Origin of the sequence: Pseudomonas sp. PDM18 (assembly GCF_014852585.1) — a bacterium.
Lineage (GTDB): Bacteria > Pseudomonadota > Gammaproteobacteria > Pseudomonadales > Pseudomonadaceae > Pseudomonas.
On sequence record NZ_JACVBX010000001.1, the window covers coordinates 947,917 to 1,000,755 of the forward strand.

Genomic DNA, 52,839 nt, shown 5'->3' on the forward strand with positions numbered 1-52,839 from the left:
CTGCAACCAGCGAGCATCAGGAGAAAGGCGCACAGGGCCACTCGGAGCATGGAAAGTCCCTCTTATGGTTATCCCCGGAGCATAACCAGCGCTTCGCGCCTTGCCACCCGTCGAAAGTCCGGGTCTACGGCATCACAGTTACCGGCGCCCTCGCCCCCGCCTACCCCTTCCTGTTTGACACTGTTCCCAGGCAAGCGAAGTATTATCCGGTATTACCTTTTAGTAAGAGGTGTGAACATGGCCACTTCGGTCAAACTCGACGAGGAAATGCTCGCCCGAATCCGCGAACTGGCCGAGCTGCGCCAGCGCTCGCCGCACTGGATCATTCGCGAAGCCATCGGCCAGTACGTGGTGCGCGAAGAGCAGCGCGAAAAGCTGAAGAAGGAAACCGAGCAGGCGTGGGAGGAGTTCCAGGCAACCGGTCAGCACGTCACCGCGGAGGCCGTGGAGAACTGGCTGAACAGCTGGGGCGCTGAGGACGAACAAGACACTCCGAAATGCGAGTGATCTACGCACCTGCAGCACTGCGCGACCTCGAACGTCTGCGGCGTTTCCTGCGGGAAACCAACCCTGCCGCCGCAAGCCGCCCCGGCCGGGTCATCATCGAAGCCACCCAGGCCCTCGCCGCGTATCCGCAGATAGGCCGGCTGATCGATGATCTGCCGGTGACCTTTCGCGAATGGCCGATCGATTTCGGCGACAGCGGTTACCTCGCCCGCTACCGCATCGACGGTGAAACCCTGGTGATCCTCGCCATCCGCCACCAGCGCGAAGCCGGCTACTGAACCCGTATCAACTCAGATCCTTGAGCCAGAACATCAGCGACTTGGCAGTCTCCTGTTGCTCGCCGATATCGCGCCAGTGGTATTCGGTCTGCAGGGAGGGTTGCGGAGTGAAACCCTGCTGCAGCCAGAAGGCGTCCGGCGAGCGGTAGCTGGCAGGGCGCGCGGAATGCTCCGGCGGCCGCCGAAGGGCGCAGAACGCACACCAGTCGAAGCGATCCAGGCCACGCGCAAAGCGCTCGCGCTCCTCGAAGAAGCGCCGGTCGAGATCAGCGCTGCGGTACTGGGGCAGAACCACCGACTCGCCAAGATAGAAGATTCGCTCCGGATTCCAGCCTTGCGCCAGGAACGGCTGCTGGAAAGCCTCGGCCTCGTCCAGCAACGGCAGCCCGGTCGAGGCCCCGACCACCCGGCCTTCATCGATCACCAGCACGCACAGGCTCCAGGCCGAGCGCACATGGCTGGCGAGGTACCCGGCTTCGTACTCCGGGCTGCCGTCGAAGAGGTACGGATACTCGCGGAACACGCTGATGCGCAGTCGCGCCAGATCATCGATGAACGGGCGAAGAGCGTCGCCGCTGAGCAGACGGATATCCAGGGGCATGGTGGGAGTCCGCAGGTGCCGCCACCGGCAAGGTGGCAGCGATGTCGAAACCTAGCATGCGCCGCGAAGCCTGCCGAGGTTCCGGCTGCGACAGAAGGGTCTCCCTGCGCGCCAGGTTTCAAGGCAGTTCGCGGGGAGGGCCGACGAAGACGACTCAGGACTCCGTCACCACCCGTCGTCGTGTGGCCGGCGGTGTTGTGGGCGGAACCGGCAGCAGGTGACGCACCAGCCATTTGCGCACAGGCACCACGCAGCGCTCCTGTACCAGCACGCAACTGGTGACCATGAACAGCAGGAACAGCGGGTACAGCCACAGCGACAGTTGCTGGTGCGTTGCCGACTCCACGCAGAAGGCCCAGTCCGCCAGGCAGTCTCCCGGTGCGCGAATCAGCTTCTCGGTGCGCGAGAACAGGGTGAACAGCGGCACATGCAAGGCGAACAGCGACAGCGACGCCGCCCCCAGACGTGGCGACCAGTGGCGGACCAGGCTGCTCTGCGGCTCGCGCGGCAAGGCGCTCATGTACACAAGCACCAGCTGCGCCGGGAGCAGCAGGCCGTTATGCAGCAGGAAGTACCAGTACTTGGCGCCGTGGGTGTAGAGGTAATCGGCGACGAGGAAATTGGCCAGCACGAAAGCGCCCATCGCCACCAGCATCCCGCGTCCCGGCAGGCGGCCGGCACCCTTGTACTCGCGGAACAGCCCGTAGGCGAGGATGCCGCTGAGGAACTCCGGCAAACGCAGCAGCGGGTTGCGGTGCAGCAGGCCGGTCCAGGGCATGCCGTACTGCTCGCTGGCGACCACCAGGATCGGCGGAATCAGGTAGAGCCCCCACAGCGCCAGCAGCCAACGCCACTTGTTCGTCAGGCGTGCCAGGCGTGGGGCGACGAAGGGGAAGCAGAGGTAGAAGAAGAACAGCGTCGACAGCGACCAGAGCGGCGCGTTGAAGGTCAGGTAATACGGGTTCCAGGCCTGCAGCATGGTGAGTTGGAGGATGCTGTTGAACAGCAGTTCGCGGTCGCTCATCCAGTGGTGGAACAGCTCCGGCTGCAGCCGCCCGATGGCTTCGTTGGTGTCATAGATGACGAAGCGCGGCGTCGCCTGGTCGAGGTCCGGGCCGATGCCCAACCCGCTCACCACCAGCAGCACGGCGATGGTCAGCAGGATCGAGAAGATATGCAGCGGGTAGAGGTTGGACAGGCGCTTGGTGAAGAAGCTGCGCGGGCTCTCGCGCAGCTGCCCGTCGGTGACGTAGACGTGGCAGAGCAGGAAGCCGGAGAGCACGAAGAAGGTGCTGGTGGCGAAGAAGCCCAACGCGGTGAGGTCATCGAGGCCGGCGAACTTCTGCTCCGCCGGGTAGCTGTGCAGCGTGTGATAGATCACCACGTAGAGGCCCATCAGGAAGCGCAGCCACTCCAGCCCGATGAAACGCTCCTTTTTTTGTATGTTCTCCACGCTTCTCTCCTTCCAGGTAGGCGAACGACAGCTGGACGAACCACAACGACATCAGCGGCGGCGGTCGAGGAAGTTCACCACCAATCGGTCCAGCGAGCCCCACAGGCGCTCGCGCAGGCGCTTCCACCAGGGGCGCGCGCGCCAGAAGCCCAGGTCGATCTCGCGGCTCTGTGCGAAATCGGCGGCCAGGCAGTCGGCCACCGCCGCGGTGAATGGCGGATCGAACGCTTCTACATTGGCCTCCAGATTGAACCGAAGGTTCCAATGATCGAAGTTGCACGAGCCGACGCTGACCCAGTCATCGACCAGTACCATCTTCAGATGAAGGAAACGCGGCTGGTACTCGAAGATCTTCACCCCGGCGCGCAGCAGGCTCGGGTAATAGCGCTGGCCCGCGTAGCGCACGGGCGCATGATCGGTGAGGCGCCCGGTAAGCAGCAGGCGCACATCGACGCCACGCTGGGCGGCCTTGCGCAAGGCGCGGCGGACTTTCCAGGTCGGCAGGAAATACGGCGTCGCCAGCCACACGCGCTGGTGCGCGCCACGTAGCGAGCGCACCAGCGCCTGGAGAATGTCGCGGTGCTGACCGGCGTCGGCATAGGCGACCCGCGCCAGACCTTCGCCGTAGTTGGGGATCGGCGGCAGGCGGGTCAGCAGGACTTCCTCGCGGGGCTTCCAGGCGCGCACGCCAAGGCAGGCATTCCACTGCCGCTCGAATAGCCGTTGCCAGTCGGCAACGATGTGGCCGGTCATCTCGACCATCACTTCATGCCAGTCGCTGCGGTTCTCCCGCGCGGACCAGAACTCATCGGTGGCGCCGGTGCCGCCGACATAGGCGATGCGTTCGTCCACCAGCAGCAGCTTGCGGTGGTCGCGGTATAGGTTGCGGATGCCGGCCTTCCAGTTCAGCGGGTTGTAGTGGCGCAGCTCGCCGCCCGCCTCCCGCAGTTGGCGCGTCCAGGAACTGGAGAGTTTCAGGCTGCCGAAGGCGTCGAACAGGCAACGCACCTTCACGCCGCGCGAGCGCGCAGCCAGCAAGCGATCCAGCAGCGCCTCGGCGCAGCTGCCGCTTTCCACCAGATAAAGCTCCAGCTCAATCTGCCGCTGCGCACTGTCGATGGCTTCGAACATGCGCGGGAAGAAGCGCTCGCCATCGCAGAGCAGGGCGAAACGGTTGCCCGTCCGCCAGGGGAAGATCGGTCCGCTCACCGGGAGGCGAAGATCAGCACGGCGCCCACCGGCACCGACAGGCCGATGCTCTTGAGCCCGGCCAGTTTGCGCAGCTGCGCCACGCCCGGCGCAAGGCCGAAGTCAGCGGCGTTGATCACCAGCGGCGAGAGGGTCACCACCTGGAAGCGATGCTCGTCCAGGCGGGTGATCAGCACATCGGTGCGGTAGTCCTTCACCTGGCCATTCAATTCCAGGCGCAGCGGCAGGCGCGTCTCCAGCTGCACGCCGTTGGCGAGATCGGTAACGGGGCGCAGGTCGATGGTCGAGGTGATACGCGCCTCGGGGAATTTCTCCGTATCGAACAGCTTGTCGCGCACACGTTCATCGCGCAGCGGGATGCCGGTGCTCAGGGAATCCATCTCGATGCGCAGTTCCACCTGGCCCTGCTCCTCCACCTTGCCGTGCATCACCAGGAAGCGGTTCACCTCGGCGATATCGGCGTTCTTGGTGGTGACGAAGGTCAGCCGCGAGGACTCGTAGTCGAGGTACCAGGCAGCCTGGGCGGAAGCGGCGAAGCAGGCCGCGAAGAGGAAGGCGAACAGCGAGCGCATGAAATCCCTTACATGGAAAACGGATGGATCAACGGCCAACGATAGCGGCCCGCCGTCGGCTTGCAAACCAGCCGACCGGCGAGCCCATTGGGCAAACATGGGCGCCAATGGTTCAGTCGGCGAGCAGCGCGGGAATTCCGGCCACCAGCGCATCGATAGCGCAGCGGATCTTCGAAGGCATGTAGCGGGTCTTGGGCCACACCGCGTGGATATCCAGCGGCGGCAGGTTGCAGCGCCCCTTCACCACCACCAGTTCGCCCAGCTTCACGTGCCGGGCCAGCAACCAGGACGGCAGACGCGCCAGGCCGAAGCCGGCCACGGCGGCGGCGGTAATGGCCTGAAGGTCGTCCATGCTCAGTTGCGGATCGATGTCGATGCGTTTCACCCGGCCGTCGTCGTCGCGCAGGTCCCAAGGGGAGGTTACGCCCGCGACGGAATAGCTGATGGCCGAGTGGCCGACCAGATCGTCCAGCTCCTCGGGCATGCCGTATTGCGCGATGTAGGAAGGCGCCGCGCCGATGCTGGTGTACTGCACGCCCAGCTTGCGTGCCGCGAGCGTGGCACTGTCGCCCAGCGGCCCGATGCGCACGGCCAGGTCGAAGCCCTCCTCCACCAGGTCGACGCGGCGGTCGGTGAACGACAGGTCGATCTTCAGCGACGGATACTGCCGCGCCAGCGCCAGCATCAGCGGCGCCACGCAGAGGTGACCAAAGGAGATCGGCACGCTGACCCGCAGGCGCCCACGCGGCTCCATGCGCCCGCCTTCCAGCGCGGTGTGCGCGGCGTCCAGCTCGGCCAGCGCACGCACGCAACTGTCGTAGAACACCTGGCCGTCGTCAGTGAGGTTCTGGCTGCGCGTGGTGCGTTGTAGCAGGCGCACCCCCAGGCGTGCCTCCAGCCGGGCGATGGCCTTGCCCACCGCCGAACGCGTGAGGTTCAGGCGCTCCGCCGCAAGGGCGAAGCTGCCGGCATCCACCACCTGGACGAAGGTGGCGATGCCATCGAATCGGTCATCCATCGGCCTGCTCAGTTGATTCCTGAAGAGACCCAATGATGGGACCAAATGGAGTCAATGGGGAACCCTGTTCTTTTCGACAATGGTGGCTCGCCAAACGGAGCCCACTCCCATGACTGCCCAGCACAACCCCAGAAACCTCATCGCCCTGGCGGCGGTGTGCCTGTCCTCGATGATGTTCGGCCTGGAAATCTCCAGCGTACCGGCCAGCCTGCCGGCGCTGGAGCGCGTGCTGCACGGCGACTTCCAAGACCTGCAATGGGTGATGAACGCCTACACCATCGCCGTCACCAGCGTACTGATGGCCGCCGGCACCCTGGCCGACCGCTTCGGCCGCAAGCGTCTGTTCGTCATCAGCCTGGCGCTGTTCGGCCTGACCTCGCTGCTCTGCGGACTGGCGGGCGACATGCCGACCATGATCGCCGGGCGCTTCCTGCAGGGCGCCGCCGGCGGGGTGATGCTGATCTGCCAGGTGGCCGTGCTCACCAGCCAGTTCAGCGACCCGGCAGAACGCGTGCGCGCCTTCGCTGCCTGGGGCGTGGTGTTCGGCATCGGCCTGGGCTTTGGGCCGATCGTCGGCAGCGCCATCGTCGCCCTCGCCAGCTGGCAGTGGGTGTTCCTGGTCCACGGCCCGCTCGCCCTGCTCACCTTGGCGCTGGCGCAGTACGGCGCGGTGGAATCGCGCGATCCGGACGCCGAGCAGTTGGATGTCGGCGGCATGCTCACGCTGTCGCTGGCGGTGCTCGGCACGGTGTTCTACATCACCCAGGGCGCCGAGATGGGCTTCGCCAGCCCGGCCGCGCTGGCAATCCTGCTGTTCAGTTTCGCCAGCCTGATCGCCTTCGTTCTGATCGAGCGCCGCGTCGCCCACCCGATGTTCGACTTCTCGGTGCTGCGCATCCGCGCTTTCTCCGGCGCGATCTTCGCCTCGGCGGGAATGAACGTCAGCTTCTGGCCGCTGATGATCTACCTGCCGGTCTACTACCACGGCGTGCTCGGCTACGACGACGTGAAGGCCGGCTGGTCGCTGCTCGCCTACACCCTGCCGACGCTGGTGGTGCCGCCGATCGCCGAGCGCCTGGCGCACCGTTTCCAGCCCGGCTGGGTGATCCCCGGCGGGATGTTCGTGATCGGCGCCGGCTTCTTCCTGATGCTCTGGGGCTGCAGCGTGGACCACGCCAGCTGGCTGACCCTGCTGCCCGGCTGCGTGCTGGCCGGCATCGGCCTGGGCCTGACCAACACCACGGTGACCAACACCTCCACCGCCGCCGTCCCGGCCGCTCGCGCCGGCATGGCCTCGGGCATCGACATGAGCGTGCGGATGATCTCCCTGGCGATCAACATTGCGGTGATGGGGCTGATCCTGCTCTCCGGCGTCGCGGCAGCTCTGAACGGCGCAGAGGGTGGCGAGAAGCTGCCCCTGGCGGCGAGCATCGCCAGCGGCCGGTTGGGCACGGACGATCCGGACGCTGCCCGCGCCGCACTGGTTCAAGGGTTTGGCTGGGTACTCGGCTACGGCGGCATCAGCGCCTGGCTGTTCGCGGTGGGCAGCTTCCTGACCTTCGGTGTGCATCGGACGGAGCGGCCTAGACTGGAGGCTGTCCAATCCTGAATGAAAGGAAAGTCGCCATGAAAACTATCCTGCTGCTCACCTTCGTGGTTATCGGCGCTTCCAGTTGCAGCGTGGTGGTCCGGGTTTCGCTTCCAGCCCGACGTGCCGGCGATTGAGGCGCGGGCTTGAGGCCAGCTGTTTTTTGCGGTTGACGCTGTGCCGTGCGGCTCGCGAGCAAGCTCGCTCCTACGAAGAGCCATATATGTCGGCATGGCTCTGGCTCTGGCTCTGGCAGACTTCCAGATAAACCTCAGCGGCACTCCGAACGCCCCGTTCAGGAGGCCTCGTTGAAGCGGAGTTTCAGGGGTTGAGCGACATGGATGTCGCGAGAGCCGCGATGGGCCAGGGATGGCCCTTCGTGGGGGGACGCCTAGTTCGTGCCCCTTAAACTTCGCTTCAACGAGGGTATTTTTCGCCCCAAGCGAAAAACCGGATGTCCGGGGCAAGACCTTTTGGTTCCTTTTGGGGCGTTTGCCAAAAGGGACTCGCCCGAGGGGGCGAAACACGAGGTCCACGCACACGCCGTAGCGGCGCCGAAGTGCCCAAACCAAAGCAGCAACATTGGAGCAAAACAAGGCGCCGGCCATACCGACGGATCGCGGATAAGATCCGCTCCTGGAAGGTCACGGCGTGCGTATCAAGGCGCCTGCTTGATCACCTGACTGAACCCCAACACCGCAAACACCGGCACCTCCGGAGTAATGGACGGCACATTGGCGACCTCCTTGAGCGGCTCCAGCTTCTCCTCCAGGTCGAAGTCGATCAGCTTGAGCACCAGCGGCTCCATGGTCGTCACTTCGATGCGGCTCTCACTGGGGCGGCTGACCAGCACCTCGGACTTCAGTCGGCGCTGCTGGCCGTGCAGGTCGAGGTTGAAGTCGATGGTTTCCTGGCGCGACTGGCCGACCTGCAGGTCCTCGTAACGGCTGAGGTCCAGCTGGCTGCTGATGATCGCCTCGGGGAAGCGCTCGATCTCGAAGAAGGCATTTCGCATGCGCTCGTCGCGCAGCGCCAGGCCGCTGTCGATGGACTCCAGCGGCACCACCACGCGCACCGCGCCCTTGTCGTCGATCTGCCCAGAAAGGCGGTCGAAACGCTGCACTTCTGCCATCTTGCCGCGCTTGACCGAGACGAAGCTGATCCGCGAGGTGTCGCCGTCCAGTTGCCATTCGGCCAGGGCCAGGGGGCTGGCCAGCACCAGCAACGCGCATACAGCTCCTGTTACAAAAGAATGCATTGATCCTCCGAAGCGGGTCGCCCCGCTCCGTGGAGCGCGCCCGTCAGTGGCTGCCCGATTCGGGCAAATCGTCCGCCTGGGGCATCAGTTGGCATCCCTCGCGCGCACTGAGCCAGGCGGCTGTCTGCGTACTGCCCAGGCCGCGGGCGGTCACCCGCTTGCGCGCTTCGTCGTCGAGGAAGGCGCTGGTCGGCACGTACTGTTTGGTATAGGCCCGGCAATAGTCCGCCGAGTTCCCCATAACGTAGCGGCAGGAGCAGTACTCCTTGGCGGTATAGGCGCCGATGATGCCGGGGAAGGCGGCGAGATGGATGCGGTTCTGCCAGGCCGTGGTCACCAACGCGAGCAACAGAAGGACCAGGGCGGTGAGGATCGGATGGCGGCGGATCATGGCTGCACCTCCCCGTGGGCGAAGGCCGCCTGGGCAAGCTTGAGGAAGGTGTCGTGCTGGTAGCTGCCGTCGCGGTCGTCGGCGTAGCGAACGATCACCAGCTTCTGCTCGGGGATCACGTACAGCGCCTGGCCCCAGTGGCCGAGGGCGGCGAAGGTGTCCTCGGGCGCATCCGGCCAGGGCGCGGGCGCACCGGCCACCGGGCGGTTGAGCCACCACTGGCCGCCGGGCACTGCCTCATTGGGCTTCTTCGGATCGGGCTGGTACTCGGGGAATGGCGCGAGGACGAATTTCAGCCAGTCCTGCGGCAGCAACTGGCGATCCTTCCAGCGCCCGTCGCGCTCCATCAGCAGGCCGATGCGCGCGAGGTCGCGGGCGGTCATGTAGGCGTAGGACGAGCCGACGAAGGTGCCGCTGGCGTCACGCTCCCAGACGGCGGACTGGATGCCCAGCGGCTCGAACAGCGCGGTCCAGGGGTAGTTGGCGTAGTCCTTGCCGACCATCTGCTTGAGCGTGGCGGAGAGCACGTTGCTGTCGCCGCTGGAGTAGCGGAAGCGCTTGCCCGGTTCGGCATCGGCGGGGAAACCGGCGGTGAACCTGGCCATGTCATCGCGGCCGCGGGTGTAGAGCATCGCCACCACCGAGGAGCGCACCGGCGCGTACTCATATTCTTCCTGCCAGGCCAGGCCTGAGGCCCAGTGCAGCAGGTCGCGCATCTTGATGTCGGGGTGGTCGGCGAAGGCCGGATAATGCTTGGCCACTGGATCGTCGAGCTGGAACTTGCCCTCGCCGAAGGCTACGCCGAGGACGCTGGCCATCACGCTCTTGCTCATCGACCAGGCCAAGTGCGGAGTCTCGGCGCGTGTCGGGCCGGCGTAGCGCTCGTAGATCAGCTGGCCGTCGCGAATGACGACCACGGCGTCAGTGCGCACGCCCTTGCGGGTGCCGTCATCACGGGTAGGAAAGGCGTAGTTTTCGAACGCCTGCACGGCGGCGCCGCTGGGCATGGCGCCGTGGGGCCAGTCGGCCTCGGGCCAGGTTTCGGCTCCGTGGGCGTGGCTGCTCAGCAGGCAGGTGGCCAGCGCCAGCGCGCGCAGCGCTGGGCGGAAGGGGGCAAAGGGCATCGGCGGGCCTCTTGTTATCAGGTCGGCCCGCACCCTAGCACGGTGAAGATGACGGATTAAGCGCCGATCGTGCCGTAATCAAGGACGATTGGCGCAATCGGTCAGCGCCGTGCTTGTTAACAGGAGCGTGTCAGCACGAGCGCGCTAGCGCGGAACCTGGTAGTCGTCCGGCCCCATGAGATCCATGCCGCATTGCAGGTCGGCGATCCAGTCGAGGAATGCCGTGATCATCGGCTTGCCCACGAAGGGCCGGCCGTGCTGCGGGACGATCATCTCGATGTCCAGGCCACGGACCATGTTGGCCCACAGTCGGCCGACCTTGTTCGAGGCCATGTAGCGGCGGTGGAAGCCCTCCATGTGAGGCACGTGGGCGGCGAAGTCCTGCACCGGGCTGGCGTCGTCCACCAGGGAGGCGCCCATATCGCCGGAGAAGAGGATCTTGCTGATCGGGTCGTAGATCTGGAAGTTGCCCACCGAGTGGAGGAAGTGCGCGGGGATCATCTTCAGTTGGCAGCGGCCCAGTTGCACCGACTCGCCACGGTCCGGCAGCGGGATCACGCGGTCATAGGTGGAAATGCCGTGGCTGACCGCCAGGTAGCTGGCCGTGAGGTGCGGCAGGAAGCGCGCCCAGAGCTTGGAGCAGATGACCTTGGCGCGGGTGTGCAGCAGCCACTTGTCCAGCGCGGCGATGATGTCCGGGTCCTGGTGCGAGGCGAAGATATAGTCCAGGTCCTGGAGCGGGAACAGCTTGGAGAGTTCCAGCGACAACGGGGTGTAGGTCAGGTCGCCGCCCGGATCGAGCAGCAGGCGCTTATCGTGGTCGACGATGAGGAACTGGTTGGATTGCACACCGTCGCCGCTGACCAGATCGTCGAAACACAGGCATTGATGTTTACCGTCGTCGAACAGCACGATGGGTTCGCGTCGCATGAGGGGATTTCCTAAAGCAGTGGGAGGGAAAACAGTGGGTAGCCCTGCGGAAATTTCTAGGTATCTCAGAAACTTCTGTAAGGCTAACGTCCCCTCCCCGAGCCCTCACTGACGTGGGTCAAGGCCTATTGCCACCCTCGCTTTCTCCAGGCGTTTGGCCCGCGCGGAGCCGGCAATGGCAAGCACGCCCTTGTCCCGCTTCCATACCGCGGCCAGCTCCGCAGCACCGGAGGCGAACGCGGTATCCAGCGCCGCGGCGAGGCTTTCGAACTGGCTGAACACACCGGCCAGCAGCAGATGGGTTTCCGGCGGCGAGGCGGGCTGCCGGCTGACTTCGGCGCAACCGGCAAGTACGCCGGTGAGGCGCAGACTCAGCTCCGCCGGCCATCGGTGTTCCACGGCCAGGCCATAGAGCCAGGCGCAGACTGCAGCCAGCACATGGGTGTCTTCCAGGGTGCGGAAAGGTTTGCTGTAAGCCTCCCAGCCATCGCCGGGCAGGCGCTCGCAATGGGCCCCATCGAGCAGCAGGCGGGCATGGGGGATATCGGGCATCAGCGGCAGGGCCGGCAGCGCTTCGAGCTTCGCGCCGGGGGCGCCGGCCAGCACCACGGTCATGGCGATGCGCGGCGGCTCGCCCTCTTCCTCATCGCGCGCAGCGACCAGCCACCAGGCGGCGCTGTCGGCGGCGGTGGCGAAGTCCTTGCGCCCGTGCAGCACCAGGCCTTCGAGGCGCGTCTGCAAGTCGGCGGGGCGCACGCTCTTCTTCTCGGTCACACACAACGCTCCGAGACTCCGCGGGGCAGCCGGCCAGAGAGCGCGCAGCGCCGCCTGGTAGCCGGCAAGAAAAGCCAACCCCGGCGAAGTCGCCAGACGGCCACCGAGCACTGCCAGTTCGAAGCTGCCGGCGCACTCTGCGCGGGTGAGCAATTCGGCGTACCAGTCGTCCAGGGCCAGGCCGGACGGTAACCGGTCCTGCGGGCCGAGCAGGCATTTCCAGGGCATCGCGGCGCTCCTTCCTTCGAGGTCGTCGTTCTTGTCATACAAGCATCACCGCACCGTCATGGGCGTGACACCGGTCATTCCTAGCCTGAGCTTGCACAACAAAGCCGACCGGCCGCAACCCGCATGGCCGGTTCACGGAGGCACTCGCATGAGTCAGATCGCCCTCTCCTGTGACACCCCGGCAGAACGCCGTCTCAAGGCCGTGCGTCTGCGCGGCGCCCGCGCCCTGCGCGAAGCCCAGGCCCTGCGTTACCGCGTGTTCAGCAGCGAGTTCGATGCCCAGCTCAAGGGCGCGGACCAGGGGCTGGACATGGACGACTACGACCGCCACTGCGCCCACATCGGCGTGCGCGACCTGAATACCGGCGCGCTGGTGGCCACCACCCGCCTGCTCGACCACCGCGCCGCGCAGCGCCTGGGCCGCTTCTACAGCGAAGAGGAATTCGCCCTCGACGGCCTGGGCGACCTGCAAGGGCCGGTGCTGGAAATCGGCCGCACCTGCGTCGACCCGGACTACCGCAACGGCGGCACCATCGCCGTGCTCTGGAGCGAGCTGGCCGAAGTGCTCAACGAAGGCGGCTACCGCTACCTGATGGGCTGCGCCAGCATTCCCATGCGCGACGGCGGCATCCAGGCCCGCGCCGTGATGCAGCGCCTGCGCGACCGCTACCTGTGCCAGCAAAACCTGCGCGCCGAGCCGAAGACCCCGCTGCCGCCGATGGACGTGCCGGACAACCTCACCGCCGAGCTGCCGCCGTTGCTCAAGGCCTACATGCGCCTGGGCGCGAAGATCTGCGGCGAACCCTGCTGGGACCCGGACTTCGGCGTTGCCGACGTGTTCATCCTGCTCAAGCGCGACGAGCTCTGCCCGCGCTACGCCCGCCACTTCAAGGCCGCGGTCTGATGCGCAGCCTGCGCGCCTGGCTGCGCGTCGCCCGCCTGCTGTCATTGCTGCTGGTGGGCCTCGCGCTGGCCAGCTTCGTCAGCCTGCTGGAGCGCCTGCCTGGCGACCGTATGCCCCTGCGTCAGCGCCTGACGCGCTGGTTCCTAGCACGCCTGTCTGGTGCCCTGCCCTTCGAACTACAGGTGCACGGCGAGCTGCCCACGCAGCCGATGCTGTGGGTCTCCAACCATGTGTCGTGGGTCGATATTCCGCTGCTGGGCGGGCTGCTGCCGCTGACTTTCCTGTCCAAGGCCGAAGTGCGCCAGTGGCCGGTGGCCGGCTGGCTGGCGGAGAAGGCCGGCACGCTGTTCATTCGCCGTGGCTCGGGTGATGCGCGGATGATCAACGCACAGCTGGCCACGCACCTGTCGCGCGGTCGTTCGCTGCTAGTCTTCCCCGAAGGCACCACCACCGACGGTCAGGGCCTGCGCACTTTCCATGGCCGCCTGATGGCCAGCGCCATCGAAGCCGGCGTGCCGGTGCAGCCGGTAGCGCTGCGCTACCGCCGCAACGACCGGGCGTGCGAACTGGCGCCGTTCATTGGTGATGACGATCTGGTCAGCCACCTGAAACGCCTGTTCGACCATGACCGGGGCGTCGTGGAAATTCACCTGCTGCCGGCGCTGTCCAGCGCGCACCAGGACCGCAACCTGCTGGCCAAGCAGGCGCACGCCGCGATCCACGCAGTGGTGTGTGAGGCTCAGGAAGAATCGGCCATCGCGGCCTGAAGCCTGCCTGGAAAGCGGCAGGGAGTAAGGAGATGGTTTGGAGCCCGCCGTAACCTACGGCCGACGGGTTCCCACTCTGACGAAACGGCTTTCAAACTGCGCCGGGCGGCACCCTCGAGCCGCCCGATGCAACCTGAAAACAGTCTCCAGGCGCCGGTGGCTCAAGCCTCCGGCGGCACGACCAGGATGTCACAATCCAGTTCGCGCAGAGCGTAGTCGGCAACACTGCCGATCAGGGCACGCTTGATCCCACCCATACCCCGAGTACCCATGACCAGCAGATCGGGCCGATGCTTGTCGACCATCCGCTGCAACACGTTGCCCGGCAGCCCGACGGCCACCAGTTGTTCGTCGATGCGTTCTTCCAGATGGCGCTCGTGGAGGAACTTCTTCAGCTCGTCCACCGCCTGGCGGGATTCGCTGCCGACGAATTCGTCGATGCGTTCCTCGCTCACTCCGGAGTACTGCATCATGCCCTTGGCCAGCGGGCTGAAGGCGTAGACGCCCCGGCGCACGGCACCTTCGAGCAGGCCCAGCTCATCGGCCACTTCCACCGCATGGGCCGAGGCCGGCGAGGTATCGAGGGCGATCAACAGATCGCGGTACTGGCCGCCGGCCGGCTGGTTGACCACCAGCACCGGCAGTTGCCCGGCGCGCAGCACTCGCTCGACCGTGGTGCCGACGAAGATGTCGCGCAGCACGCTCTTGCGGTGCGCGCCCATCACCAGCATCTCGCAGTCCTGCTGCTTCGCCGCGGCGAGGATCCGCTGATTCGGATCGCCGCGCTCCACCAGCAGTTTCGGACAGGTGCCGCCCAATTCGGTGAGTTCCACCAGCCGCGCCTCGAGCATCAGGCGCACCTGGGTAAGCTCCTGCTCGACCAGCGCCGAGGGCTGGTCTTCATCAACCACGTAGAGCACGGTCCAGGGACAGGCGTAGCGCTTGGCCAGCGCTGCCGCACGGTGCAAAGCCTTTTCGGAACGGCCGGACAGATCCGTTGCGACCATTAACGACTTCATCATGCTGCTCCTCTCGTCGTCCTTCAGATGTGTCTATTGCACACGCGATGGGCCGTCGGGCGGTTGACACATATCAAGTCAGGTCGGACCGCCCATCACATTTGGCAGATTTCTGACGAAAGCCTGCAATTCGGGATAGAAATCGCGGAAATCGCTGCTCAACGGTTCGTACAGACGATCCAGTTCATCCCAGGCGCCGTCCAGCAGGGACGGCCGGGACAGGCGGCGGGACATCCCGGCGACCACGTCCTGCAGTACCTCGAACTCGCGATAACTGCCAAGCCAGTCCTGCGCTGCCATGCACGGTGCAATGCGCGCCAGACGCTCCGGCAGGCCGGGCGTGCGGCCCAGTACACCGTAGACCCGTTGGGTGAAGTGCTCCAGCGGCTCGCCGGAGAAACGCCCCCAGTCGCGGGCCAGGCAATGGTCGAAGAACACGTCCAGAAGCACGCCGGCCATGCGCCGTCGCTCACTGGGGAAGCGCGTCTTGGCACTGTGTATCAAGGCGTGACTGTCGGTGAAGGCGTCGATGCGCCGGTGCAGGCGGATGCCCGCCTCGATCTCGGCGGGCCACTGGCCGGCCAGCGGTCCCTTGACGAAGTCGCCATAGAGGCTGCCAAGCAGTTGGGCGGGCCGGTCGCCGCCCAGGTGGAGGTGTGCGAGGTAGTTCATGCCGATCAGCTTAGCGCGGAACCGGTGCGGACCTGTAGGACCGAGGGGGACGCCCAGTCCTTGCTCGCGAACAGGTTACGCTTCGGCGCCGGGAGGTTCGCGAGCAAGCTCGTTCCTACAAAAGCAGGCTGCAACGCGCTGGACGTCTCTCGCGGATAGGCCGCAGGGCGCATGACGCGCAGCGTTATCCGCCGCGGGACCATTGGCGCATAACCCGTTCCGGGTTATGCGCCCTACAAGGATTTCGCGGCAGGAATCCACGCCTTCAGGGACGGGGCCACCCGGGTAATATCATCGGGAGTGATCATTACTATCGCCCCAAACGAATTCATATCGTTTTTGACCGATATATAGTTCGTCTCAACGCGATATACCGATGTGCCCCATGACTGAACAAACCCATCTCGATCCTGACATCGACCTCGAAGAAATCTTCAAGGCCCTGGCCCACCCGGTGCGGCGCGACATGCTGCACTGGCTCAAGGACCCAGAGCAGTTCTTCGTCGAGCAGGAACACCAATCCTTCGAGATCGGCGTCTGCGCCGGCAAGTTCGACCAGCGCACCGGCCTGTCGCAATCCACCGTCTCCGCGCATCTGGCCACCCTCCAGCGCGCGGGCCTGGTGACCAGTCGAAAAGTCGGCCAGTGGAACTTCTTCAAACGCAATGAAGAGACCATCCAGGCCTTTGTTCGCCACCTGAGCGAAGCGCTGTAACCGGCTACTGCCAGCCAAGACAATTCCACTCTCCAGGAGCAGGCACATGCCCACTTCGCTTCTCGTCCTCGCTTTGTCCGCGTTTGCCATCGGCACCACGGAATTCGTGATCATGGGCCTGTTGCCCGAGGTTGCGGGCGACCTCTCCGTGACCATTCCCGCCGCCGGCTGGCTGGTCAGCGGCTATGCCTTCAGCGTCGCCATCGGCGCGCCGATCATGGCCCTGCTCACCGCCCGCCTGCCGCGCAAGACCGCGCTGCTGATGCTCATGGGCATCTTCATCCTCGGCAACCTGCTCTGCGCGGTGGCCGCCAACTACGGCCTGCTGATGCTGGCGCGGATCATCACCGCCCTGTGCCACGGCGCCTTCTTCGGCATCGGTTCGGTGGTCGCCGCCAGCCTGGTGCCAGCCAACCGCAAGGCTTCCGCCGTGGCCCTGATGTTCACCGGCCTGACCCTGGCCAACGTGCTCGGCGTACCGGCCGGCACCGCCCTGGGGCAGATCGCCGGCTGGCGCTCGCCGTTCTGGGCGGTGACCCTGATCGGGGTGTTCGCGCTGATCGGCCTGTGGAGCGTGCTGCCCAGGAAACACGATGAAGAAGCCGTGGACATGCGCAAGGAAGTCGCCGCGCTGCGCAACGGCCAGCTGTGGCTGGCGCTGGGCACCACCGTGCTGTTCGCCGCGGCCGTTTTCGCCCTGTTCACCTACGTCGCGCCGCTGCTGGGCGAAGTCACTCAGGTCTCGCCGCGCGGCATTACCTGGAGCCTGGTACTGATCGGCCTCGGCCTGACCCTGGGCAACATCCTCGGCGGCCGCCTCGCCGACTGGCGCCTGGGCACCACCCTGGCCGGCGTGTTCGCCACCATGGCAGTGGTCTCCACCGTCCTGAGCTGGACCAGCGCCGCGCTGATCCCGGCCGAAATCACCTTGTTCATCTGGGCCGCAGCCGCCTTCGCCGCGGTGCCCGCCCTGCAGGTCAACGTGGTGCGCGTCGGCGGCGCCGCGCCGAACCTCGTCGCCACCCTGAACATCGGCGCCTTCAACGTCGGCAACGCCATCGGCGCCTGGGTCGGCGGCAGCGTCATCGACCACGGCCTGGGCCTAACCCGCGTGCCCCTGGCCGGCGCCGTGCTCTCCGTACTCGCGCTGATCGCGGTGATGATCGCCTTCAGCGGCAAGCCCAACCAAACCCAACCCGTCCTCGACTGATCCTCCCCCTCACGCCCCGGAGTAACGCAATGACCACGCTTTTCGACCCCATCGTCATCGGTGACCTGGAACTGCCCAACCGCATCGTCATGGCCCCGCTGACCCGCTGCCGCGCCGACGAAGGCCGTGTGCCCAACGCGCTGATGGCCGAGTACTACACCCAGCGCGCCGACGCCGGCCTGATCCTCAGCGAGGCCACCTCGGTGACCCCGATGGGCGTGGGCTACCCGGACACCCCCGGCATCTGGTCCGACGACCAGGTGCGTGGCTGGACCAACATCACCAAGGCCGTACACGCCAACGGCGGCCGCATCATGCTGCAGCTGTGGCACGTGGGCCGCATCTCCGACCCGCTGTACCTGAACGGTGAACTGCCGGTAGCGCCGAGCGCCATCAAGCCCGCCGGCCACGTCAGCCTGGTGCGTCCGATCAAGGAATTCGTCACCCCGCGCGCCCTGGACACCGAAGAGATCGCCGACATCGTCGAGGCTTACCGCATCGGTGCCGAGAACGCCAAGGCCGCCGGTTTCGACGGCGTGGAAATCCACGGCGCCAACGGCTACCTGCTCGACCAGTTCCTGCAGAGCAGCACCAACCAGCGCACCGACCAGTACGGCGGCTCCATCGAGAACCGTGCACGGCTGCTGCTGGAAGTCACCGACGCCGCCATCGGCGTCTGGGGCGCCGGCCGCGTCGGCGTGCACCTGGCCCCGCGCATGGACTCGCACGACATGGGCGACGCCGATCCGCTGGCCACCTTCGGCTACGTAGCCCGCGAGCTGGGCAAGCGCGGCGTGGCGTTCATCTGCACCCGCGAGAAGGCAGGCGACGACAGCATCGGCCCGAAACTGAAGGAAATCTTCGGTGGTGTGTACATCGCCAACGAACGCTTCACCAAGGACAGCGCCAACGAGTGGCTGGAAAGTGGTAAGGCTGACGCAGTGGCCTTCGGCATTCCGTTTATCGCCAACCCGGACCTGGTGACCCGCCTGAAAAAAGGCGCCGCCTGGAACGAACCGCACCCGGAAACCTTCTACGGCAAGGGCCCGGTCGGCTACCTGGACTACCCGCGCCTGTAACGGCGGGTTCCAGCGCCAATGAAAAGGGCGCCTTCATTCGAAGGCGCCCTTTTTGTTGTCCTGAAAATCCGCAGCCGACCTGTAGGAGCGAGCTTGCTCGCGAACCGCCCGGCATCGCGACTGAGCCTGTTCGCGAGCAAGCTCGCTCCTGCGAAAAGCCGCCGTTGTGGCGGATAACCCGTGCCGGGTTATGCGCCCTACGCATTGCTCCAGCGCAGCGGGACGGCCACGGTTCGCCCCGCCAACCGATACCCAGTGGTCGAACACCGCGTCGCCTCCGCGCAATCCTTGCAGCTCCCGCACGCAGCTGGCTCGGGCTCGACCTTTTCCACCACGCCCATCGCCAGGAGGCGCTCCAGCAGTGCTTCGAGCAGAGCCTTCGAGGCGCCGAGGCGCTGGGCCAGGGTCGGTACATCCGCCTCGCCCATCTCGCCGAGCAGGTTGCGCACCGCAATTGCCGTGGCCATCAGTGGCAGCTCCCTGCGGATGTTGGGCGCAGCTCCCGCTCGCCGTCCAACTCCAGGCCGCGCCGACCGACCCAGCGCAGTATCAGGAACAGCACCAGGTTGAACGCCAGCACCAGGCCGATGGCCACGGTGCTGTATTGCGGATGTTCGGCGAAGCTGAAGACCTGGTAGCACAGGGTCGCCAGGGAGTAGGCGACATTGAGGCCCCAGAACACCGCGAAGGTCATCCAGCCACGGCCGCTCTCGCGAGTCAGCGCACCGAGGGTCGCCACGCAGGGCACGTAGAGCAGCACGAACACCAGGTAGGCGTACGCGGCCAGCGGGCTGCCGAACTTGGCGGCGAAGGTGCCCATGGAGCCCTCCTCCATCTCGCCATCGGCCATGCTCGCGGCGACCGGGTTGGCCAGCACGCTGAGGCTGAACGAGTCACGCAGGCCATCCAGGGTATCCGCGCCGGCCTGCTTGAGCTGGCCCCAGAGGTCGTAGCCGTCGGCATCGAAGGCTTCGCCCTGGATGTGCTCGGCGGTGTACAGGGTGTTCAAGGTGCCGACCACCACTTCCTTGGCCAGCGCGCCGGTGACTAGGCCGACCGTGGCCTGCCAGTTGTCCTCGTGTACGCCCATGGGTTTGAGCAGCGGCGTGACCTTGTGGCTGAGGCTGGCCAGCGCCGAGTCGGCGATGTCGCCCTGCACCGGGCGGCCGTCAAGGGTGACGCTGTTGAGGCCGCCGATCACCAGGCTGACCAGGATGATCACGGTCCCCGCGCGGACCACGAAGGCGCGCAGGCGCATCCAGGTCTGCAGCAGCAGGCTGCGCAGGTGCGGCACGTGGTACAGCGGCAGCTCCATGACGAAGGGCGAGGCCTCGCCACGCATCAGCGTGTGCTTGAGCAGCAGGCCGGTGAGCACTGCCACGACGATGCCCAGCAGGTACAGCGAGAAGATAGCCAGCGCGCCGTTCTGGCCGAAGAAGGCTGCGGCGAACACGGCGAAGATCGCCAGCCGCGCACCGCAGGACATGAACGGCGCCATTATCGAGGTCATCAGGCGCTCGCGCGGGTTGTCCAGGGTGCGGGTGCCCATGATCGACGGTACGTTGCAGCCGAAGCCGACGATCAGCGGCACGAAGGACTTGCCCGGCAGGCCGAGGGCCTGCATCAGGCGGTCCATGACGAAGGCCGCGCGGGCCATGTAGCCGGAGTCTTCGAGCAGGGCGAGGAACAGGTACATCAGGCCGATCTGCGGGATCAGCGGCAGCACCGCGTTGATGCCACCGCCCAGCCCCTGGGCGAGCAGCGCGGTCAGCCAGTCCGGCGCGCCGCCTCGGGCACCCAGCCATTGGATGCCATCGATGAAGAGTGCCGAGGAGCCCTGATCGAAGATCGGCTGCAGCGCGCCGCCCAGGGTGATGGCGAAGAAGAACATCAGGTACATCACGAAGAGGAACACCGGGATGCCCAGCCAGCGGTTCAGCGCGATGCTGTCCAGCAGCTGGGTCAGGCGATGCGGCGCGGCCTGGCGGTGATTGCTGGCGCGCTCGCAGAGTTCGCCGATCAGCCGGTAGCGCGCGTCCACCAGCAGCAGTTCCGGGTCCTCACCGCAGGCGCAGCGGATTGCATCGCGCGCCGCCAGCAGGCTCGCCGGGTCGAGCTCGAGTTGACGGGCGCTGTGCAGGTCGCCTTCGAGCGCCAGCAGGGCCATCCAGGCCTGGGTCGGCGGTGCATCGGCGGGCAGCAACTGCGTGACGACATTGTGTAGCGCGGCGGGATACGGCACGTTCAGCGGCGGCTGATCAGTGACGCTATCGAGGGCGTCCTTCAGCGCGTCTATGCCTTCGCCACGGGTCGAGACCAGCGGCACCACCGGGCAACCCAGCTCACGCGACAGCGCCTCGCGGTCGATGTTCAGGCCCTGGGTGCGGGCGATGTCGAGCATGTTCAGCGCCACCACGCAGGGCAACCCCATCTCGCGCAGTTGCACGGTGAGGTAGAGGTTGCGTTCCAGGTTGGTGGCGTCCACCACGTTGACCAGCATGTCCACCTCGCCATCGACGATACAGCGCCGTGCGATCTGCTCGTCCAGCGAGGCCTGGGTCGACAACGTGGTCAGCGAGTAGGTGCCGGGGAGGTCCACCAGGCGCACATTGTGGCGCGCGGTGCGGAAGCTGCCTTCCTTGCGCTCCACGGTGACGCCGGCCCAGTTGCCGACGCGCTGGCGCGAGCCGGTGAGCTGGTTGAACAGGGTGGTCTTGCCCGCGTTGGGGTTGCCGATCAGGCCGATGCGCAGTTCGTCCATGCTGGATCAGTCCTGCGCTTCGAGCTGGAGGAAGGCCAGGTCGCGGCGGCGCAGCACCAGGCTGCACTGGCGGGTATCCACCTGCACCGGATCGCCCAGCGGCGCGACTCGGCGCACCTTCAACTCGGCGCCCGGCAATAGCCCCATGGAGAACAGTCGCTGACGGAAGGCGGCGCCGATCCCGGGGCGGTATCCGGCAATGCGGTACCGGCGTTGCGCTTGAAGATCGTGCATGGGGTGCCTCCGGGCGGATGATCGAACAAGGGAGAATCAGAATGACTCTCATTTGTTTGCAATTATTCGCCCGATACCCTGCGCTGAAACTGATTCAGGACAAGTTTTGCCGTCGCTACCCAGAAAGAGGCATGGCCAACAAAAAGCCCCCGGACCTTTCAGTGCGGGGGCTTCTTCGTTTGCAGCGCCATCAGCGAGTGCTGATCTGCTGCTGAAGGTTCTGCATCTGCTGCTGCAGGGTATTGATGTTGCGCATCACCTGGATGCGGAACACGTCGAACTCCTTGGTATCGTTGCTGGCCTGGCCCTGGCGGCCGTCAACCTCGGCGCGCAGCAGCATCAGGTCGTCCTGGAGGCTCTTGATCGCCTGGCTCTGGTTGCCCTGCTTCTTCAGGTTGGCGATCTCGGTGTTCAGCGCCTGAATCTGCTGGTTGGCGGCAGTCAGATCAGCCTGCACGTTCTTGAACTTGGCCTGCTCGTCGGTGATGGACTTGAGCCTGACGTCCAGTTGCTGCATGAGCAGCGCGGCGCTTTCCTGCTGCTCCTTGAGCTCGGCGCTGACCTGCGCCAGGCGCTTGCCCTGGGCGCCGTCGAATTCCGACAGCGAGGCCTGCTGGGCCTTGGCCTGCTCGGCGAGACGGCCCTGCAGTTGCTTGACCTGCAACTTCAGCGCTTCGCGGTCGGTCATGACGTTGGACTCGTTGGCGACGAACTTGCCACGAATGTCATCCAGACGACCGGCGGCTTCCTCGCTGATCTTGGCGAAGCTTTCCTGGGTGGCAATGAGTTGCTGCTCCATGAGCATCAGTTGCTGGTGACTCCACCAGCCCACGCCGCCCAGGGCGATGGCCATGGCCGCAACCAATGCCCAAAGCGCTCCGGTACCGCCGCCACGCTTCACCGGCTGGGGCTGCGGGCGGCCGTTGGGCTCGACCACGCGGCGCGGGTGATGACCGAACTCGTCGCGATCGGCGGCGTCGGTGGACAGGTGGGGCACATCATCGAATTCGTCGAACGTGTCGTTACGCATGGAATGAACCTGTGGGGATAAAGCGGCGTGTTGCCTGCGCAGGGCGCAGTATATCCGTTCGCATGAGACTGAGAGCAGCGTGCCATCACAGGGCGTCACGCACCTCGTCGGCGCACAGAAGACCCGTGACGGAGGTCGCAGTTCCCCAGGCGACCCGCCAATAGTGGCTTTGCGACATCGTGGCACGCCCCTTGCTCTCGCTCCTGGTACTTGGCGCCGCTTTGGCGCCCTTCGCGGGGAGGAAGTCGGGTGATCGAACTCAACAAGGCCATCCTGGATTGCATGCGCGAACTGCGCCGCCGTCTGCGTGAAGAGCAGGCACTGGAGATCCAGTACCAGCAGAGCGACGCCATCGAGCGGATGCTGCGCGCCTGCGCCGACTCAGCGCGGGAAGAAACGCGCCAGCTGGGCGAACGCCTGAGCGAGCTGAGCGGCGTGCAGTTGCCCCGCGTGGTGCAGGAGCCGAGTTTCCTGCCGGTGCAGGGCGGCGGCGACCAGCAGTATTCCGGCCCGCTGCGCGGCGGTGCCCGTCCCTCTCGCTAAAGCCTGCATCTTTTGTAGGAGCGACGTCGCCCGCTAGGCCCCGCGCAACCGCCACCAGTCGCAGAACTCGTCCAGCGCATCCCACAGGCTGTTCTGCGGGTCGTAGTCGAGGTACTGGCGGGCGCGGGAGATATCCAGGGAGAAGTCCTTGGCCATCACTGCCATGCCCAGGCGATGCAGGGTCGGTTCCGGGCGCCCGGGCAGGACCTTGCACACACACTCGTTGAACAGCGCCAGGCTGTAGGCCAGCCTGTAGGGCATGTGTCGCTCCACCGGCGGCATGTCCAGGCGACGCAACACGTAATTCACCACATCCCACAGCGGCAGCGGCTGGCCGTTGCTGATGTTGTAGGCCTGGCCGAGCGCCTCGTCCCCGGCCATGAGGCTGGCGAACAGGGCGTCGTTGAGGTTCTGGATACTGGTGAAATCCACCTTGTTCAGGCCCTGGCCGATGATGCGCAGGCGCCCCTTGCGGTGCGCGGCGATCATCCGCGGGAAGATGCTGGTGTCGCCGGCGCCAGTGACGAAGCGCGGGCGCAGCGCCAGCACTTCCAGGCCGAACTCCTGGGCACCGAGGGCGACCAGCTCGGACTGGTACTTGGTCGAGCCGTAGTGGTTGGCGAAGCGCTTGGGCACCTGCTGTTCGGTGATACCGACGTGGGACTGGCCATCGAAGTAGATCGACGGCGACGACAGGTGTACCAGCCGGCGCACCTTCTGCTTGAGACAGGCCTCGACCACCGACTCGGTCATGGTCACGTTGGCCTGGTGGAAATAGTCCTGGCTGCCCCACACACCCACCGCGCCAGCGCAATGCACCACCGCATCGACGCCGCTGCACAGCGCGCGGACCAGCGCCGGGTCCGACAGGTCGCCGGCCATGAACTCGGCCCCACGCGCCACCAGCGGCTGCAGCGCCTCTTCGCGGCGCCCGTTCACCCGCACCGCCAGCCCCTGCTCCAGGGCAAAACGGGCGAAACGCCCGCCAATGAACCCGCTGGCTCCGGTGACCAGAATCTTCATGCACGCCACTCCCGTTCTTATAGTCCGGCGACTCTAGCAGGCGCCGCACCGTACTACTCTGGCCTTGCACGCCAGAAACGAATCCTTGCAGACCGCGCCGCTGCACCAGGGTTGCACGACTTGCGATCGGCGACATGCAGCGGGCGGTTGCGGCTACCCTTGAAACACCCTTCGCTTTCTACCGAGGCCGCATGATGAGCAAGCCCCACTGGATGATCTACGGCGCCAACGGCTACACCGGCCGGCTGGTGGCCGAGCAGGCGCAGCGCGAGGGCCTGAAGCCTGTCCTCGCCGGCCGCAACCCGGCCAGCCTGCATGCGCTGGGCAGTTCACTGGGCCTGGAATGCCGGGTGTTCGACCTGAACGACAGCGCCGCCGCCCTGGCCGCGCTGGAAGATGTCGGCGTGGTCGCCAACTGCGCCGGGCCCTTCTCCGCCACCGCCGCGCCGATGATCGAGGCGTGCATCGCGAGCGGCGCGCATTACGTGGATATCACCGGGGAGATTTCCGTCTTCGAATACGCCCACAGCCTCGACGAAGTCGCGCGCACGGCGGGCGTAGTGATCTGCCCCGGCGTCGGCTTCGATGTGATCCCCACCGACTGCGTTGCCGCCTGCCTGAAGGAAGCCATGCCCGATGCCGCGCACCTGGCACTGGGCTTCGACAGCGGCAGCGGTCTCTCGCCAGGCACCGCCAAGACCACCGTGGAAGGACTCAAGCTGGGCGGTAAGGTGCGCGAGGCCGGGCGTCTGCGTGATGTGCCGCTGGGCTACAAGCGCCGCGACATCGACTTCGGCCGTGGCCTCAAGCACGCGGTGACCATTCCTTGGGGCGACGTCGCGACGGCCTATTACTCCACCGGTATCGGCGACATCGAGGTCTACCTGCCCGTACCGCCGGCCGCCGCCATCGGCATGCGGGTGATGGACAGTTTGCGCCCGCTGCTGGGCCGCGACCGCGTGCAGGACTGGCTCAAGCAACAGGTAGACAAGCGCGTTCGCGGCCCTGACGAACTGGCCCGCAGCAAGCTGCGCACCTGGGTCTGGGGCGAAGTGCGCAACGCCCGTGGCGAGCGCCGCACTGCACGGCTGGAAACCGCCAACGGCTACGACGTGACTATCCACGGCGTGATCTTCGCGGTGCGCCACCTGCTGGCCAACCCCAATACGGTCGGCTACTTCACCCCGTCGAAACTCTTCGGCGCGCGCTGCATCGAGCAATTGCCGGGCAGCGGGAGCATCGTCATTCGCGGCTGATCGGCACCATGAGCCCCGGCGCCTTTGCCAGCAGGTGGCGGGTCAGCGCAGTGAGCAACTCACCGCCGTTGCGCCAGTGGTGCCAGTAAAGGGGAACGTCGATCACCTGCCCCGGCAGCATGTCCACCAGCTCACCGCGTTCCAGCTCGCCGCGCACTTGCTGTTCGGGAACAAGGCCCCAGCCGAGGCCGCCGCTGGTCATGCGCACAAAGCCTTCGGAGGACGGGCACAGGTGATAGCTGAAGTGGCCATCGACGCCGAGGTCCCTCAGGTAGCGGTGCTGCAGTTGATCGTCCGGACCATAGACGATGGCCGGAGCACGCACGAGCCCGGCGGGGCTCACGCCCTTGGGAAAGTGCCGGGCGATGAATTCCGGGCTGGCCAGCCCGCGATAGCGCATGGCGCCCAGCGGCTCGGATCGCCCGCCGGCCACCGGGCGCGGACTGGCGCAGACACAGCCGGCCACCTCACCCGCGCGCATGCGCTTGAGGCCGACTTCCTGGTCCTCCACGACCAAGTCCAACAGCACATGGCGCTCGCCGCAGAAATCGCCGACCGCGTCCGCCCACCAGGTGGCCAGGCTGTCGGCGTTCAACGCCAGGCGCAGGCGCTCGGGCGCCGCGCCGTCATCCAGCGCAGGCACCCATTGCTGCAGATCGCCCTCCAGCAGGCGCACCTGCTGCACATGGTTGAGCAGGCGCTGGCCGAGATCGGTCGGCTGCGGCCTTGCCGCGCGCACCAGCACCGGCTGGCCGACCCGCGCTTCGAGCAGCTTTATGCGCTGGGAAATGGCCGACTGCGACAGCCCCAGCACCTGGGCGCCGCGTTCGAAACCGCCCTGTTCCACCACGGCGGCCAGGGCGGCAAGCAGCTTGTAGTCGAACATGATCAGTTTCCCTAATGAGATATCAGCAGTATTGCTTTTTCTTATACAGGCCAAAGCCGGACAATCGCCAGCATTCCCACTCTTTATGGACTGCCCACCATGGCTGGCGAAACCTCCCTGGCCGCGCTGCTGCGCGACATGACCCCGGTGCTCAACGACGGCGAGTACGTCTTCTGCACCCTGCCGGACGGCCAGCTCCCGACCGGCCTGCAGCCGCTGGGCAGCTTCCGCGAGAGCGAGGGTCTGACGCTGATCCTGTCGCGCGCCGAAGCCGAACAAGCCGGGCTGGCCTTCGACTACGTCGCCGCTTGGCTGACCCTGGAAGTGCACTCGGCGTTGCAGGCGGTCGGTCTCACCGCTGCCGTGGCCGGCGCCCTGGCCAAGGCCGGAATCAGTTGCAACGTGATCGCCGCCTGGTACCACGACCACCTGTTCGTCGCCTACGCCGACGGCCCGCGAGCGCTGGACGTGCTGCGCGCCCTCGCCCGCAACCCGGAAGGAGCCTGAATCATGTGGCAGAGCTACCTCAATGGAGTGCTGGTCGCCGCCGGCCTGATCATCGCCATCGGTGCACAGAACGCCTTCGTCCTCGCCCAGAGCCTGCGCCGCGAACATCACCTGTCAGTGGCCGCGCTGTGCGTGCTGTGCGACGCCATCCTGGTCAGCGCCGGGGTGTTCGGCCTGGCCAAGGTCCTCGCCGAGAACCCGACGCTGCTGGCCATCGCGCGCTGGGGCGGCGTCACCTTCCTGGTCTGGTACGGCCTCAAGGCACTGCGTCGTGCAGTCGCACCCGAAGCCATGGCCGATGCCCAGGAAACCGGCCCGCGTTCACGTCGCACCGTGCTGATGGCAGCGCTGGCGGTGACCCTGCTCAACCCCCACGTCTACCTCGACACCGTGCTGCTGATCGGCTCACTCGGCGCCCAGCAGACAGCGCCCGGCGCCTACGCCATGGGTGCGGCCAGCGCCTCTCTGCTGTGGTTCTTCACCCTGGCCTTCGGCGCCGCGTGGCTTGCGCCGTGGCTGGCGCGGCCGGCGACCTGGCGCCTGGTGGACCTGATGGTCGCGGTGATGATGCTGGGCATGGCCGCGCAACTGGTGTTCGCCAACTGATCTGCGGCCCGCCGAGGGAAGCTTTTCGAACGACGTTCCGTCATCCCGGTCTGTGCATAGTGAGCGTCGCGCTCCGACGCAAGCCGCTGTGCAGGGCCTTTGCCCCTACAGTTGCTGCGTGGATATGCCGCAGGTCGGGTGCTATGATCGGACCTTCGCGGCGCCGGCGGGCTCTGAGCCTTCCGGACGCAACTGGCGCGCTGCCTGTCCCTTGATGGGGCGCATTGCAGCTACGCCCGGATGCCGCGACAAACATCGAACCGGCCCCGTGTACCGGTCGCGCGCACGTCGCGCTAGCCCAGACTGAGTGAGATAGGAGAGAGACCATGGCTTTCGAATTGCCGCCGCTGCCTTACGCGAAGAACGCCCTTGAGCCGCACATTTCCGCGGAAACCCTGGAATTCCACCACGACAAGCACCACAACACCTACGTCGTGAACCTGAACAACCTGGTTCCGGGTACCGAGTTCGAAGGCAAGAGCCTGGAAGACATCGTCAAGACCTCTTCCGGCGGCATCTTCAACAACGCCGCCCAGGTGTGGAACCACACCTTCTACTGGAACTGCCTGAGCCCCAACGGCGGTGGCCAGCCCTCCGGCGCCCTGGCGGATGCCATCAACGCTGCCTTCGGTTCCTTCGACAAGTTCAAGGAAGAGTTCAGCAAGACCTCCATCGGCACCTTCGGCTCCGGCTGGGGCTGGCTGGTGAAGAAAGCCGACGGCTCCCTGGCCCTGGCCAGCACCATCGGCGCCGGCTGCCCGCTGACCAGCGGCGACACCCCGCTGCTGACCTGCGACGTCTGGGAACACGCCTACTACATCGACTACCGCAACCTGCGTCCGAAGTACGTCGAGGCGTTCTGGAACCTGGTCAACTGGGACTTCGTGGCTGAGCAGTTCGCTGCCTGAATGCACCCTGCTTGATAGGAAAAACCCGGCCTTGCGCCGGGTTTTTTCGTAATGGACGCGTATCACCTTCGTGTCAGCTAACCTGAAAGGCCGGTACAGTCACGAAACACAACGATGGCCCTTTGACGTCATTGCGCCAATTGCCAATACTCAGCCCCAGTCGTTCGCCCCTGGCGAGAAACAAGGAAAGCCCTTGAAACTGGATCCCCGGCACAGCCTCTCCCTCAAGCTGCTGCGAATGGTATTGCTCGCGGCCCTCGTGGTCGGAGTGGTACTCAGCTGTGCCCAGATCGTCTATGACGCCCACAAGGCCCGCCAGGCCGTGCACAACGATGCCCAGCGCATCCTGGCGATGGTCCGCGACCCGTCCACCCAGGCCGTCTACAGCCTCGACCGCGACATGGCGATGCAGGTCCTCGAAGGCCTGTTCCAGCACGAAGCCGTGCGCTACGCCGCCATCGGCCATCCCGACGAACCCATGCTGGCGGAGAAATCCCGCCCGCTGCTGGACTCCAACACCCGCTGGCTGACCGACCCGATCCTCGGCGCCGAGCAGAACTACTCCATTCGCCTCGCCGGCCGTGGCGGCTCCAACGAGTACTACGGCGACCTGAAGATCACCCTCGACACCGCCCCCTATGGCGACGACTTCGTCGCCACCTCGGTGATCATCTTCATCTCCGGCATCCTACGCGCCATGGCCCTGAGTCTGGTGCTGTTCATGGTCTACCACTGGCTGCTGACCAAGCCGCTGTCGAAGATCATCGAGCACCTTGCCTCGATCAACCCGGACCGCCCCAGCCAGCACAAGCTGCCGATGCCCGACGGCCACGAGAAGGACGAGCTGGGTTTATGGGTGAATACCGCCAACCAGCTGCTGGCCTCTATCGAGCGCAACGGCCATTTGCGCCGGGAGGCCGAAGACAGCCTGCTGCGCATCTCCCAGTACGACTTCCTCACCGGCCTACCCAACCGCAAGCTGCTGCAACAGCGTCTGGACCAGATACTCGAAGGCGCCTCGCGCCTGCAACGCCGCGTCGCCGTGCTCTGCCTGGGCCTGGATGACTTCAAGGGCATCAACGAGCAATACAGCTACCAGTTCGGCGACCAGTTGCTGATCGCCCTCGCCGACCGCCTGCGCACCCGCAGCGCACACCTCGGCGCCCTGGCGCGGCTGGGCGGCGACCAGTTCGCCCTGGTCCAGGCCGACATCGAACAGCCCTACGAAGCGGCGGAGCTGGCCCAGCAGATCCTCGACGATCTCGAAGCTCCCTTCGAGCTCGACCAGCACCTAGTGCACCTGCGCGCCACCATCGGCATCACCCTGTTCCCCGAGGACGGCGAGACCACCGAGAAGCTGCTGCAGAAAGCCGAGCAGACCATGACCCTGGCCAAGAGCCGCTCGCGCAACCGCTACCAGTTCTACATCGCCAGCGTCGACAGCGAGATGCGCCGCCGCCGCGAGCTGGAGAAGGACCTGCGCGAAGCCCTGGCGCGCAACGAACTGCACCTGGTGTATCAGCCGCAGGTGGATTACCGCGATCACCGCGTGGTCGGCGTCGAGGCGCTGCTGCGCTGGCAGCACCCGACCCAGGGCTGGGTCGCGCCGGACCTGTTCATTCCGCTGGCAGAACAGAACGGCAGCATCTTCAGCATCGGCGAATGGGTACTCGACCAGTCCTGCCGCCAACTGCGCGAATGGCACGACCAGGGCTTCGACGACCTGCGCCTGGCGGTCAACCTGTCCACCGTGCAGCTGCGCCACAACGCCCTGCCGCGGGTGGTCAGCAACCTGTTGCAGATGCACCGCCTGCCGCCACGCTCGCTGGAGCTGGAAGTCACCGAGACGGGCCTGATGGAGGACATCTCCACCGCCGCCCAGCACCTGCTCAGCCTGCGCCGCGCAGGCGCCTTGATCGCCATCGACGACTTCGGCACCGGCTACTCCTCGCTGAGCTACCTGAAGAGCCTGCCGCTGGACAAGATCAAGATCGACAAGAGCTTCGTTCAGGACCTGCTGCTGGACGACGATGACGCCACCATCGTTCGCGCCATCATCCAGCTGGGCAAGAGCCTGGGCATGCAGGTGATCGCCGAGGGCGTGGAGACGGTCGAGCAGGAGGCCTACATCATTGCCCAGGGCTGCCACGAAGGTCAGGGCTACCTCTACAGCAAGCCGCTGCCGGCGCGCGAGCTGACCCTGTATCTCAAGCAGGCGCGGCGCCTGGCCGAAGCGGCCGGCGGCAATCCGGGCGGGTCCGTCGAGCGGCATTGATCCCTTCGGGTGGAAAACGCCCCTCCTCACGCCGAATCCTCCCTGTAAGAGCGAGCTTGCTCGCGAACAGCCCGAGCGCCGGTGCCAAGAGGTTCGCGAGCAAGCTCGTCCCTACAAAGAACGACTCTCCCTGCGCGCTGATAGCGACTTGCTGGCCCCGCGACCGAACCGCGCTATCGAACGCCCTTTTCAAAAATGCAAATCTTTCGCATTATGTTGCGGATTTTCTTGCGCAGTCCTTTTTACGTGCGCCTCTTTTCCATGCAAAGGAACCCGTCATGACTCGTATGCCCTGGGCCACTGCCAGCCTGCTCGCCATCGCCATTTCCCTCGCCGGCTGCGGCGATGACAAGAAAGCCGAAGCCCCCGCCGTGCAGGCGCCCAGCACGCAGAGCGCTGCACCGGCGGCTGCCAAGGTCGACGAGGCTGCGGTCAAGGCCGTGGTGAAGAACTACCTGGACATCGCCGAAGCCACCTACGGCGACGCCCTGACAACCGCCAAGGCCCTGCAGACCGCCGTCGATGCGCTGATCGCCAAGCCCAGCGAAGAAACCCTGAAGGCCGCCCGCGAAGCCTGGATCGCTTCCCGCCCGTCCTACTCGCAGAGCGAAGCCTTCCGCTTCGGCAACTCGATCATCGACGACTGGGAAGGCGCGGTTAACGCCTGGCCGCTGGACGAAGGTCTGATCGACTACGTCGCCAAGGACTATCAGCACGCTGAAGGCAACGCTGGCGCCAGTGCCAACATCGTCGCCAACACCGAGATCCAGGTTGGCGAAGACAAGATCGACGTCAAGGAAATCACCGGCGAGAAGCTCAAGGGCCTGAACGAGCTGGGCGGTTCCGAAGCCAACGTCGCCACTGGCTACCACGCCATCGAATTCCTCCTGTGGGGCCAGGACCTGAACGGCACCAAGCCGGGCGCCGGCGATCGCAAGTACACCGACTACGCCCAGGGCAAGGACTGCACCAACGGTCATTGCGACCGTCGTGCCGCCTACCTGAAGGCCGTCACCGACCTGCTGGTTTCCGACCTGGAAGAAATGCACGGCAACTTCAAGGCCGGCGTTGCCGACAACTACCGCGCCAAGGTCGAGGCCGACACCGCCGAGAACAACCTGCGCAAGATGTTCTTCGGCATGGGCTCGCTGTCCCTCGGCGAGCTGGCTGGCGAGCGCATGAAGGTCGCGCTGGAAGCCAACTCCACCGAAGACGAGCACGACTGCTTCAGCGACAACACCCACAACACCCTGTTCTTCAATGCCAAGAGCATTCGCAATATCTACACCGGCGAATACAAGCGCACCGACGGCAGCGTCGTGAAGGGCCCGAGCCTGTCCGACCTGGTCGCCAAGGTCGACGCCGCCGCCGATACCGATCTGAAGAATGACCTGGCCAACACCGAAGCCAAGATGAAAATCATCGTCGACCGTGCCGAGAAGGACGGTGTGCACTTCGACCAGATGATCGCCCCGGAAGACAAGGACGATCAGCAGAAGATCCGTGACGCCATCGCCTCGCTGGTCAAGCAGACCGGCGCCATCGAGAAGGCCGCCACCGCGGTCGGCGTGCAGGACCTGAAGCCGGACAACGCCGATCACCAATTCTGATCAGCCTGACCTGAAGGGTTGCAGGCGCTGCGGCTCCACGCCGCAGCGACCTTGAAACCAAGGCAAAGCCCCGCCTCGCGGGGCTTTGTCATTTCTGGACGGCAAACGATGTCGTTCGCAAATACAAATTTTTCATATTTGCATTTGACACCCCTGCTACCATGGCGTGCTGCCATATACCGCCCTGGAACCCCCGCCAATGCTCCACCGCCGTACCGCCCTGTGCCTCGTGCCGCTGCTGTCTGCCCTCGCCCTTGCCGCATGCAAGCCGGAGACCTCCCAGCACGCCGTGGCCGAGCCTGGCGAAGCACTTTCTGGCGGCGCCACTACGGTGAAGCAGAGCGACCGTAACGCCTTCTCCATGCCCTCGGGCAACCTCACGCCGAGCCGCCGCCTTGACTTCGCCGTGGGCAACAGCTTCTTCCGCAACCCCTGGGTGATTGCGCCGAGCACCACCACAGCCCGCGATGGCCTCGGCCCGCTGTTCAACACCAACGCCTGCCAGAACTGCCACATCAAGGACGGCCGTGGCCATCCGCCGGAGTTGAACGACGTCAACGCCGTATCGATGCTGGTGCGCCTGTCGATTCCCGCCGGCTCCGCCGACATCGAAACCATCAAGCGCCTGGGCGTGGTGCCCGAGCCGGTGTACGGCGGCCAGTTCCAGGACTCGGCCATCCCCGGCGTGGCACCCGAGGGCAAGGTGCGGGTGGACTACGAGCCGGTGAAGGTCAGCTTCAAGGACGGCACCGTGGTCGAGCTGCGCAAGCCCATGTTGCGCATCAGCGACCTGGGCTACGGGCCGATGCACCCGGACACGCTGTTCTCCGCCCGCATCGCCCCGCCGATGATCGGCCTGGGCCTGCTGGAGTCCATCAGCGAGGCGGACATCCTCGCCAACGCGGACCTCCAGGCCAAGGGCAGCGACGGCATCCACGGCCGGCCGAACCGGGTCTGGGACGACGAGAAACAGGCCACAGTCCTCGGCCGCTTCGGCTGGAAGGCCGGGCAACCCAACGTCGCCCAGCAGAACGCCCACGCCTTCTCCGGCGACATGGGCCTGACCAGCGACCTGCTGCCCAGCGATGACTGCACCCAGGCCCAGGTCGATTGCCTGAAAGCCATCGACGGCGGCAAACCGGAAGTCAGCCAGCACATCTTCAACCAGGTCGCCTTCTACGCCCGCAACCTCGCTGTGCCGGCACGGCGCAAAGTCGACGACCCGCAGGTGCTCACCGGCAAGGGCCTGTTCTTCGATTCCGGCTGCGCCAGCTGCCACACGCCCAAGTTCACCACCGGCATCAATGCCGCCGAGCCCGAGCTCGCCAACCAGGTCATCCGCCCCTACAGCGACCTGCTGCTGCATGACATGGGCGAGGGACTAGCGGACAATCGCCCGGAATTTCTTGCCAGCGGCCGCGACTGGCGCACCGCGCCGCTGTGGGGCATCGGCCTGACCGAAACGGTCAACGGCCACACCCAGTTCCTGCATGACGGCCGCGCCCGCAACCTGCTCGAAGCCGTGCTCTGGCATGGCGGCGAAGCCGAAGCGGCCAAGCAACGCGTACTGAATTTCGACGCCGGGCAGCGCGATGCCCTGTTGGCGTTTTTGAACTCACTCTAAGGAGCCGAGCCCACCATGTTCCGCCCCCGACTTCTGATCACCAGCCTCGCCATCGCCCTGGGCGCCTGCTCGCCCACCGACCCGCAGGCCACCACCAGCGCCACCCTGGCCCAGCAGGTGATCCTGCCGACCTACAGCCGCTGGGTCGACGCCGACCGCGCGCTGGCCGCCAGCGCCCTGGCCTACTGCCAGGGCAAGGAAGACCTGACCAAGGCACGCGCCGACTTCATGGCCGCGCAGAAGGCCTGGGCCGAGCTGCAGCCGCTGCTGGTCGGCCCGCTGGCCGAGGGCAACCGCTCCTGGCAGGTACAGTTCTGGCCGGACAAGAAGAACCTCGTGGCGCGCCAGGTCGAGCAACTGCTGAGCAGCGGCAACGCGATATCCCCGGAGACCCTGGATAAATCCAGCGTCGTGGTGCAGGGCCTGACCGCCTACGAATACATCCTCTTCGATGCGAAGATCGACCTGGCCAACGCCGAGACCAAGGCTCGCTACTGCCCGCTGCTGGAAGCTATCGGTGCGCACCAGCAAACCCTGGCCGAAAGCATCCTGGCGCAGTGGAAGCAGGACGGCGGCATGCTCGCCCAGCTCTCCAAGTTCCCCAACGAGCGCTACGCCGATGCCCACGAGGCCATCGCCGAACTGCTACGCGTGCAGGTCACCGCGCTGGACATGCTGAAGAAGAAACTCGGCACCCCGCTGGGCCGCCAAAGCAAGGGCATCCCGCAGCCGTTCCAGGCCGAAGGCTGGCGCAGCGACGCCTCCCTGGCGAGCCTGGACGCCAGCCTGACCGGCGCCCAGGCGCTGTGGGACGGCACCGACAAGAAGGGCCTGCGCGCCCTGCTGCCGGCCGAACAGAAAGAGCTGGCCGGCAAGATCGACGCGGCCTATGCCGATGTCCACGGCAAGCTGAAGGCGATCAACCAGCCGCTCAGCGAACTGCTCAAGGACGACGCCGGCCTCAAGCAGCTGAATGAGTTGTACGACAGTCTCAACGTCGTCCACCGCCTGCACGAGAGCGACCTGGCGAAGGCGCTGGGCGTGCAGCTGGGCTTCAACGCCAACGACGGCGACTGATCGAGAGCGGACGAGGTGAAAACCATGTTGCGACGTCACGTGATCGGCCTGGGCAGCCTGCTGCTCGGCGCCCTGACCTTCTGCGGCTGGACGCTGTCACGCAAGGGCAAGGAGCCCCTGGTGCTGTCCGCCCGTGACGACGCGGATGGCAAGCACTATGCCGTGGGCTATCGCCTGGACGGCAGCTGCGCCTTCGCCACCGAGGTCGGCCTGCGCTGCCACGACGTGGTGCAGCATCCCAGCCTGCCGCTGGCGCTGTTCGTCGCCCGTCGTCCGGGCCGGCAGAGCTACCTGATCGACCTGAACGACGGCCGCCTGCTGCAGACCGTCGATTCGCAGGCGGACCGCCACTTCTACGGCCACGGCGTGTGGCACAAGGACGGCGAGTGGCTGTACGCCACCGAGAACGACACCTCCGATCCGGGCCGCGGCCTGCTCGGCGTATACCGCTTCGACGGTGAGCGCCTGAGCCACGCCGGCGAGGTCTCCACCCACGGCCTCGGCCCGCACCAGGTGTCCTGGATGCCCGATGGCGAAACCCTGGTGGTGGCCAACGGCGGCATCCGTACCGAAGCCGAAAGCCGCGTTGAGATGAACCTCGACGCCATGGAGCCGAGCCTGGTGCTGATGCAGCGCGACGGCGTGCTGATCTCCAAGGAAACCCTGCCGCAGCCGATGAACAGCGTGCGCCACCTGGCCATCGCCGCGGACGGCACCATCGTCGCCGGGCAGCAGTACATGGGCGATGCCCATGATCGCGCCGACCTGCTTGCCATCAAGCGCCCCGGCGAGGCCTTCCAGGCCTTCCCGCTGGCCGACGAGCAGCGCCTGGCGATGACCCAGTACACCGCCAGCGTCGCCGTGCACAACGACCTGCGCCTGGTCGCCCTGACCGCCCCGCGCGGCAACCGCTTCTTCATCTGGGACCTGGACTCCGGCGCCGTGCGCCTGGACGCGCCGCTGCCCGACTGCGCCGGCGTCGGCGCGGTGAAGGACGGCTTCGTCGTCACCTCCGGCCAGGGCCGCTGCCGCTTCTACGACTGCCGCGGCGAACGCATTGCCGGCACGCCGCTGGACCTGCCCCCGGCGTTCTGGGACAACCACCTGCACCTGGCCTGACTCCGGCGAGCGTAGGAGCAACTGTCTTCTCCCGGATAATTCGGCGCCTGCATTTCCCCCTCACCCCAACCCTCTCCCTCAGGGAGAGGGGGCAGACCGTGCCGGCTGACGCTGTGGTTTCATCCTGCACCATTGGGTCCCCTCTCCCTCCGGGAGAGGGCTAGGGTGAGGGCCGGCCCGTGTACAGAAGTTTCCCGTAGGAGCGGACTCCGTCCGCGATGTGCAACCGTCAAGCTCGGAACCGCCGGATAGCGATCGCGGATGAATCCGCTCCTGCGACACCGGCAGCCCATGGCATCAGGCCAGAACGCCCGTACCAGAGCGCCCGAAAACCCCTACCACTCGTCTGCCTGTCCTCAGGAAGACACCCACCCGGCCGATGCAAAAGCTGACCGATCCCACCCTGCGTCTTAGAGGCGTAAACAAGATGTCCCCCAATACTTCCCTGCGTACCCAGATCCTTTCGCTGCTGGGCGGCAGCCTGCTGCTCGTGCTGCTGATCGCCCTCGCCTGCTTCCATTTCCTGTCCGGCAGCGTCAGCGCCTACCAGCGCCTGCTGGACGGCCCGTTGCAATCCTCGCAACTCGTGGACCAGGCCAACCTGGCTTTCAAGGCCCAGGTGCAGGAGTGGAAGAACGTCCTGCTTCGCGGCCAGCAGCCGGCGGACCTGAACAAGTACTGGAGCCAGTTCGAAGACCAGGAACGCGCCGTGCAGGACCTGCTCCAGCGCCTGGAGCAGAACGCCGCGGATGATGCGACGCTCAAGGCCCAGGTCACCCGTCTGCGCGACGAGCATCGCCAGCTCGGCCAGGCCTACCGCAAGGGCCGCGACGCCTATGTCGCCGCCGGCAGTGACCCGCGCGCCGGTGACGTCGCGGTGAAGGGCATCGACCGTGCCGCCAGCGAGCAGATGGCCGCCCTGGTGGACAGCCTGCATCACGACGCCCAGGAGGAAGCCAAGAGCATCTCCGCCAGTGCCGACAGTACCGTTGTCAGCGGCACTCTGGTCCTGCTGCTCTCGGGCATCGCGCTGGGCCTGCTCAGCCTGTGGCTGGTCAACCGCAACCTGATCGGCCCGATCGCCCGCCTGATCGAACACATCGCCCAGCTCAGCGAGGGCAACTTCGGCGAGCGCGTCGACGCCAGCCGCCGCGACGAACTGGGCCGCCTGGCCCGTGCCGCCAACACCCTGCGCGATTTCCTGGCCGAGACCTTCACCCGTCTGAAACACAGCACCACCGAACTGGACACCGCCAGCGGCGAGCTGAACGCCATCGCCACCCTGATGGCCGAAGGCACCCGTGAGCAGTTCTCGCGCACAGACCAGGTGGCCACGGCGATGCACGAGATGTCCGCCACCGCCCAGGAAGTCGCCCGCCACGCCTCCGACGCCGCCCGCGCCGCCGACGATGCCGACCAGCACGCCCAGGAAGGCGGCGAAGTGATGAAGACCACCATCGTCACCATCACCGAGATGAGCAACGAGATCGCCAACACCGCCGACGTCATCCGCCGCCTGGAAAGCGACAGCGGACGCATCGGCAAGGTGCTGGAAGTGATCCGCGGCATCGCCGACCAGACCAACCTGCTGGCCCTCAACGCCGCCATCGAGGCCGCCCGCGCCGGTGAAGCCGGGCGTGGTTTCGCCGTGGTCGCCGACGAGGTCCGCACCCTGGCCCAGCGCACCGCCGAATCCACGGCCGAGATCCACCAGATCATCGACACCGTGCAAACCGGCTCGGTGAACGCCCTGCGCGCCATCGAGAGCGGCAAGACCCGCAGCGAACAGGGCGTGGAGCGCGTCACCCAGGCCGGCGAAGTGTTGCGCAGCATCACCCATGCCGTGGAAGCGATCCGCGACATGAACCGCCAGATCGCCACCGCCGCCGAGGAACAGACCTCGGTCGCCGAGGACATCTCGCGCAACCTCACCGAGATCACCGCCATCGGCGCCACGAACGAGGAAAACGTGGTCCGCACCCAGGGCGCCAGCCGCCACCTGCACGGCCTCTCCGGCGAACTCGCCGACGTCACCCGCAAGCTCAGCGCCTGATCCTTCTCAGCCACATGGACGTGGCTTCCCCTCCAGCGCACTTCTCCGCACCGATCCAGCGCACATCCTCCGCAAACAACCTTACTTTTCGTGGGAAACCTCTTGTAATCCCAGCCCTTTGACTCTCCGCGCATTCAGGCATAAGGTGCGCAATTCCGCCCCGCAATGGGGCGTCCCACGTATCGGCTTCAAAGCCTGATCGATATCTGCGCGAACGGAAGGCCGCCCGGCAACTTGTGGGCGAGCGATCGCGCCCGATTGCTGCCAGGCACGTACCAAGGAACAGGAAGATGTTGCGCCGCATGCTGATCATGCTGGGCGTAGTTGCCGTCATCGTTGCGGTGCTCGCCGGCTCGAAATACCTCTCCATCAAGAAACAGATCGCCATGTTCTCGGCGCCGCGTCCGCCGGTGAGCGTGAACGCCGCCAATGCCGAAGAACGCGACTGGCAGAGCCGCCTGCAGGCCATCGGCACCCTGCGCGCCATCCAGGGCGTAACCCTGACCGCCGAGGTTTCGGGAACGGTCAGCGCGGTGCAGTTCGTCTCCGGCGACAAGGTCAAGGTCGGCCAGCCGGTGGTGCAGCTCGAATCCGACGTCGAGCAGGCCACCCTGCGTACCGCCGAGGCAGACCTCGGGCTGGCCCAGGTCGAGTACGAGCGCGGCAAGAGCCTGGTGGGCCGCCAGGCCATTTCCAAGAGCGAGTACGACCGCCTCGCCGCCCAGTTGAACCGATCCACTGCCACCGTCGCGCAACTGCGCGCGGCGCTGGCGAAGAAGCGCATCCTCGCGCCCTTCTCTGGCACCATCGGCATCCGCCAGGTGGACGTCGGGGACTACGTTTCCCCGGGCACGGAGATCGTCACCCTGCAGGATCTCTCGACCCTGCAGGTGGACTTCTTCCTGCCCGAGCAAGACTTCCCCCTGCTCAAGCGCGGGCAGAAAGTCGTGGTGCGCGTGGCGGCCTATCCGGGGCAGAGCTTCGACGCGCAGATCGACGCCATCAGCCCGCGCGTGGACAACCAGACGCGCAACCTGCTGGTCCGCGCCAGCATGGCCAACCCCGACGGCAAGCTGCTACCGGGCATGTTCGCCAACCTGGAAGTACAGTTGCCGGACAGCGCGCCGCGCGTGGTGGTGCCCGAGACTGCCGTGGCCTTCACGCTCTACGGCAACTCGGTCTATGTGGTGGTGCCGCACAAGCCCAAAGAGGGCGAGAAAGCCGAAGACGCCAAGACTGACGACAAGTCGCCGAAGCTGGACGTCGAGCGCCGCTTCGTGAAGACCGGCGAACGCCGCGAAGGCAGCGTGGTGATCCTCGAGGGCCTGAAGGCCGGCGAGCAGGTGGTGACCTCCGGCCAGCTCAAGCTGGACAACGGCACCGCCGTGGCCATCGCCAAGGACCCGCAGTAATCGCATAGCCGGCGCGTCGCTCGATGTGGCGCGCCAACAGACCCCGCCGTCATCCGGCAGGGTCCGCATTAAAGGATTGAGCTATGTTCACCGATCCCTTTATTCGTCGCCCGGTGCTGGCCACCGTGGTCAGCCTGCTGATCGTCCTGCTCGGCATGCAGGCCTTCAGCAAGCTGGTGATCCGCGAGTATCCGGCGATGGAAAACGCGCTGATCACCGTCACCACCTTCTATGCTGGCGCCAACGCCGAAACCATCCAGGGCTACATCACCCAGCCGCTGCAGCAGAGTCTCGCCAGCGCCGAAGGCATCGACTACATGACCTCGGTGAGCCGGCAGAACTACTCGGTGATCTCGATCTACGCGCACATCGGCGCCAACTCCGATCGCCTGGTCACCGAGCTGCTGTCGAAGATCGGCGAGGTGAAGACCCAGCTGCCGCCCGACGCCGAAGACCCGGTGCTGGACAAGGAAGCGGCCGACGCCTCGGCGCTGATGTACATCAGCTTCTTCAGCGAGCAGATGAACAACCCGCAGATCACCGACTACCTGTCGCGGGTGATCCAGCCCAAGCTCGCCACCCTGCCGGGCATCTCCGAAGCCGAGATCCTCGGCAACCAGGTGTTCGCCATGCGCCTGTGGCTGGACCCGGTGAAGATGGCCGCCTACGGCATCACCGCCGGCGACGTGGCCGATGCGGTGCGCCAGTACAACTTCCTCTCCGCCGCCGGCGAGATGAAGGGCGAGCTGGTGGTCACCTCGGTGAACGCCTCCACCGACCTGAAATCCCCGGAAGCCTTCGCCGCCATCCCGCTGAAGACCGCAGGCGACCGTCGCGTGCTGATGGGCGACGTGGCGCGCATCGAACTGGGTGCGGCGAGCTACGACGCGGTCAGCTCGTTCAACGGCATCCCATCGGTGTACATCGGCATCAAGGGCACGCCCAGCTCCAACCCGCTGGACGTGATCAAGGAAGTCCGCGCCAAGATGCCGGAGCTGGAAGAGCAGCTGCCGCCCGGCCTGCAGGTATCCATCGCCTATGACGCCACGCGCTTCATCCAGGCCTCCATCGACGAGGTGGTGAAGACCCTGGGCGAGGCGATCCTGATCGTCATCGTGGTGGTCTTCCTGTTCCTCGGCGCGTTCCGCTCGGTGATCATCCCGGTGGTGACCATCCCGCTGTCGATGATCGGCGTGCTGTTCTTCATGCAGGTGATGGGCTACTCGATCAACCTGCTGACGCTGCTGGCCATGGTGCTCGCCATCGGCCTGGTGGTGGACGATGCCATCGTGGTGGTGGAGAACATCCACCGCCACATCGAGGAGGGCAAGTCGCCATTTCAAGGCGCCATCGAGGGCGCGCGGGAAATCGCCGTGCCGGTGGTGACCATGACCATCACCCTGGCCGCCGTGTACGCGCCCATCGGATTCCTCAGCGGCCTGACCGGCGCGCTGTTCAAGGAGTTCGCCTTCACCCTGGCCGGTGCGGTGATCATCTCCGGCATCGTCGCCCTGACCCTGTCGCCGATGATGTGCTCGCGTCTGCTGCGCCATGACGAAAACCCCAGCGGCCTGGCCCATCGCCTGGACCTGATCTTCGAAGGCCTCAAGCAGCGCTACCAGCGCGCCCTGCACGGCACGCTGAACAGCCGCCCGGTGGTGATCGTCTTCGCCCTGCTGGTGCTGGCGATCATCCCGCTGCTGATGATGTTCACCCACAAGGAACTGGCGCCGGAGGAAGACCAGGGCATCGTCTTCCTCATGGCCAACGCGCCGCAGACGGCGAACCTCGACTACCTGTCGAAGTACACCGCCGAGTTCGAGGGCATCTTCCGCAAGTTCCCCGAGTACTATTCGGCATTCCAGATCAACGGCTACAACGGCGTGCAGACCGGCATCGGCGGCATGCTGCTCAAGCCCTGGGACGAGCGCGAGCGCAGCCAGATGGAACTGCTGCACGCGGTGCAGGGCGAGCTGGACAAGATCCCCGGCCTGCAGATCTTCGGCTTCAACCTGCCGTCGCTGCCGGGCACCGGCGAGGGCCTGCCGTTCCAGTTCGTGATCAACACCGCCAGCGACTACCAGTCCCTGCTGCAGGTGGCCGAGCGGGTGAAGAAGCGTGCGGAAGAGTCGGGCAAGTTCGCTTTCCTCGACCTCGACCTGGCCTTCGACAAGCCCGAGCTGGTGGTCGACATCGACCGCGCCAAGGCCGCGCAGATGGGCGTGTCCATGCAGGACCTGGGCGTCGCGCTGGGGGCGCTGCTGGGTGAAGGCGAGATCAACCGCTTCACCATCGACGGGCGCAGCTACAAGGTGATCGCCCAGGTCGAGCGCGCCTACCGCGACAACCCGGGCTGGCTGAACAACTACTACGTGAAGAGCCAGGGCGGCCAGCTGATCTCGCTGTCCACACTGGTGACCTTCCACGAGCGCGCGCGCCCGCGCCAGCTCAACCAGTTCCAGCAGCTGAACTCGGCGATCATCTCCGGCGTGCCGATGGTCAGCATGGGCGAAGCCATCGACACCGTGCGCGGCATCGCCGAGCAGGAATCACCGCGCGGCTTCTCCTTCGACTACGCCGGCGCCTCGCGGCAGTTCGTGCAGGAAGGCAGTGCGCTGATGATCACCTTCGCCCTGGCACTGGCGGTGATCTTCCTGGTGCTGGCGGCGCAGTTCGAGAGCTTCCGCGATCCGCTGGTCATCATGGTCACCGTGCCGCTGTCGATCTGCGGTGCGCTGATTCCGTTGTTCCTCGGCCTGTCGAGCCTGAACATCTACACCCAGGTCGGGCTGGTGACGCTGATCGGGCTGATCAGCAAGCACGGCATCCTCATCGTCGAGTTCGCCAACCAGCTGCGCCATGAGCGCGGGCTGTCGGTACGCGAGGCCGTGGAGGAAGCCGCGGCAATCCGCTTGCGTCCGGTGCTGATGACCACCGCCGCCATGGTGCTCGGCGTGATCCCGCTGCTGCTCGCCACCGGTGCCGGCGCGGTGAGCCGCTTCGACATCGGCGTGGTGATCGCCACCGGTATGAGCGTCGGTACGCTGTTCACCCTGTTCGTGCTGCCGTGTGTGTACACGCTGCTGGCCAAGCCGGACAAGAAGCCCGCCGAAAACCCCGCGCTGGCCACGGCGCACTGAAGAAAAAAGCCCCGCATCAGCGGGGCTTTTTTCTGGCACCTGCGATTCATCCGTAGGGCGGATAAAGCGTTCCGCTTTATCCGCCCTACGACAACAGGAAAACTCCGGCGCAATGTCTCCTACAGGCAACCGTCACGGCTTGGGAATGGAAAACGCCACCAGCCGATACCCCTCGGCGGTACGGATGAAGTCGAAGCTGGCATGCCGGGCCGGCTCGAACGAGCCTTGCTGCCAATGTTCCATGACCGACACCTTGGGCGTCTTCCACTGGGCGAACTCGCCGCAACCGTCGAAGTACTGCGGGTCACGCTCGGGGTCGAAGGGCCAGCCCATGTCGTCCGCGCGCACGCCATAGCCTGCGGAGGTACGCAGTGCCACCAGCCGCTTACGCAGCTCCGCGCCGTGCTTTTGCAGCACTTCATCCGGCGTGGCGGCCTGCCAGTCATCCAGCGGCTCACCGCCCTGCCCGCTCCAGATTCGGGAGTAGCTGTGGGCTTTCAGAGAAGCATCATCGAGGTGCGCGAGGAACTCGTCGCGGAACCAGACGGCAAAGTCCTTCTCGATATCGACGAAGCTGATATAGCGACCATCGACAGCCTTGAACGAAACGCGGCGCGCATCGCTGGAAGGTTGCTCGCCCACCTGCCTGGAGTACCAGTCCAGCGCCTCGGCGCGCGAAGCGTCGAAGCCTTGCACCAGCGTCCTGCCGTGGCGATCCAGCAGCAGTTCAGTGCCGCCGCTCCAGCCCTTGTGCTCGCACTGCTCCAGGCTCACGCCCGGATCGGCACAGCTGCGCGTGGCGCCCTTCAGCGCCACCACCATGCCGTTGCGCATGGCCGTCGCATCGCTCAGCTCGGCCGCGATCAGCACCTGGCCGTTGCCGTCGAGGAAGCCGACCTTGTCGCGCTGACGGTCGCGGAAGCGGATGCTGTTTTCGCTCTCGCAGATCGGTGCATTGTCGAAGAAGTACAGCGAGTCCGGCGCCACCTGGCGGCCGTCGCGCAGCAGGTAGTAGTTGCGGTAACCGTCGGCCGTTTCCTCACCGGTGGCGATGATGTGCTCGAAGCGCCGGGCCATCGTGAACATCGGGCTGAGCGTCGGCTCGATCTTCACCACGCCCTGCGCATCCTTGAATCCGATCAACTCGTTCTGTGTGAACGCCACCCATGGCTCATCCGCTGCGGCCGCAACGCTCAGCGCCAGCGCCGCGAGGCCTGCCAGCCATGCACCGATGCCCTTTCCTTCCATGCTGGAAACCTCCCCTCGATTCCGTGTTCTGCCGCATTGTGCCATGGGCAAAGAAAAGCCCCCGCGCATCACTGCGCGGGGGCTCGGTCTCGCGAAGAGCTATCAGGCCGGCTGGCGCTGCATCGCGCCGCTCTCGCTCTCGCCTTTCAGGCTCCAGCTCTTCAGGTGTTCCAGGCTCGCGCGGTACGGCTTCAGACCACTGGCCAGCAGCAACGCCCCGGCGACCAGGGCCACAACGCTGACAATCAGCAGCGAGTAACGCAGCGCCATGTCGTCGGCGAACACGTAGTCGGTCACCAGGGCGATGGCGGTCGGGCCGATGCCCAGGCCGAGCAGCGTCACCACGAACAGGTAGATCGCCGAGGCCTGGCCGCGCATGGAGTTGGGCATGATTTCCTGGATCGCCGCCGGGGCGACGCCGAAGGGCATGCTGAGGAAGAACACAATGGGCGCCATCATCGCTGCCGCCGCGTTGCCGCTGTCCAGCAGCGGATAGACCAGGCTCAGCGGGATGGCCAGGCAGGCGGCCAGCAGGCCCACGCGCATGTTGGCATCGGTGCGCCCGCGCTTGGCCCAGTAGTCGGCCAGGCGGCCGCCGCAGACGATGCCCAGGCAGCCGAACACCGCAACGATGCTGCCGTATACCACGCCGACGTGGCCGGCATCCCAGCCGTAGGTGCGGACGAAGAAGGTCGGCACCCAGGCTCCGCTGCCGTAGCTGGCGAAGGAGATGCAGGCGAAGCCGAAGTTGTGGCAGAGCACGGTCTTGCGGTTGGCGCGCAGGTAGGCGCCCACTTCACTCATCGGCACGACCACGCCGGCACCGACGCCACGGCGGGTCGGTTCCTTCACCGCGAGCATCAGCAGGGTGAAGAGCACGCCGGCAGCGCCGAGGATCAGGAAGATCAGCTGCCAGGGGCGCACTTCACCGAGGATCGGCAGGTGTACGTCGCCCTGGGCGGAAGCGAACTTGATCACCAGCCCGCCGAGCAGGAAGGCCAGCCCCGAGCCAAGGTAGATGCCCATGGAATACACGCTGATGGCGGTGGCCCGACGCTGGGCCGGGAAGCTGTCGGCGATCAGCGAGTAGGCGGCCGGCGACAGGGCCGCCTCGCCCACGCCGACGCCGACGCGGAACAGCAGGAAATGCCAGTACTGACGAGCCAGGCCGCAGGCAGCGGTCATGGCGCTCCAGATCAGCACGCCGACGGTGATCAGCCCGCGACGGCTGCGGCTGTCGGCCATGCGCCCGAGGGGGATGCCGCACAGCGTGTAGAACAGCGCAAAGGACAGGCCCATCAGCAGGCTCATCTGCGTATCGCTGATCTCCAGATCGCGGCGGATGGGGCCGACCAGCAGGTTGAGAATCTGTCGGTCGATGAAGGAAAGCACGTAGGCGACCATGAGGATCGCAACCGTGGACCAGGCCACGGCACTGGAGGGGTAGCCGTTATTGTTGTTGTTCATGCCGGGCTCCTGAAACGCCGCCAATCGCGGCGAAGGCGAAGGGAGAAGCCGCAGAGTAGGCATTGCGAACGCGTCGCGCGCGCACTATCAGATCTCTGAATGCGCGCGTTGGCCGTTGGCTGATGAATGGGTGGTCAGGGATTGGACGGAGGGTTCTAGCCCAGCCCATGTAGGAGCAAGCTTGCTCGCGAACCCGTTACCCGAGAGCCGCGGCATCCGGCGAAGAACAGGGCTTCCATGTAGGGCGCATAACGCTTGAGGCGTTATTCGCCCTACCTGACTAGAGTCCACGTGAATGCGGAGCCCCTCTCCCCCGCCCTTTCCCTTCCGAGCGTGGCGCGCAGCCAGGGTCAGGGAGAGAGCAATGTCCCGCGGCGATGCAGCATCAGATCGCCACCGGCAACCGCTCGCAAAGCTTCGCCAGCGCCCGTGCCCAGAGTTCCTGATCGTTCAGGCAAGGCACCAGCACCAGCTCCTCGCCGCCCGCCGCGCGGAACTGCTCCTGGCCGCGCTGGCCGATCTCTTCCAGCGTTTCGATGCAGTCGGCGACGAAGGCCGGGCACATCACCAGCAGGCGCTTCACGCCCTGCTTGCCGAGTTTGTCCAGCTGCGCCTCGGTGTAGGGTTCGATCCACTTGTTGCGGCCCAGGCGTGACTGGAAGGACACCGACCAGCGCCCGTGCTGCAGACCGGCACCCGCGGCGAAATCCTCCGCCGTGCGCAGGCACTGGCTGCGATAACAGACGGCCATAACGTCCTCGTGCACGCCCCGGCTGGAACTGGCAGTGAGATCGTGACTCTTGTCCTTCACCAACTTGCGAATGTGCGACTCGGGCAGGCCGTGGAAGCTCAGCAGCAGGTGATCGTAGGGTTGCTCCAGATACGGTTTCACGCTGTCCACCAACGCCTGTCGGTACTCCGGCTCGGCATAGAACGGCGGCAGCACCTTCAGCTCCAGCTTGAGGTTGTGCTCGCGCATCACCCGACGGGCTTCCTCGATGGCGGTGGTGGTGGTGCTGTCGGCGAACTGCGGGTACAGCGGCGCGAAGGTCACCTGGGTGATGCCCTGCTGGCTCAGGCGCAGCAGCGCCTTCTCGATCGACGGTTCGCCATAGCGCATGCCCAGCTCGACCGGGCCGTGTGGCCAGAATGGCCGGACGGCCTCCTGCAGGCGGCGGCTCAGCACGACCAGCGGCGAGCCCTCGTCCCACCAGATCGACGCGTAGGCGTGGGCGGACTCCTCCGGGCGCTTGCGCAGCACCAGGGACACCAGCAGCCGGCGGATCGGCCAAGGCAGGTCGATCACGTAAGGGTCCATGAGGAACTGATCGAGGTAGCGGCGCACGTCCTCGACCTGGGTGGAGGCCGGTGATCCCAGGTTGACCAGCAGGAGGGCGTTTTGGGTCATGCAGTTTCCTTAAACCGGTACGGTAGGAGGTCGTCGTGCAGGCTGCGCAGTTTACACGCAGCGATTCATATCAAGTTCTGTCGCCGATGCCGCAGGCCATCAGCGCTGTTCGCGCAGCACATCCGCCAGCGCTTCCTTGAATTCCGGGAAGCGGAACACGAAGCCGGCGTCCAGCAGGCGGCGCGGCACGATGCGCTGGCCGCCCAGCAGCAGGGTCGACATCTCGCCCAGCAGCAGGCGCAGGGCAAAGCCCGGAACCGGCATCAGTGTCGGCCGGTGCAGCGCCTGGCCCAGTTCCTGGGTGAAATCGCGGTTGCGCACCGGCTGCGGCGCGCACGCATTATAAGGACCGGCCGCGTCCGCCTTGCGCAAAAGAAAATCGATCAGGGCTATCTGGTCGTCGATATGAATCCAGGACATCCACTGCCGGCCATCCCCGAGCCGTCCGCCGGCGCCCATGCGAAATGGCGGCAACAGGCGCTTGAGGAAACCACCTTCGGGCGCCAGGACCAGACCGGTGCGCACCAGGACCACACGTATGCCCAGCGCCTCGGCCTCGCGGGCGATCTGCTCCCAGGCCAGGCACAGTTCGCTGGCGAAGTCCTCGCCGGCGGCCGCGCTGTTCTCTTCCAGCGGTCGCTCGCCGGCGTCGCCGTACCAACCGACCGCCGAGCCGTTGATCAGCACCGCCGGGCGCTGGCTGCGCCCCTCCAGCCAGCTCACCAGGCGCTCGGTCAGGCGCACCCGGCTGTCCCACAGCAGGGCCTTGCGCCGGGCGCTCCAGGGCTTGTCGGCGATGGGCTCGCCGGCCAGGTTGACCACCGCATCCAGCGGCACGTCTCCGTAAGCCTCGAAGTCGGCGATACCGCGCACCGTCTCACCGCACAGCGAGGCGACGCGCTGGGGCTGACGGCTCAGCACGGTGAGCTGGTGCCCATCGGCGCTCCACTGGCGGCAGAGGCGGCGGCCAATCAAGCCGGTGCCGCCGGTCAAGAGAATATGCATGGCGAACTCCTTGTTGGGCTGTTCCACCTTCCATCAGTCTGGACGAGAGGGAGGCGATTGCATTGACACTCCCTCTACGGCGAGGTCTACGCTGTAAGTGCCGGAACCGGTGCCGGGCTCATTCCTGAATGAACCGATGCGGCGCCGAAGGTTCCGATGATCGAAATCCTATCGTTGACGAGCGCGGACAGCTGAAACGTAATTGTACATATAGTTTCGTTTGTACAAGAACACTCCGCTCGTTACGCTGAAAGAAACAGACTACGAGGCATGTCATGAGCGCCCCCATTGCCATCATTGGCACCGGTATCGCCGGACTCTCGGCCGCCCACGCCCTGCGCGATGCCGGGCAGGACGTCCATCTGTTCGACAAGGGCCACGGCAGCGGCGGCCGGATGGCGAGCAAGCGCAGCGAAGCCGGCGCCCTGGACCTCGGCGCGCAGTACTTCACCGCCCGAGACCGGCGTTTCCTCGATGCCATACAGAAGTGGCGCGAGCACGGCTGGGTCGCCGAATGGGACCCGGCTCTCTACCAGTACCGCGACGGTGAACTGAGCCCCTCGCCCGACGAGCAGCCACGCTGGGTCGGCAGCCCACGCATGAGCGCGATCACCCGTGCGCTGCTGCAGGACCAGGTCGTCACCTTCACCTGCCGTATCACCGAGGTCTACCGCGGCGAGGAGCACTGGCACCTGCAGGACTCCGAAGGCCAGACCCACGGCCCCTTCAGCCGCGTGCTGGTCGCCACGCCGGCGCCACAGGCTGCGGCGCTGCTGGCCAGTGCGCCGAAGCTGGCCGCCGCCGCCGCGAGCATCCCCATGGAGCCGACCTGGGCCGTTGCCCTGGCCTTCCGCGAGCCCCTGGACACGCCCGTGCAGGGCTGTTTCGTGCACGAGGGCCCGCTGTCCTGGCTGGCCAGCAACCACTCAAAACCCGGTCGTGACGAGCAGCTCGACACCTGGGTGCTGCACGCCGCCAGCGGATGGAGCAAGCAGCACATCGACCTACCCAAGGAAAGCGTGATCGAGCACCTGCGCGGCGCCTTCGCCGAGCTGATCGGCTGTGCCGTCCACGCCCCCGACTTTGCCCTCGCCCACCGCTGGCTCTATGCCCGCCCCATGGAAGCACACCAGTTCGGCGCCCTCGCCGACGCCGACCTGGGGATATACGCCTGCGGCGACTGGTGCCTCTCCGGCCGGGTCGAAGGCGCTTGGCTGAGCGGCCTGGAAGCCGCCCGCCGCCTGCTCGAACACCTCTGACCGACCACGGCCATCTCCCTGCGGAGATGGCCGTCGAATCCCCGCACCCGTCCCCTTCCTTGTACAAGTCTTTGCACTTGTACAAGCCTGCGCCTATCCTTGCCGATAGTTGTACAAAGAAACCAACCTGTACAAGAAATCGGTCGCCGCCATGTCCATCGCCAAACCCACCAACCCCTCACGCCCCAAGCTCGCCATCAGCGCCTGTCTGCTGGGCGAGTCGGTGCGCTATAACGGCGGACACAAGGCCTCGCGCCTGTGCCTGGACGTCCTGAGCCGCCACTTCGACTTCCGCCCGGTGTGCCCGGAAGTCGCCATCGGCCTGGGCGTGCCGCGGCCGACCCTGCGCCTGGTCGGCGACCACGATGACCCAAGAGCGCTGATCCAGCGCGAAGGCGGCCGCGACGTCAGCGAAGCCCTGCGCGATTTCGGCCACAAACAGGCCGGGCTGCTGCAGGACATCTGCGGCTACATCTTCATGCAGCAGTCGCCCTCCTGCGGCCTGCAGCGGGTGAAGCTCTATCGCTTCGACGGCCAGCTGCGCCCGCCGGGCGTGCGCGGTCTCTACGCACAAGCCTTCTGCGCCGCGCGCCCGGAGCTGCCGGTGGAAGAAGAAGGCCGGCTCAACGACCCGGTAATCCGCGAGAACTTCCTCACCCGCGTGTTCGCCTACGCCGCCTGGCAGAAGCTCTGCGCGGATGGGCTGACACGCCACGCGGTAATCGGCTTCCACTCCCGCTACAAGTACCAGCTGATGGCCCACAACCCGCGCCAGTACAGTTCCCTCGGCCAGCGCCTGGCGAAGATCGCCGAGCAACCGCTGGAAGACTTCGCCCGGGACTACTTCCACGACTTCATGCAGGCGCTGGGCACCTGCGCCACACGCGGCACCCACAGCAACGTGCTGCAGCACCTGGCCGGTTACCTCAAGCATGACCTGCTCTCCACCGACAAGGCCGAGATGCAGCGGTTGATCGAGCAGTACCGCGAAGGCGTTATCCCGCTGGTGGTGCCGCTGACGCTGCTCAAGCACCACTTCCGCCTGCACCCGCACCCCTACATCGATGCCCAGGCCTACCTGCAACCGCACCCCGAAGACCTGAGCCTGCGCAATGCCATCTGACGTAGCCCTCAGACGTATAGAAAGGATGCCCATGAACCCCGACCACCCTCACCGCGAATCAGACGACGACTACCGTCAGGCCCTGGCCGAAGGCTGGCTGCCGATCCGCGAAGTCTCCCGCCGCACCGGCGTCAACCCGGTCACCCTGCGCGCCTGGGAGCGCCGCTACGGCCTGGTCGTGCCGCAGCGCACTCCCAAGGGCCATCGCCTTTACTCCGAGGCGCAGATCGCACGCATCCAGGCCATCCTCACCTGGCTCGGCCGGGGTGTGGCGGTGAGCAAGATCCGTGCGCTGCTCGACGAGGACGCGCCGCCACCGCCGGAAGCCACCGCCTCCCCCTGGGACGACCTGCGCCAGCAGTGCATCGCCGCCATCGGCCGGATCAATGAGCGCCAGCTGGACGAGCTGTTCAACGGCGCGCTGGCGATCTACCCCGCGCAAACCCTTTGTGAGAAGTTGATGCTGCCGCTGCTGGAAGAGCTTGAGCGGCGCTGGCAGGGCCAGTTCGGCGCGCAGCTGGAACGGGTGTTCTTCCACACCTGGCTGCGCACCAAGTTCGGCACCCGCCTCTACCACCACAACCGCCAGCAACGCGGCGCCCCGCTGCTGCTGGTGAACCAGTCCGGCCTGCCGCTGGAGCCGGGCCTGTGGCTCACCGCCTGGCTGGCCAGCAGCGCCGGTTGCCCGCTGGAACTCTTCGACTGGCCCCTGCCGCCCGGAGAGCTGGCGCTGGCGGTCGAACGCCTGCAACCCCGCGCTGTGCTGCTCTATTCCAGCCGCACGCTGAACTTGTTGCAGTTGCCCCGGCTGCTGGCCGGCATTGACTGTCCGCGCCTGCTGGCCGGACCCGCCACCGCCATCCACCCCGATGCACTGCAGGAACTGGCCATCGCCGAGCCGCCGCTGTACCTGGCCAGCGATCCGATCGCCGCGTTCGAACTGCTGCGCGAACTGCTTCTGCTCAACGGGGAAACCGCATGAAACGCCAACTCGTCTGGCTGCGCACCGACCTGCGCCTGCGCGACAACAGCGCCCTGCACGCCGCCGCCGAGTGCGGTCCGGTGATCGCCCTCTACCTCCTCAGCCCCGGGCAGTGGCAGCGCCACGATGACGCGCCGTGCAAGGTCGACTTCTGGCTACGCAACTTGCGCGAGCTGCGCGCCGGCCTCGACAAGCTGCGCATTCCGCTGCTGATCCGCACGGCAGATCACTGGGACGAAGCGCCGAACCTCATCAGCCAGCTGTGCCAGGAGCTGGACGTCGAGACGGTCCACGTCAACGAGGAATACGGGATCAACGAAGCTGCGCGTGATGCCTCCGTGGAGAAGGCACTGGCGGACGACGGCATCCGTCTGCGCAGCCATCTCGATCAACTCTTCTTCACGCCGGGGACCATCCTCACCAAGGGCGGCACCTACTTCCAGGTCTACAGCCAGTTCCGCAAGGTCTGTTACGAACGACTGAATCTCGGTGTGCCCAGCCTGATGCCGGCCCCCCGCGCGCAGCAGGAGCTGCATATCGCCAGCGACGAGATCCCCGAACAGGTCGAGGGCTTCGATACGCCGCCGAATTCGCTACGCAAGGAATGGCCCGCCGGCGAGGAAGCCGCCCACGAGCGGGTGGAGCTGTTCACCGACGAAATCCTCAAGACCTACCAGGACACCCGCGACCTCCCCGCACGCGACGGCACCAGCCGCCTCTCGCCGTACCTGGCCGCTGGCGTGCTATCACCCCGGCAGTGCCTGCACGCGGCGCTGGCGAACAACCACGGCGAGTTCGAGACCGGCAACAGCGGCGCGGTCAGTTGGATCAACGAGCTGCTCTGGCGCGAGTTCTACAAGCACATCCTGGTCGGTTTCCCGCGCGTGAGCCGGCACCGCGCCTTCCGCGAGGACACCGAAAAGCTGAAATGGCGCCATGACCCGAAGGGCCTGGAGGAGTGGCAGCAGGGCCGCACCGGCTTCCCGATCATCGACGCCGCCATGCGCCAACTGCTCGCCACCGGCTGGATGCATAATCGCCTGCGCATGGTGGTGGCGATGTTCCTCACCAAGAACCTGCTGATCGACTGGCGCGAAGGCGAGCGCTGGTTCATGCGCCACCTGATCGACGGCGACCTGGCGGCGAATAACGGTGGCTGGCAATGGAGCGCTTCCACCGGCACCGACGCGGCGCCTTACTTCCGCATCTTCAACCCGATCTCGCAGTCCGAGCGCTTCGACCCGGACGGCCGCTTCATACGCCACTGGGTGCCGGAGCTTTCCGGGTTGCAGGGTAAGACCGTGCACGATCCGTCGAGACTCGGGCTGTTTGGCGCGGAAGGTTATCCACAGCCGATGTGCGATCTCTCCGCCACTCGCGAGCGCGCGCTGGAGGCCTTCAAGAGCCTTTCCGCCTCGCACTGACGCCCCCCTGACGTAGGAGCAACTGTCTTCACACGGCACCTGTCCTCCAACTGGTTCCGTCTCTCACCATCGCGTTGATCCGCACGATCAGTACGCGCATGCATGCCACTAATACGACCTTCGGGCACCGCCCCTTGTCCCGTAGTTTTTGGTAGCGATCAGCAAACTCCTGCTGATAACGAATGACCGACCAAGTCGCCATGTAGAGGATACGTCGTATTGCACTGCGACCACCGCGGATGCGCCGCTGCCCCGACTTTTGGCCGCTGTCGCAGTTGTACGGAGCCAACCCCACCAGTGCGGCAACCTGCCGTCGATTGAGTTGCCCCAACTCCGGCAAGTAGGCGAGCAAGCCTGCGACAGTGACCGGCCCTACGCCTTTGACTTGGCGTAGCTGCTCGACCTGCTCTGGGTCCAGGTCGTTCAGGGCCTTGGTTATCTCCTGGTCGTAACGTCGGATGGTGCTTTGCAGGGTCTTGATGGCATTTTCCAGGCAATCCCGGACAAAGGCTTGGCTAGCCTGCGGCAACCGGCGGCGCTCATCATCGCGCTGGCAGACCAA

The 52,839-nt window shown here is 66.0% G+C and carries 49 protein-coding genes and 1 pseudogene (1 of these 50 only partly in view); 26 read left to right on the forward strand and 24 right to left on the reverse strand.

Features of this window, described 5'->3' with window-relative positions; genetic code table 11:
- Positions 1 to 50, reverse strand: partial view of a DUF2846 domain-containing protein gene (locus IB274_RS04610; protein ID WP_192430844.1) — the beginning only. It extends 529 nt beyond the left edge of the window; only the first 50 of its 579 coding nucleotides appear in the window; it begins with the start codon at positions 48 to 50; the stop codon falls past the left edge of the window.
- A 187-nt stretch (positions 51 to 237) separates the two neighbouring features.
- On the opposite strand from IB274_RS04610, the gene IB274_RS04615 reads away from it, so the two are divergent.
- Together IB274_RS04615 and IB274_RS04620 are read left to right on the forward strand one after the other, a co-directional pair.
- Positions 238 to 507, forward strand: coding sequence for a CopG family ribbon-helix-helix protein (locus IB274_RS04615; protein WP_225614633.1), 270 nt, complete (start codon positions 238 to 240; stop codon positions 505 to 507).
- Positions 498 to 785 carry a type II toxin-antitoxin system RelE/ParE family toxin gene (locus IB274_RS04620; RefSeq protein ID WP_192430846.1) on the forward strand — a complete coding sequence of 96 codons (288 nt, stop codon included), beginning with the start codon at positions 498 to 500 and terminating at the stop codon, positions 783 to 785. The genes IB274_RS04615 and IB274_RS04620 overlap by 10 nt, the downstream gene beginning before the upstream one ends.
- Before the next feature lie 7 nt (positions 786 to 792).
- Here IB274_RS04620 and IB274_RS04625 read toward each other — a convergent pair whose 3' ends face one another.
- The 5 genes from IB274_RS04625 to IB274_RS04645 all read right to left on the reverse strand — a co-directional run bounded on the left by IB274_RS04625 (position 793) and on the right by IB274_RS04645 (position 5,638).
- Positions 793 to 1,380 carry a GNAT family acetyltransferase gene (locus tag IB274_RS04625; RefSeq protein ID WP_192430928.1) on the reverse strand — a complete coding sequence of 196 codons (588 nt, stop codon included), beginning with the start codon at positions 1,378 to 1,380 and terminating at the stop codon, positions 793 to 795.
- Positions 1,381 to 1,540: 160 nt separating this feature from the next.
- Positions 1,541 to 2,830, reverse strand: a complete 1,290-nt coding sequence (locus IB274_RS04630) for an acyltransferase (RefSeq protein ID WP_318652849.1) — start codon at positions 2,828 to 2,830, stop codon at positions 1,541 to 1,543.
- 60 nt (positions 2,831 to 2,890) lie between these two features.
- Positions 2,891 to 4,048 carry a phospholipase D-like domain-containing protein gene (locus IB274_RS04635; RefSeq protein ID WP_192430848.1) on the reverse strand — a complete coding sequence of 386 codons (1,158 nt, stop codon included), beginning with the start codon at positions 4,046 to 4,048 and terminating at the stop codon, positions 2,891 to 2,893.
- A complete protein-coding gene (locus IB274_RS04640) occupies positions 4,045 to 4,620 on the reverse strand; it encodes a YceI family protein (protein WP_192430849.1) in 576 nt (191 codons plus the stop codon). The genes IB274_RS04635 and IB274_RS04640 overlap by 4 nt, the downstream gene beginning before the upstream one ends.
- A 112-nt stretch (positions 4,621 to 4,732) precedes the next feature.
- Positions 4,733 to 5,638, reverse strand: a complete 906-nt coding sequence (locus IB274_RS04645; protein WP_192430850.1) for a LysR family transcriptional regulator — start codon at positions 5,636 to 5,638, stop codon at positions 4,733 to 4,735.
- Between the two features lie 109 nt (positions 5,639 to 5,747).
- Here IB274_RS04645 and IB274_RS04650 point away from each other — a divergent pair, with 109 nt between their 5' ends.
- The gene (locus tag IB274_RS04650) at positions 5,748 to 7,247 is read left to right on the forward strand and encodes an MFS transporter (RefSeq protein ID WP_192430851.1); all 1,500 of its coding nucleotides are present in this window, start codon (positions 5,748 to 5,750) and stop codon (positions 7,245 to 7,247) included.
- A 637-nt stretch (positions 7,248 to 7,884) separates the two neighbouring features.
- Here the strand turns inward: IB274_RS04650 and IB274_RS04655 are convergent.
- The 5 genes from IB274_RS04655 to IB274_RS04675 all read right to left on the reverse strand — a co-directional run bounded on the left by IB274_RS04655 (position 7,885) and on the right by IB274_RS04675 (position 11,931).
- Entirely contained in the window at positions 7,885 to 8,484 is a 600-nt protein-coding gene (locus IB274_RS04655; protein ID WP_192430852.1) for a YceI family protein, read from the reverse strand.
- Between the two features lie 43 nt (positions 8,485 to 8,527).
- Positions 8,528 to 8,875 (reverse strand): amidase, encoded by a 348-nt coding sequence (locus tag IB274_RS04660; RefSeq protein WP_081516354.1) that lies wholly within the window; start codon positions 8,873 to 8,875, stop codon positions 8,528 to 8,530.
- A complete protein-coding gene (locus IB274_RS04665; protein WP_192430853.1) occupies positions 8,872 to 9,999 on the reverse strand; it encodes a serine hydrolase domain-containing protein in 1,128 nt (375 codons plus the stop codon). The genes IB274_RS04660 and IB274_RS04665 overlap by 4 nt, the downstream gene beginning before the upstream one ends.
- A gap of 144 nt (positions 10,000 to 10,143) precedes the next feature.
- Positions 10,144 to 10,929, reverse strand: a complete 786-nt coding sequence (locus IB274_RS04670; protein WP_192430854.1) for an MBL fold metallo-hydrolase — start codon at positions 10,927 to 10,929, stop codon at positions 10,144 to 10,146.
- A 105-nt stretch (positions 10,930 to 11,034) separates the two neighbouring features.
- Positions 11,035 to 11,931 (reverse strand): acyl-CoA dehydrogenase, encoded by an 897-nt coding sequence (locus IB274_RS04675; RefSeq protein WP_192430855.1) that lies wholly within the window; start codon positions 11,929 to 11,931, stop codon positions 11,035 to 11,037.
- 148 nt (positions 11,932 to 12,079) lie between these two features.
- Between IB274_RS04675 and olsB the strand changes: the two genes are divergently transcribed.
- Together olsB and IB274_RS04685 are read left to right on the forward strand one after the other, a co-directional pair.
- Positions 12,080 to 12,835 (forward strand): L-ornithine N(alpha)-acyltransferase, encoded by a 756-nt coding sequence (gene olsB, locus IB274_RS04680; RefSeq protein ID WP_192430856.1) that lies wholly within the window; start codon positions 12,080 to 12,082, stop codon positions 12,833 to 12,835.
- Positions 12,835 to 13,602 carry a lysophospholipid acyltransferase family protein gene (locus tag IB274_RS04685; protein ID WP_192430857.1) on the forward strand — a complete coding sequence of 256 codons (768 nt, stop codon included), beginning with the start codon at positions 12,835 to 12,837 and terminating at the stop codon, positions 13,600 to 13,602. The genes olsB and IB274_RS04685 overlap by 1 nt, the downstream gene beginning before the upstream one ends.
- Before the next feature lie 161 nt (positions 13,603 to 13,763).
- Here IB274_RS04685 and IB274_RS04690 read toward each other — a convergent pair whose 3' ends face one another.
- Together IB274_RS04690 and IB274_RS04695 are read right to left on the reverse strand one after the other, a co-directional pair.
- Complete coding sequence (locus tag IB274_RS04690; RefSeq protein ID WP_225614634.1) at positions 13,764 to 14,624, reverse strand: universal stress protein; 861 nt, start codon at positions 14,622 to 14,624, stop codon at positions 13,764 to 13,766.
- A gap of 75 nt (positions 14,625 to 14,699) precedes the next feature.
- Positions 14,700 to 15,293 (reverse strand): ACP phosphodiesterase, encoded by a 594-nt coding sequence (locus tag IB274_RS04695; protein WP_192430858.1) that lies wholly within the window; start codon positions 15,291 to 15,293, stop codon positions 14,700 to 14,702.
- A gap of 385 nt (positions 15,294 to 15,678) precedes the next feature.
- On the opposite strand from IB274_RS04695, the gene IB274_RS04700 reads away from it, so the two are divergent.
- From IB274_RS04700 to IB274_RS04710, 3 genes are read left to right on the forward strand one after another with little or no spacing between them, the layout of a single operon-like run.
- Entirely contained in the window at positions 15,679 to 16,008 is a 330-nt protein-coding gene (locus IB274_RS04700) for an ArsR/SmtB family transcription factor (RefSeq protein ID WP_138215930.1), read from the forward strand.
- 46 nt (positions 16,009 to 16,054) lie between these two features.
- Positions 16,055 to 17,218 carry an MFS transporter gene (locus tag IB274_RS04705; protein ID WP_192430859.1) on the forward strand — a complete coding sequence of 388 codons (1,164 nt, stop codon included), beginning with the start codon at positions 16,055 to 16,057 and terminating at the stop codon, positions 17,216 to 17,218.
- Positions 17,219 to 17,247: 29 nt separating this feature from the next.
- Positions 17,248 to 18,297 carry an alkene reductase gene (locus IB274_RS04710; protein ID WP_192430860.1) on the forward strand — a complete coding sequence of 350 codons (1,050 nt, stop codon included), beginning with the start codon at positions 17,248 to 17,250 and terminating at the stop codon, positions 18,295 to 18,297.
- Positions 18,298 to 18,494: 197 nt separating this feature from the next.
- On the opposite strand, the gene IB274_RS04715 is transcribed toward IB274_RS04710, so the two are convergent.
- The 4 genes from IB274_RS04715 to IB274_RS04730 form a co-directional block, all read right to left on the reverse strand.
- Positions 18,495 to 18,764, reverse strand: a complete 270-nt coding sequence (locus IB274_RS04715) for a FeoC-like transcriptional regulator (protein ID WP_192430861.1) — start codon at positions 18,762 to 18,764, stop codon at positions 18,495 to 18,497.
- A complete protein-coding gene (gene feoB / locus IB274_RS04720; RefSeq protein WP_192430862.1) occupies positions 18,764 to 21,058 on the reverse strand; it encodes a Fe(2+) transporter permease subunit FeoB in 2,295 nt (764 codons plus the stop codon). Before feoB ends, IB274_RS04715 begins: the two co-directional genes overlap by 1 nt.
- A gap of 6 nt (positions 21,059 to 21,064) precedes the next feature.
- Positions 21,065 to 21,292, reverse strand: coding sequence for a ferrous iron transporter A (feoA, locus tag IB274_RS04725; RefSeq protein WP_024762599.1), 228 nt, complete (start codon positions 21,290 to 21,292; stop codon positions 21,065 to 21,067).
- Between the two features lie 190 nt (positions 21,293 to 21,482).
- Positions 21,483 to 22,322, reverse strand: coding sequence for an ATPase (locus IB274_RS04730; RefSeq protein ID WP_192430863.1), 840 nt, complete (start codon positions 22,320 to 22,322; stop codon positions 21,483 to 21,485).
- Between the two features lie 252 nt (positions 22,323 to 22,574).
- On the opposite strand from IB274_RS04730, the gene IB274_RS04735 reads away from it, so the two are divergent.
- Positions 22,575 to 22,865 carry a hypothetical protein gene (locus tag IB274_RS04735; protein WP_318652850.1) on the forward strand — a complete coding sequence of 97 codons (291 nt, stop codon included), beginning with the start codon at positions 22,575 to 22,577 and terminating at the stop codon, positions 22,863 to 22,865.
- 33 nt (positions 22,866 to 22,898) lie between these two features.
- Here IB274_RS04735 and IB274_RS04740 read toward each other — a convergent pair whose 3' ends face one another.
- A complete protein-coding gene (locus IB274_RS04740) occupies positions 22,899 to 23,888 on the reverse strand; it encodes an NAD-dependent epimerase/dehydratase family protein (protein WP_192430865.1) in 990 nt (329 codons plus the stop codon).
- Between the two features lie 194 nt (positions 23,889 to 24,082).
- Between IB274_RS04740 and IB274_RS04745 the strand changes: the two genes are divergently transcribed.
- Positions 24,083 to 25,144, forward strand: a complete 1,062-nt coding sequence (locus IB274_RS04745; RefSeq protein WP_192430866.1) for a saccharopine dehydrogenase family protein — start codon at positions 24,083 to 24,085, stop codon at positions 25,142 to 25,144.
- Here IB274_RS04745 and IB274_RS04750 read toward each other — a convergent pair.
- Positions 25,131 to 26,036, reverse strand: coding sequence for a LysR family transcriptional regulator ArgP (locus IB274_RS04750; RefSeq protein WP_192430930.1), 906 nt, complete (start codon positions 26,034 to 26,036; stop codon positions 25,131 to 25,133). The genes IB274_RS04745 and IB274_RS04750 overlap by 14 nt on opposite strands.
- Positions 26,037 to 26,129: 93 nt before the next feature.
- On the opposite strand from IB274_RS04750, the gene IB274_RS04755 reads away from it, so the two are divergent.
- The 12 genes and pseudogenes from IB274_RS04755 to IB274_RS04805 all read left to right on the forward strand — a co-directional run bounded on the left by IB274_RS04755 (position 26,130) and on the right by IB274_RS04805 (position 42,361).
- Positions 26,130 to 26,537, forward strand: a complete 408-nt coding sequence (locus tag IB274_RS04755; RefSeq protein ID WP_192430867.1) for an ACT domain-containing protein — start codon at positions 26,130 to 26,132, stop codon at positions 26,535 to 26,537.
- Between the two features lie 3 nt (positions 26,538 to 26,540).
- Positions 26,541 to 27,143: a LysE/ArgO family amino acid transporter gene (locus tag IB274_RS04760; RefSeq protein WP_192430868.1), complete on the forward strand. Its 603-nt coding sequence runs from the start codon at positions 26,541 to 26,543 to the stop codon at positions 27,141 to 27,143.
- 326 nt (positions 27,144 to 27,469) lie between these two features.
- Entirely contained in the window at positions 27,470 to 28,051 is a 582-nt protein-coding gene (locus IB274_RS04765; RefSeq protein ID WP_192430869.1) for a superoxide dismutase, read from the forward strand.
- Between the two features lie 193 nt (positions 28,052 to 28,244).
- A complete protein-coding gene (locus IB274_RS04770) occupies positions 28,245 to 30,326 on the forward strand; it encodes a putative bifunctional diguanylate cyclase/phosphodiesterase (protein WP_192430870.1) in 2,082 nt (693 codons plus the stop codon).
- 278 nt (positions 30,327 to 30,604) lie between these two features.
- Positions 30,605 to 31,936, forward strand: a complete 1,332-nt coding sequence (locus IB274_RS04775) for an imelysin family protein (protein ID WP_192430871.1) — start codon at positions 30,605 to 30,607, stop codon at positions 31,934 to 31,936.
- Between the two features lie 199 nt (positions 31,937 to 32,135).
- Entirely contained in the window at positions 32,136 to 33,560 is a 1,425-nt protein-coding gene (locus IB274_RS04780; protein WP_192430872.1) for a di-heme oxidoredictase family protein, read from the forward strand.
- 15 nt (positions 33,561 to 33,575) lie between these two features.
- Positions 33,576 to 34,637, forward strand: coding sequence for an imelysin family protein (locus IB274_RS04785; protein WP_192430873.1), 1,062 nt, complete (start codon positions 33,576 to 33,578; stop codon positions 34,635 to 34,637).
- A 24-nt stretch (positions 34,638 to 34,661) separates the two neighbouring features.
- Positions 34,662 to 35,756, forward strand: a complete 1,095-nt coding sequence (locus IB274_RS04790; protein ID WP_192430874.1) for a DUF1513 domain-containing protein — start codon at positions 34,662 to 34,664, stop codon at positions 35,754 to 35,756.
- Positions 35,757 to 36,666: 910 nt separating this feature from the next.
- Positions 36,667 to 36,876: pseudogene (locus IB274_RS30060) on the forward strand (methyl-accepting chemotaxis protein); the annotation flags it as partial.
- Positions 36,877 to 37,104: 228 nt separating this feature from the next.
- Positions 37,105 to 37,809 carry a methyl-accepting chemotaxis protein gene (locus tag IB274_RS30065; RefSeq protein ID WP_401085619.1) on the forward strand — a complete coding sequence of 235 codons (705 nt, stop codon included), beginning with the start codon at positions 37,105 to 37,107 and terminating at the stop codon, positions 37,807 to 37,809.
- A 290-nt stretch (positions 37,810 to 38,099) separates the two neighbouring features.
- Positions 38,100 to 39,221, forward strand: coding sequence for an efflux RND transporter periplasmic adaptor subunit (locus IB274_RS04800; protein ID WP_192430876.1), 1,122 nt, complete (start codon positions 38,100 to 38,102; stop codon positions 39,219 to 39,221).
- A gap of 83 nt (positions 39,222 to 39,304) precedes the next feature.
- Complete coding sequence (locus IB274_RS04805; RefSeq protein ID WP_192430877.1) at positions 39,305 to 42,361, forward strand: multidrug efflux RND transporter permease subunit; 3,057 nt, start codon at positions 39,305 to 39,307, stop codon at positions 42,359 to 42,361.
- Between the two features lie 132 nt (positions 42,362 to 42,493).
- On the opposite strand, the gene IB274_RS04810 is transcribed toward IB274_RS04805, so the two are convergent.
- From IB274_RS04810 to IB274_RS04825, 4 genes are all read right to left on the reverse strand, one after another.
- Positions 42,494 to 43,609, reverse strand: coding sequence for a hypothetical protein (locus IB274_RS04810; protein WP_192430878.1), 1,116 nt, complete (start codon positions 43,607 to 43,609; stop codon positions 42,494 to 42,496).
- A gap of 102 nt (positions 43,610 to 43,711) precedes the next feature.
- On the reverse strand, positions 43,712 to 45,076 hold the full coding sequence (locus IB274_RS04815) for a spinster family MFS transporter (RefSeq protein WP_192430879.1): 1,365 nt from the start codon (positions 45,074 to 45,076) through the stop codon (positions 43,712 to 43,714).
- A 385-nt stretch (positions 45,077 to 45,461) separates the two neighbouring features.
- Entirely contained in the window at positions 45,462 to 46,484 is a 1,023-nt protein-coding gene (hemH, locus tag IB274_RS04820; RefSeq protein ID WP_192430880.1) for a ferrochelatase, read from the reverse strand.
- Positions 46,485 to 46,583: 99 nt separating this feature from the next.
- Positions 46,584 to 47,489 carry a TIGR01777 family oxidoreductase gene (locus IB274_RS04825; protein ID WP_192430881.1) on the reverse strand — a complete coding sequence of 302 codons (906 nt, stop codon included), beginning with the start codon at positions 47,487 to 47,489 and terminating at the stop codon, positions 46,584 to 46,586.
- A 275-nt stretch (positions 47,490 to 47,764) separates the two neighbouring features.
- Between IB274_RS04825 and IB274_RS04830 the strand changes: the two genes are divergently transcribed.
- From IB274_RS04830 to phrB, 4 genes are all read left to right on the forward strand, one after another.
- On the forward strand, positions 47,765 to 48,748 hold the full coding sequence (locus IB274_RS04830; RefSeq protein WP_192430882.1) for an NAD(P)/FAD-dependent oxidoreductase: 984 nt from the start codon (positions 47,765 to 47,767) through the stop codon (positions 48,746 to 48,748).
- A gap of 157 nt (positions 48,749 to 48,905) precedes the next feature.
- On the forward strand, positions 48,906 to 49,871 hold the full coding sequence (locus IB274_RS04835; protein ID WP_401085622.1) for a YbgA family protein: 966 nt from the start codon (positions 48,906 to 48,908) through the stop codon (positions 49,869 to 49,871).
- A 31-nt stretch (positions 49,872 to 49,902) separates the two neighbouring features.
- A complete protein-coding gene (locus IB274_RS04840; protein ID WP_192430884.1) occupies positions 49,903 to 50,853 on the forward strand; it encodes a MerR family transcriptional regulator in 951 nt (316 codons plus the stop codon).
- Complete coding sequence (phrB, locus tag IB274_RS04845) at positions 50,850 to 52,277, forward strand: deoxyribodipyrimidine photo-lyase (RefSeq protein ID WP_192430885.1); 1,428 nt, start codon at positions 50,850 to 50,852, stop codon at positions 52,275 to 52,277. Before IB274_RS04840 ends, phrB begins: the two co-directional genes overlap by 4 nt.
- Before the next feature lie 28 nt (positions 52,278 to 52,305).
- Here the strand turns inward: phrB and IB274_RS04850 are convergent.
- Positions 52,306 to 52,839 (reverse strand): transposase (locus IB274_RS04850; protein WP_192430886.1); only part of this gene is annotated, 534 nt, incomplete at its 5' end.

Bases quoted from the DNA above. Each gene is read 5' to 3' on its own strand.
- IB274_RS04615 (WP_225614633.1), top strand. From the start codon at position 238: ATGGCCACTTCGGTCAAACTCGACGAGGAAATGCTCGCCCGAATCCGC.
- IB274_RS04620 (WP_192430846.1), top strand. From the start codon at position 498: ATGCGAGTGATCTACGCACCTGCAGCACTGCGCGACCTCGAACGTCTG.
- IB274_RS04640 (WP_192430849.1), bottom strand. From the start codon at position 4,620: ATGCGCTCGCTGTTCGCCTTCCTCTTCGCGGCCTGCTTCGCCGCTTCC.
- IB274_RS04645 (WP_192430850.1), bottom strand. From the start codon at position 5,638: ATGGATGACCGATTCGATGGCATCGCCACCTTCGTCCAGGTGGTGGAT.
- IB274_RS04650 (WP_192430851.1), top strand. From the start codon at position 5,748: ATGACTGCCCAGCACAACCCCAGAAACCTCATCGCCCTGGCGGCGGTG.
- IB274_RS04655 (WP_192430852.1), bottom strand. From the start codon at position 8,484: ATGCATTCTTTTGTAACAGGAGCTGTATGCGCGTTGCTGGTGCTGGCC.
- IB274_RS04660 (WP_081516354.1), bottom strand. From the start codon at position 8,875: ATGATCCGCCGCCATCCGATCCTCACCGCCCTGGTCCTTCTGTTGCTC.
- IB274_RS04665 (WP_192430853.1), bottom strand. From the start codon at position 9,999: ATGCCCTTTGCCCCCTTCCGCCCAGCGCTGCGCGCGCTGGCGCTGGCC.
- IB274_RS04670 (WP_192430854.1), bottom strand. From the start codon at position 10,929: ATGCGACGCGAACCCATCGTGCTGTTCGACGACGGTAAACATCAATGC.
- IB274_RS04675 (WP_192430855.1), bottom strand. From the start codon at position 11,931: ATGCCCTGGAAATGCCTGCTCGGCCCGCAGGACCGGTTACCGTCCGGC.
- olsB (WP_192430856.1), top strand. From the start codon at position 12,080: ATGAGTCAGATCGCCCTCTCCTGTGACACCCCGGCAGAACGCCGTCTC.
- IB274_RS04685 (WP_192430857.1), top strand. From the start codon at position 12,835: ATGCGCAGCCTGCGCGCCTGGCTGCGCGTCGCCCGCCTGCTGTCATTG.
- IB274_RS04690 (WP_225614634.1), bottom strand. From the start codon at position 14,624: ATGATGAAGTCGTTAATGGTCGCAACGGATCTGTCCGGCCGTTCCGAA.
- IB274_RS04695 (WP_192430858.1), bottom strand. From the start codon at position 15,293: ATGAACTACCTCGCACACCTCCACCTGGGCGGCGACCGGCCCGCCCAA.
- IB274_RS04700 (WP_138215930.1), top strand. From the start codon at position 15,679: ATGACTGAACAAACCCATCTCGATCCTGACATCGACCTCGAAGAAATC.
- IB274_RS04705 (WP_192430859.1), top strand. From the start codon at position 16,055: ATGCCCACTTCGCTTCTCGTCCTCGCTTTGTCCGCGTTTGCCATCGGC.
- IB274_RS04710 (WP_192430860.1), top strand. From the start codon at position 17,248: ATGACCACGCTTTTCGACCCCATCGTCATCGGTGACCTGGAACTGCCC.
- IB274_RS04715 (WP_192430861.1), bottom strand. From the start codon at position 18,764: ATGGCCACGGCAATTGCGGTGCGCAACCTGCTCGGCGAGATGGGCGAG.
- feoB (WP_192430862.1), bottom strand. From the start codon at position 21,058: ATGGACGAACTGCGCATCGGCCTGATCGGCAACCCCAACGCGGGCAAG.
- feoA (WP_024762599.1), bottom strand. From the start codon at position 21,292: ATGCACGATCTTCAAGCGCAACGCCGGTACCGCATTGCCGGATACCGC.
- IB274_RS04730 (WP_192430863.1), bottom strand. From the start codon at position 22,322: ATGCGTAACGACACGTTCGACGAATTCGATGATGTGCCCCACCTGTCC.
- IB274_RS04740 (WP_192430865.1), bottom strand. From the start codon at position 23,888: ATGAAGATTCTGGTCACCGGAGCCAGCGGGTTCATTGGCGGGCGTTTC.
- IB274_RS04745 (WP_192430866.1), top strand. From the start codon at position 24,083: ATGAGCAAGCCCCACTGGATGATCTACGGCGCCAACGGCTACACCGGC.
- IB274_RS04755 (WP_192430867.1), top strand. From the start codon at position 26,130: ATGGCTGGCGAAACCTCCCTGGCCGCGCTGCTGCGCGACATGACCCCG.
- IB274_RS04760 (WP_192430868.1), top strand. From the start codon at position 26,541: ATGTGGCAGAGCTACCTCAATGGAGTGCTGGTCGCCGCCGGCCTGATC.
- IB274_RS04765 (WP_192430869.1), top strand. From the start codon at position 27,470: ATGGCTTTCGAATTGCCGCCGCTGCCTTACGCGAAGAACGCCCTTGAG.
- IB274_RS04775 (WP_192430871.1), top strand. From the start codon at position 30,605: ATGACTCGTATGCCCTGGGCCACTGCCAGCCTGCTCGCCATCGCCATT.
- IB274_RS04780 (WP_192430872.1), top strand. From the start codon at position 32,136: ATGCTCCACCGCCGTACCGCCCTGTGCCTCGTGCCGCTGCTGTCTGCC.
- IB274_RS04785 (WP_192430873.1), top strand. From the start codon at position 33,576: ATGTTCCGCCCCCGACTTCTGATCACCAGCCTCGCCATCGCCCTGGGC.
- IB274_RS04790 (WP_192430874.1), top strand. From the start codon at position 34,662: ATGTTGCGACGTCACGTGATCGGCCTGGGCAGCCTGCTGCTCGGCGCC.
- IB274_RS30065 (WP_401085619.1), top strand. From the start codon at position 37,105: ATGTCCGCCACCGCCCAGGAAGTCGCCCGCCACGCCTCCGACGCCGCC.
- IB274_RS04800 (WP_192430876.1), top strand. From the start codon at position 38,100: ATGTTGCGCCGCATGCTGATCATGCTGGGCGTAGTTGCCGTCATCGTT.
- IB274_RS04805 (WP_192430877.1), top strand. From the start codon at position 39,305: ATGTTCACCGATCCCTTTATTCGTCGCCCGGTGCTGGCCACCGTGGTC.
- IB274_RS04810 (WP_192430878.1), bottom strand. From the start codon at position 43,609: ATGGAAGGAAAGGGCATCGGTGCATGGCTGGCAGGCCTCGCGGCGCTG.
- IB274_RS04815 (WP_192430879.1), bottom strand. From the start codon at position 45,076: ATGAACAACAACAATAACGGCTACCCCTCCAGTGCCGTGGCCTGGTCC.
- hemH (WP_192430880.1), bottom strand. From the start codon at position 46,484: ATGACCCAAAACGCCCTCCTGCTGGTCAACCTGGGATCACCGGCCTCC.
- IB274_RS04825 (WP_192430881.1), bottom strand. From the start codon at position 47,489: ATGCATATTCTCTTGACCGGCGGCACCGGCTTGATTGGCCGCCGCCTC.
- IB274_RS04830 (WP_192430882.1), top strand. From the start codon at position 47,765: ATGAGCGCCCCCATTGCCATCATTGGCACCGGTATCGCCGGACTCTCG.
- IB274_RS04840 (WP_192430884.1), top strand. From the start codon at position 49,903: ATGAACCCCGACCACCCTCACCGCGAATCAGACGACGACTACCGTCAG.
- phrB (WP_192430885.1), top strand. From the start codon at position 50,850: ATGAAACGCCAACTCGTCTGGCTGCGCACCGACCTGCGCCTGCGCGAC.